The sequence below is a fragment of the Chryseobacterium tongliaonense genome (assembly GCF_041224435.1).
Classification (GTDB): domain Bacteria; phylum Bacteroidota; class Bacteroidia; order Flavobacteriales; family Weeksellaceae; genus Chryseobacterium; species Chryseobacterium tongliaoense.
Window position 1 is genome coordinate 1 of record NZ_JBGFFD010000016.1, and the last position, 42394, is coordinate 42394.

Below are 42394 nucleotides of genomic sequence, written 5' to 3' on the forward strand. Positions count from 1 at the left end.
AATTTAATGTCTAATCAATCTAAAAATGTAGCATAAAGAAGTATATAAATTTTGTCTCAAAAATTGTTGCAAGTTCAACTTTTTCTGTATGATATATTTGAATTGAATCAGATTGAGCAAAGCATAATGTTGTTATAAAAATAACAAATAATAAAAGTAGTTTTTTCACGGTTGAATAGTTTTGGTAAAAATAGAACATTTCACGATTTTTTACATGATATTTTTCATTTACATTACTAGCAACATAATCAATTATGATTCGTTCGTGTTTTTTGCCCCGCTTTAATTACTTCCATTTTTATAGCTGTTATTTATCATCCAGTACTTTATGAATGTCCATAAAATTATACCACCGTTCTTTTTTACCTGGATAATAGTAGTATAATTCATCTAAATAAGTCTCCTCTTTGAGAAATTCAGTATCTTTATTTAATGGTAGTTTATAATTAGATAAATGATTAATGAAATTAACGTATTGACTGTAATTATATTTAGTTTGTGAAGAAATGGTTTCGCATAATACATTTTTATTATCAACCATAATAACATCATCACTAATACTTCCTCTGCTTGAAGCATATTCATTAATCAATTTATTATTAAAAAAAGATGCCAATTTTTGAACATCAATTGCTACGAAAAATAAATATCCTCTTTTTTTTAACACCCGAAATAATTCATATAAATCTTTAGTAGAGATATTAGATTCTTTCTCAGATTTAAGTTTATCAAGAGTAAGAAAGTTTTCCCTACAAAAACATCTTTTAGCCATTAAAAACTGTTGAAATGCCAAACTGTCTTTTTCTAAAAATGTCTGTAATTTTTGATATTTGGTAGCCCTAATTGGAGTCTGTCCAAAAATTATTACATGACAAAACAAAAAAACTAAAACAATACCTATTTTTTTCATCACTTAATCTGTTTCTTATTTCACTTTATTATACTTTCAAATTAGCTTCCCCACTTTATTCATTTAAATAGGGAATTTTATTAGCTGACTTGTTGAATAATTATTGCTGATTTTCAATTACACTTTTAATATTCATTAATTCAATTGCAATTTTTTCCAGTGGGGCTGCTTTTTCCGGATCTGCGTCATCATCAATGCCTCCAACATTTAATAATGAATCATACAAAATAGCATTTTTTTGAAATTCTAATGCCTTTGAAAGATAAAATTGATCTAAAGCACCCCCTTTAGCAAAGGTATTTGACTATTATCAAATGTCTGAATTAGCATTGCTTTTGTTTCCTCTAAATCTTTAATTAAGATTTCTTTAGTAGTCTTTTTTAACATACCTATGGATTTGGTTTCCACTAATATACAATTATTGCTGATTTTTACATAACTTAGTAATTCAAATTTTTTTATCATTTATGTTAGCCTCTCGCCCCAGAGAGGCTTTTATTTATAACTTTAAAAGTCTTTGTTTAGTTATACAACCAGAAAAGTTGGGCCTTTCCAATTGGAGAGGTTTTTGTGGTTTATTCGCAATGATAATCTTTTAAAATCGAAACGGTACGCGCGTACATAAGGAACCGAGTTTTTCGGAGTCACTACATGCTTGCGTAAAGATGAATATGTCCGTATCTGTTCGGGCGTATATGTTGACATCAACTAAGGTTTTTCGTTAATCATAACGTGCGTATAAAAATGATGTTACCTCACATATCTGACCAATACGCACGCGCACGCGTGAGAGAGTAATTTTATTGTTAAGATGTAAGTTTTTTGGCCATTTAGCTGAATGTAAAAGTGTATTTACCGGTTTGCAGAAAACGGCAGGTATAACACCTATAAACGACTGAAGTCTTCTATTGACATTCGGCAAATTAAATTCATAAAGTTTTCCTTTTTATCTAATAAATTAAGTCGCTCCGATAACAACCCGAATCGCCCCGATCTGCAACCGAGTTTCTGACAGTCACACGCATACGTATATAAGGCCATGTATCCGAGTTTTTAGAGTCCATACGCGCGGGTAAGGAAATATATAGAATTGTTGGTTAATAAAGATTTTTTGTTAATCATTACGCGTGTATATGATTAAGATCTATTTAATTTGACATGAATGGCAATTTTATTAAAGCCTTCATAGCCATGTATACTATTTTAAGTATATACATGACAGGTTATTATAACTGCATTTAATGTAGTTTCAAACCTTTAAAAATTGGAAAATAGAGGGAGAAACCCTCAAAAAAGCCAAAAAAGACCTGAAAAAATTTATTTTTTCTGCTGTTATTTGTATGCAAATGGGCTGATTTTATGCATTTTACCCTCCCGACACTTCCGTCCTGCGCCCACTTCTTATGTATTCAGCAATTTGCTTTGGGATTTCGTTCCCCTCTCTTTTCTTTAATTTATTCATGCAGTTCCCCGTTGTCAAACCTAGACATTGCGGGATTTTTAGAGAGAGCACTTCGGGATGACTAATTTTATTTTTAATTTCATTCTCTTTAACCTCTATTTTTCTGATCCTACTTTTGTCTATCGGATAACTTCGGCAAAGCCTTATGATGTATGAGTGAAACACCGTTGAGTATGTAAAATAAAAAAGAGCCCTTGACATATATTTTCTGCTACAAAAACATTCGGACTCTTTATATAACGGTATAAGTCGTTATTTTTCGTAAAGTTATGTCTTTTAAGTTTTTGTAGCAATGCAAAGGTAAATAAATTGAATTTGTATTACAACTATTTGATTTATTTGTGGATATTTCTTTAAAACTTTTCGTAGATTTTACGGTTAATACTTTAAGAACGCAGACATAGTATTGTGGAGAACCTTTTGTGTCTTTAATTAAAAGTATAAATTATAATTTGAATAGAAGTTAGATCATTCTAACAATTTATAATCTGAAAGACCGGAGTTTTTTACAGTCACAATGCACACGCACGAGTGATAATATTTCTGTAAACTAAATTCATATATCCGTATCTGTTTGCGCGTATATTGAAATCAATGAAGATTTTTCGTTAACCATTACGCATTTATGCAGTCAAAAATTTTGGCTGAATTTTTTATAAAAGTATTATTTAACATGAAGGTTATTAAATCTCTTGCCCCTGAGAGACTTTTTTTATGAAAAATTACTAAATTTGTAAATCTTTAGTTAGCTTTTAACAACCAGAAAAGTTGGACCTCTCAATTAGGGAGGTTTTTTTATTTAATTAGAACGGAGTTTCGACAGTTACAAAGTGGGAGAGAAAGAAATAGATTAACTGTTTTTTGGATTGTAGACACAAAAAAAGACACAAAAGAAAAACGTCTCTCTATAATTAACTGGTTTACAGTGTTTTATAGAAAGACGATGAGGTACCTAGCGGATTCGAACCGCTGTAGATGGTGTTGCAGACCACTGCCTAGCCCCTCGGCCAAAGTACCATTTTTGAAGTGTGCAAATATAAAAATTTTTCTGACCCAAACAAAATTTTTTAAACGATTTCTTTCGCGCCGATGCTGTTTATCTCGTTTTTTACCTTCAGCTGGTTTTCATAATCTCTTATTTTAATCACCCTTGTACCGCTCCAGTTGTCATGAAGCCCGGTTTCTCCCAAAAAGGAAAGCTGATCGATCAATACAATTCCACGGATAATATTTCTTATAAAATAATCACCCAATGAGGGAGCGGTGCCATCTATCATGATTACTTTGGTCCCGGTAATCAGTTTTCCGATGCTCCTTCCTTTCATAAGGCTCTCCATCAGAAAAATGTAGAATATGTAGAACATCACACTCATAAACCGGTCTGCAATGGGATTTAAATTAGATATCCACGAATTAAAAGCCGGACTGACAATAAATAAAACAGTCAGTAAAATAAAGTAGATTATATAGAAAACAACCAGATCAATAAAATAATTGGCTAATCTTATGTTTTTTTCGGCACGATGGTCTTCTACAATGCGTAAATGTTTTCTCATGGTATAGTTAGTTTTAGTTTTTTTTAAATGCCGTTGATCATCAGCTTTAAAGAAGCATTGGTGTCAATAACGGCGGTAATTCCGGAAGGGTTCATTAAAATGCTGGTGGGTTTCAGATTGAAAACCCTGCCATTCATTTTTAAACCCTTATAATATTCTTTATTAAAGGCCTCCTCAATACTTTTCCTGGAGGTCAGTTCAAGTTCCTGAGTCGGAATTCCGTATTCTTCTTCAATCATTTTCACAATTTTTCCTTTGAAAAGAAGAGTAGCGGTTTTCTGCAGAATATTGGAGGTTCTCAGATTGAATTTGGTATTAGATAAAACGATCTTCTTTTTGGTATCATCATAAACCGGAATTCCGGAAATAAAAGCGGTTCCTTTTACATAACCTTCTGTTGCAGCTTCGATCATAACCCGGTTTTCAACGCCGTAGACTTTGATATCCGTGATTTTTACTTTAGAACCTCTTACATCATATTCTTTATCCAGAAACATTTTTCTTGCAATATTTGTGGCTTCCGTGAACGGCACATTAGCTGTTGTCTGGAGTGAAAACTTATCTGCAAGAACAGGAATAAAGTTAAAATTGGCAGCCGATTTTACAGGCTGTGAGGCTTCCGGTTTGCTTCCGGTATAAGTTTCGGAATAAATATCGATTCCGATATTGGTATCAATCTGGTTTCCGTAAAATTTTAAAGGAGTAATGTTGACACTGATCGGTGTTACTTTTAGCCAGGTATTGTACTCCTCAGAGATATTAAACGGCTGTGAAAAAACATTCCAGGCTAAAACGGCATATTGCTGGAAATTCAGTTGGGTTGCCATTTGCTGATCAATCGTTTTACAGAACTTTTCCTGCTGTTCTTTTAAGCTTTTTTCAACTAAAGAAGTAATCGGAATCTGAACTCTTCCGTAATCGAGGACCGGTTTTGTTACCCATTTAAAGCCGTTGGGCTGGGTATTGGTCATAATGGTCCAGTTGTTTTTAAAACTCAAAGCTGTATTAAAATACATAACCGTTTCAAAAGTGGTATTCTGATAGGTATAGACGCCCAATGTTCCGATGCCTTTTTCAGCCCAGATCTTTAAGGGGACCTCGATTAAAAGGTTCTGATTGGTTCCGCCTACCAGTCGTATAGGACGGGTTTTCCATACTTTTACTTTAAACTGGTCATTATTGTTGTCCGTATAAGAATCATCCTGATAGATCAGTTCTTTGACAGAAGAATTAATCATATTGCTGATTTCCGAAAGCGGAATGGTCACCGGCATAGTGATGCTGGATTTAATCTTCGGAAAATTATATACGGCCAATTGATTATCAACATTCGTCTGCGCGAAAACATTGATAAAAGCTACTAAAAATAATATTTTGATGAATTTCAATTTCTGATGTTTTTGGCTAAAATAAGAAAATTAATTATTGGGTTTAAAACTCTTTTCAAGTTCTATGCTTGCCCCTTTCATTTCACCTTTCATAGGCGGGCTTGTTTTGGTGATTTTTAGCTTAATATAGGAGATTTCCGGAAAATTGACATTGATTTTTGAGATGATTCTTCCGGCAACATGTTCAAGAAGCTTAGACTTGATTTCCATTTCGTTATGAATGATCTCGTTAAGATCTGCATAGCTAATCGTATCATTCAGGTCATCAGATTCGGAAGCTTTCCACAAATCCGTATGAATTTCTGCATTGATGATATAATAAGTACCGATGATGTTTTCTTCAGGAAGTACACCATGGTAAGCATATATTTTTACATCTTCCAAAAAGATCTTGCTCATGAATTTTTATTTTTATTTAGCAAAAATCGTTTTAATTCTTTAAAGTCAGGATTAATTTTCACTGTTTTTTTCTCCCGATTCATTAAATCTTCTAAAGACTCCGGGATTTTGATTTTTACATGGATGGCTTTCTCCACTGCTTCAGGAAATTTTACAGGATGTGCTGTTTCCAGGATAAAGCCTTTTTTGTCCGTGTTTTTCTCCAGATAACTTTCGAGGGCGGCATAAGCGACTGCACCATGAGGCTCAAGAATGTAACCGTATTGATCATAGACTTTGGCAATGGTTTTTAAAGTTTCGTCATCATTTACAGAATAGCCTGAGATTTTATTTTTAAGATCATTGAACTGATGATGAAAAAGCTCGAGAATGCGTACAAAATTACTTGGATTTCCTACATCCATAGCGTTGGAAAGGGTGGCAACGGTTTCTTTAGGCTTTAAAACCTGTGTTTTCAGATAATCAGGGAAGGCATCATTGGCGTTGCAGGCTGCAATGAAATGTTCCACAGGTAGTCCTCTGAAATAAGCCAGGATTCCGGCACATATATTTCCGAAATTTCCACTGGGAACACAGATGACCGGAAGATTTTTTTCCATTTTCTGCCATTGCTTTAATGCCAACAGATAATAGATCTGCTGTGGCAGCCACCTTGCGATATTGATTGAATTGGCGGAGGTAAGAAATAAAGCAGAATTGATCTCTTCATCTGAAAAAGCCTGTTTCACAAGGTTCTGGCAATCGTCAAAACTACCGTTAACTTCCAGTGCAGTAATATTTTCTCCTAAAGCGGTTAACTGTTTTTCCTGAACGGCACTTACCCGGTTTTCAGGATAAAGAATAACCACTTCAATTCCATCAACTTTGTAGAAACCGTGGGCTACGGCACCTCCCGTATCACCGGAAGTGGCAACTAAAACGGTAACTTTTTTGTTTTCATTTTTTAGAAAATAAGATAAGCAACGGCTCATAAATCTTGCTCCGACATCTTTAAAAGCAAGGGTAGGGCCGTGGAATAATTCCAGTACCGAAATTTTATCATTAATTTTTTTAAGCGGAATTTCAAATGAAATGGTTTCTGAAATGATTTTTCTTAATTCTCCTTCAGGAATTTCATCAGAGACAAAATCCTTCATACAGCGAAAAGCAATCTCTTCATCAGAAAAATGGATCAGGTTTTCAATAAAATCTTTTTCAAACAAGGGAATGTTTTCCGGAAAGAATAATCCTTTTTCTTTACCCTGTCCTTTAATGGAAGCCGTTTTGAAATTAACTGCTTCCTGTTTATCTTTTAAGTTATAGTAATTCATTGATTTAATATTAAATTATTCTACGATTTCAATCCCGGAAGGATTAATTTCAGATACATAAACAAAGCTTTCGATTTCAATTTGATCATAAACAGCTTTCATCATACGGGCAATTTCATGAGCTGTTTCTTCTTTTTCAGCGATCATGAAGACAGAAGGCCCCGATCCTGAAATTCCGCCTCCTAAAGCTCCGAGCGCTAAGCTTTTGGTTTTTATTTCATCAAACTGAGGAATCAGGATGCTGCGGACAGGCTCTACAATACCATCGTTCAGGCTTCTTCCTATCAGGGGCAGGTCATTTTTCTCAATACCTGCGATTAATCCTGCAATATTCCCCCATTGCTGGATGGCGTCTTTCATGCTGATGTTTTTTTTCAGGATCTGTCTGGCATCAGAAGTTTTTACTTCAACCTGAGGATGTACTGCAGCGATAAACAGATCAGGAGTATTTAACGGGATAATATCGATAGGATCGGAGGATTTTATCAGGGTAATGCCGCCGTAAATGCAAGGTGCAATATTATCGGCATGCCGCACTCCGGAAGCGAGTTCTTCCCCAAACATGGCAAAATGTACCATTTTTTCCTTTGATAAAACATTTCCGAGTAAATGATTGGCTGCAAAAGCGGCACCGGCTGCACTGGCTGCGCTGGAACCAAGGCCGCTGCCTGGTTTTATGTTTTTATGAATGATCACTTCAAAACCGGTTTTAAGATTCAGATGTTCTTGTATTTTTAATAAGACAACTCCGGCTACATTTTTTGAAGCTTCTTCCGGAAGATTGAAGTTATCCGTATGTCTGATGATAATGTCGGGAGATTCCAATAACCGCAGCTCCATCTCATCATAAGGTTTATTAATGGGCATCCCTAAAATATCAAAACCGCAAACCAGATTGGCAATTGTAGCAGGAACTTTAATTTTTATATTTTTCATTTTTTTCATTTTTAAACGGAACGTATAATATCTGCAAAAACGCCGCTTGCGGTAACTTCAGCACCGGCACCGGCTCCTTTTACAACCAATGGCTGTTCGGAATATCTTAAAGTTTTGAAAATAACAATATTGTCTTTTCCATACAGGTGATAGAGATCATTTTCAGGGGCGATATGCTGTAGTCCCACTTTGGCTTTTCCATTTTCAAACTCTGCTACATATTTTAAAATTTTCCCCCGCTTTTGGGCTTCATCAAACAGATTTTTAAAATGACTTTCATATTTTAGAAGCATCTGGTAAAAATGCTCTACATTGCCCTGCATGCATTCTTCAGGAAGAAAACCAGTATTTTCGATTTCATCAAACTGTAATGCATATCCGGCTTCACGGGCCAGGATCAAAATCTTACGGGCAACATCGGTACCTGCTAAATCCAGCCTTGGATCAGGCTCGGTATAACCTTCTTTCTGTGCCCGGGCAACAACTTCCGAAAATGGTGTACTTCCATCGTAATGGTTGAAAACAAAGTTTAACGTGCCACTTAATACTGCCTGGATAGAAGTTATTCTGTCACCGCTTCTTATCAGGTCATTAATAGTTCCTATAATGGGTAATCCTGCTCCTACATTGGTTTCAAAGAAAAATTTACAGTTATGGTTTTTGGCAAGATTTTTAAGGTTTTTATAGCTTTCAAAATCCGAGGCTGCTGCAATTTTATTACACGCAACAATATTGACGCTTTTCTTTAAGAGGTCTTCATAAATTTCAGGGATTTCCGGACTGGCGGTGAGATCAATAAAGACAGAGTTTCTTAAGTTCCGGCTTGTAATTTCCTTAGCAAACTGTGATGCAGAAGATGTTTCCCCGCTTTCGAGCATATTTTTATAACTGTCTTCCTGAATTCCCCGGTTTGAAAATACCATTTTCCGGCTGTTGGAAAGTCCTGTAATTCTGAGATTGATTAACAGGTTTTCGTTAAGATATTCGTTCTGGCTGTAAATCTGCTGAATAAGCCTGGTTCCTACATTTCCGATTCCACAAATGTATAAATGAACCTGTTTGATTTCAGATTCAAAAAATTCTTCATGGAGAATATTGACTGCTTTGCGGGTATCCTTTTCTGAAATAACAATACTGATATTCTTTTCCGAAGATCCCTGTGCAATGGCTCTGATATTGATCCCGTTATTTCCCAGGCATCCGAACATTTTTGCACTTACACCGCTTCTGCTTTTCATATTTTCTCCGACAAGGGCAATAATAGAAAGGTCGCTCTCAATTTTCAGCGGGTTTATCCTTTTTAATTTCAGGTCATCTTCAAATGCTGAATTGATGGCGCTTTCTGCCTGATATGCATCTTTTTCACTGATGGCAATCGTGATAGAATGTTCCGATGAGCTCTGGGTAATCAGGATAACACTTATATTCTGCTGGCTTAAACACTGGAATAACTTAGCTGAGATACCAGGAATGCCCACCATTCCGCTTCCTTCGAGAGTGAGAAGGGCTATATTACTCATGTTAGAAATTCCTACAGCGATCTGTTGATGATCATCCTGAGGTTTCAAATGCTGGGAAATTAAAGTTCCCGGAGCTTCCGCTTCAAAAGTATTTTTGATTCTGAGATCAATATTTTTTATCATGACCGGCTGAATGGTAGGCGGATAAAGAACTTTAGCCCCGAAATGGGAAAGTTCCATAGCTTCCTGATAGGAGATTTCTGAAATAACCTTGGCATTGGAAACCAGCCGGGGATCGGCGGTCATCATTCCACTTACATCGGTCCATATCTGAAGCTCATGAGCATCCAGAACAGAAGCGAAAATAGACGCAGTATAATCTGAGCCTCCTCTACCTAAGGTCGTGGCATTACCATTTTCATCATTGGCAATAAAACCCGGTACCAGTGTGATCCGGTTCTGTTTTTTTTCAAAATAGCTTTTCAGATTCCTTTCAGTAATTTCAAAATCTACTTTAGCATGGGTATAGCGGTTATTGGTTCTGATATATTCAGCAGCATTCATCCATGAAGAATCCAATCCCTGAAACTGTAATCTTGCAGAAATAATATGGGAAGAGAGAAACTCACCGTAAGAAGTGATTTTATCTTTAATTCTGGCGGTAAATTCACCCAGGATAAAAATACCGTTACAGAGATCTTCAATGTCATTGAAATGTTTTTTTACAAAACTGAGCCATGAGCTTTGCCCGGAAATAGGGATGAGTTCTTTTACCAGATTCAGATGTCTTTCTTCAAGCCCTTTAATGAGCTGCAGATAGCTTTCATCAGCAGCGGAAGCTAATTCAGCTGCTTTAATTAAAGTGTCTGTAACACTGTGTAATGCGGATACTACTACAATTGTTTTATCATCAGAAGATTCTTTTTTAATGATATTTTCAACTTTAAGAATGGCGGCTGCATTGGCTACGGAAGTTCCGCCAAATTTTAAAACTTTCATATAAAATGTGTTTTTGATTTTTTTGTAAACGATTTTTTTTGCTCTTATAAAAAAGCAGACGACAACAGAATGATATGTGAAAATTTACCCCGTTTATGGGGTTGTAGTAGTTGTAGTAGTTGTAGAAATAGTTACCGTAACAGATGCTGCCGCCGAAATGAAAATTCCGGATAAAACCTGAGATATGTTTTGTTGTAATAGCATCTTAGTCTGACAAATGTAGAAGTTATTTTGGAAAATAAAAATATTTTTCCTCCTTTTCATACAATTTTTTTGAATGTGAATCAATGAGAATACGATGAAACCTTTTGTTAATCAGTGTATAGCATGTATTGTTGATTTGAAAAGATATTTAAATTTATGTTTGTTGAATTTTGTTCTGAATAAGAATGATTGATTTGTATTTTTCATTTTATAATATTAATTACTTGATTTTATTCTACACTTGCTTAAAAATCAGCTACACCTGCTAAGTCTTGCTTTGTTTTAAAAATTCTGAGTCTCACATTTGTTTTTATAATCAGCGGTATCCGAAAAGCTTATGAGTAGGGAATTAAAACAATGTTATTATGAAAAATACTAAAAAACTTTCACGGGAAGAACAGAAAAAAATCACCGGTGGTTTTACTCAGTTTCAAATTGATACCTGTGGCGGGGCAGCTTATGTATGCTATCAGAAAAACGGTGCATGGGGTTGTTGGCGCAATCCGGGAGGAACCTGCTATCCACCGATGCTGTAATTAAATAAACTCAATCGTTTAACATTAATATTTAGTTATGAAAAAATTATCAAGAGCCCAATTAAAATCAATTGGTGGCGGAGCTTGCCCCGGAGGTTGTCCTTATCCGCCCGGAACAGGCTATGGCCCGAGCAACGGAGTCCGCACATGTGCTGCGTATTATGCATTGACGGACTGCTGCAAAGTTCAGTCATTTTTGGAGGTCGCCTGTGCACCGCCAATTAATTTTTAAGAATCTAAACACTGTATATCAGTGTTTTTTATTTGTATTGATCTTAATAGTTAAATTTTTCACTTTGGACTGAAATATTTGTTATATTTATTTACTAAACAATACCAATCACTATGAAAAATTTAATTCAAATGCTATGAAGAAATTATCAAGAACCAAATTAAAAACAATCCGGGGCGCATTGAGTTGTGCGGGATGTCCGGTAGGTAACAATTATGGAATCGGACCTAACTATTCCAATACATGCGAGGATTATTATGCTCTGTCAGACAACTGCAAAAGGTGTGTTGATGTAAGCGCCGACTGCTAGTTATAAAAAATAAAGCACTGTGAAAAACAGTGCTTTTATTTTCTAACAGTTATCCGGAATATACTGGCCTCTCGGGACACAGATAAGTGTTCCGTTGCAACCGACTCCGCAGGTTTCATGAATTTCACAGTTCAAATTGCAGGTTTCGCTTCCGCCATTTACATTTTTAAGACTTTTTCTGTCCAGTTTTTTTAAATTTTTCATTTGAATATTGTTTGAGATTCAGCTCAAATATAAGTAAATATTCAATAGGTGGTGAAAAATTATTTTATGCTTTTTGAGAGATCAAGCATGGCTTCAATCGGTTTCAATGCTTTCAATCTCAGTTCTTCATCGATAAGAATTTCAGGAAGTTCGTACTTCATGCATAGATACAACTTTTCCATGGTATTGCGTTTCATGTAGAAACACTCGGAACAGTTGCAGCTTTCATCAAAAACCAAAGCCGGAATCAATTCTTTATGAGGTGCACGTTTTTTCATTTCGTGAAGAATTCCTTCTTCAGTGGCGATAATGAATTTCTGGCAGTCATCTTTTTCTACGAAATTTAATAGGGCAGAAGTTGATCCTATAAAATGAGCCAGTTTTAAAACAGCTTCTTCACTTTCAGGGTGGGCAATCAGTTTCGCATCAGGATGATCTGCCATTTGTTGGGCGATTCTTTCCATTGAAAATGCTTCGTGTACAATACAGCTTCCGTCCCAAAGGATCATATCGCGGCCTGTTTTCTTGGATAGATATCTTCCCAGATTTTTATCCGGTGCGAAAATAATAGGTCTGTCTTTCGGAAGGGCTTCGATTACGGTTTCTGCGTTGGAGCTTGTCACGATAATATCACTTTCAGCTTTGGTTTCAGCATTACAGTTGATGTAAGTGGCGATCAAAGCATTCGGGTGCTGCTCACGCATTTTTCTCAATCCTTCTCCTGAGCATCCGTCAGCTAAAGAGCATCCTGCCATGGTATCGGGAAGCACTACTTTTTTAGTCGGGTTCAGAATTTTGGCTGCTTCGGCCATGAAGTGTACTCCACAGAATACAATCATATCGGCATTGGTTTCTTTTGCCTGCCTTGCCAGCTGCAGAGAGTCGCCCAGGAAATCAGCGATATCCTGAATTTCTCCGGGTTGGTAATAATGCGCTAAAATAACCGCATTTTTTTCTTCTTTCAATTTAAGAATGGCTTTCACCAATTCTTCTCCTTGAGGAATCACCAAATCTTTTATATCCAAAAATCCCTTCACAGGAATTGCAGATTTAGCTCTTTCTAATGTTTCGGTACTCATATCAACCTCAATGTTTTTTTTGATTATAGAAGGTTGAGGTTAGAAATTAGGAGCCAACTCCTGATCGCTTTTATTAATCGTAAGACTAACTTCTAATTTCTAACTTCTAGTTTCTCTCTATAAAATTTTTTATTAAACTTTCTATTTCTTTTTTTGCTTCATCCAAATCAGTATTGATTACGATTTTGTCGAAATCTTTAGCATAAGACATTTCTTCTTCTGCCTTTTCTACACGGGTTTTGATGGTTTCCGCATCATCCGTATTTCTTGAAATCAATCTCCGTTCCAATTCTTCAATGGAAGGCGGTTCAATGAAAATGGATAAAGCTTTTTCTCCAAAATATTTCTTTAGTGAAATTCCACCCTTTACATCCACATCAAAAATAACAACTTTTCCCTGATTCCAGATCTTTTCCACTTCAGATTTTAAAGTACCGTAATATTTATCGGTGTATACTTCTTCATATTCTACAAATGCGTCTTCTGCAATTTTCTGTCTGAATTCATCAGGACTTAAAAAATGATAATCCACCGCATGTACTTCACTTCCTCTCGGCTGTCTTGTAGTGCACGAAATTGAAAACTCAAGTTCGGGAAATGTTTCCAGAGAATGTTTTACCAATGTAGTTTTTCCGCTTCCGGACGGTGCCGAAAATATGATAACCTTTTCCATTTTTAATAGTTATGAATTATGAGTTATAAATGATGAGCTATTTTGAAGCTGTATTATGCAACTTAAGTTCATGACCAATAACTTATAACTTACAAGACGTTTAACGTCTGTTCTTTAATTTTTTCGAGATCATCCTTCATCATCACCACCAGTTTCTGGATTTCGGCATGATTGGCTTTTGATCCTAATGTATTAATCTCTCTTCCGATTTCCTGGGAAATAAAGCCTAATTTTTTCCCGTTGAAATCTTCATTATCCATTACCTCTTTGTAATATTTTAAGTGTTGGGAAAGTCTTACCTTTTCTTCTGAAATGTCTAATTTTTCAGTAAAATAGGCCATTTCCTGATAGAAACGTGTTTCGTCAACATTTTCAAATTCTTTTAGGGATTTCTGATAACGCTCTTTCACGCTCTGGATTCTTACTTCTTCAAACGGAATAACTTCAGACAGATATTTATCAATATTCTGAATATTTTTTTCCAGTTCTTCATGTAAGGTTTTTCCTTCAGTTTTCCTGAACTCTTCAAATCGGTCTACCGCAGCGTTGACGATTTTTGCTAAAGATTCCCATTCGCCTTCCGTAAGTTCATCAGGTTTTGATGTGATAGCATCCGGAAGCCTTACTGCCATTTTAAGATATTCAAAATCAGGTCCGTCGGAAGCAATATTGCGAAGCTCACTGATATAAGAATCAATAAGGTTTTTATTGATCTTCACATCATTTGTTTCTTCGAGATTTTCTAAATTAATATAACAATCTACTTTCCCACGGATAATTCTGTCGTTAAGAATTTTTCTGATCTCAAATTCTTTCTCCTTATAACGCAACGGTATTTTGATATTTAAATCAAAGCTTTTGCTGTTCAGAGATTTAACATCTACGGTTATTTTTTTTCCTTCAAAAACATCTTCGGCTCTGCCGAATCCGGTCATTGATAAAATCATAGTTTTTTATTGTTGTACAAAGATAAACATTTAAATTAGCACTGTGAAAAATTTGATTTCTGTAGTAGGACCCACCGGAATTGGAAAAACGAAATTAGCAATTGATCTGGCTAACCATTTCAATACGGAAATTATTTCCTGTGATTCACGCCAGTTTTTTAAGGAAATGAAAATCGGGACGGCAGCTCCGTCAGAAGAAGAGTTATCTGAAGCCACCCATCATTTTATCGGAAATCTTTCGGTTAAAGATTATTACTCTATCGGGCAGTACGAAGAAGATGCCTTAAAAAAACTCAACGAACTTTTTGAAAATCATGATACCGTGATCCTTGTCGGCGGAAGTATGATGTATGAAAAAGCCGTGATTGAAGGATTGAATGACCTGCCGGAAGCTGATGAGGAAAACCAGAAAAAACTACAGGAAATCTTTGATGAAGAAGGAATCGAAAAGCTGCAGGAAGTCTTAAAGGAACTAGACCCTGAATATTATGAAGTGGTAGATTTTCACAATCACCGGAGGCTTTTAAGAGCTATTGATGTGATTTGGCAGACCGGCAAAAAGTATTCTGAACTGATTGCTGTTTCACAGGATTCCAGACATTTTAATGTAATCAGGATCGGAATTGAAGCTCCAAGAGAAGAATTGTATGACAGGATCAACAGGAGAGTGGATATAATGATGGAGAAAGGCTTGCTGGAAGAAGCAAAAGGTCTGGAAGAATTTAAAGATCTGACTGCCCTGAATACGGTTGGGTACGCCGAACTTTTCAAATATTTTGATGGTGAATGGGATCTGGATTTTGCGGTTTCTGAAATCAAGAAAAACAGCCGGCGATATGCAAAACGCCAATTGACGTGGTACCGGAAAGCGGATGATATCCACTATCTGCAACTTGGATATTCTCAAAATGATTTTGATAATCTAATTCAATGGATTTCTGAAACTTCAGGAAATTTAAACCACTAAGATTCTATTAAGTTTTATGATTCAGGTTTCATTAATTTGCGAGTATTTTTAACGCAAAGATTGAGTCCTATTACTGAATATTTAAAGGGGCAAAGTCTGAATCAATGAAATTGATTTTAAAAAGCAGGCTTTATAGTCGGTTTACCGCTGTCTTTGCTCATTTGAAACAGCTTTTTTCTTATTAGGCTTTGCATTTAAATAATTTAAAGTCAGAATAAAAAAAGTGCGATCCCGAAAGACCGCACTTCAACAATATAATTAATTTACTACTTCCAACCGCCGCCTAAAGCTCTGTAAAGATCCACAATGCTGCTCAATCGTTGTCTTTTTACAGACGCAAGATTCAGTTCTGCCTGCAGAGAATTTCCCTGAGCTGTAATCACTTCAAGGTAATTGGCCAAGCCGCCTTTGTAAAGCATCTGGGCACTTTTAATCCCGTCCTTTAAAGTAGCAACCTGTTCTGTTGCTTTTTGTTCCTGAACTTTTAAGCTTTCATTGGAAACCAAAGCATCGGAAACTTCGCCTACTGCATTTAAAACAGACTGACGGAATGCCAGTACATTTTTCTCTCTCTGAATTTTAGCAACATTCAAATCGGTTTTCAATTGTCTTTTCTGGAAAATAGGCTGGGTAATTCCGCCTAAAACAGATCCGAACAATGAAGCCGGAATCTGAAACCAGTTGTCAATTTTGAAAGAATTAACGCCACCGTTTGCTGTAATCTTTAGAGAAGGGTACATATTGGCCTGAGCAATTCCCACCATTGCATTGGATTCCAGTAAAACCAGTTCCTGCTGACGGACATCCGGACGACGGCTTACCATCGCTGCAGGTAATCCTGCTGAAATATCCTGTGGCAATGATGTGTCAGACATTTCGATCGTTCTGTTTACTTTATTCGGAGTTTCTCCAACCAGGATGCTCAATGCATTTTCCTGAATGGCAATATTTTGTTCCAACTGGGAGATCAAAAGCTCTGTAGACTGCTTCTGTGCAGTTGCCTGCTGAACTCCGAGAGAAGTTGTATCTCCGCTATCCCACATTTTTTGAGTGATCGACAATGTGTTATTGCTTAATTCCAGGTTAGATTTAGCAATTTCCATCTGTTTGTCAAGCATCAGTAGATTATAATATCCCTGGGCGATCGCAGCCACTACCTGTGTCTGGATGGCTTTGGTGGCTTCATAAGTCTGCAGGTACTGCATTCTTGAAACTTCCTGCTGGTTTTTTATTTTCCCCCAGATATCGGCTTCCCATGAAAGGTTGAATGCTGCGTTGTAATCTTCAACATGGCTTTTTCCTAAAAATAAATTAAGGCTTTGCCCGTTCATGCTGTTTTTTGAAGGTCTTGAAATCTGCGCTGAAACTCCGAAACCGATGTCAGGATATTGAAGGTATTTTGCCTGCAGTAATCTCTCCTGTGAAGAAGCTACCTGTTTTAATGCAATCTGAAGGTCATAGTTATTGGCAATTCCTTTTTCAATTAAACCTTGTAAAATAGGATCATTGAAGAATTTTCTCCATTCCAGATTGGCAATACTTGCCGTATCAGCGGTCGCTGTAAACCGGAATTCTTCCGGAAGCTGGGGATCCGGCTCCTTGTAGGCAACTTTCGTTACACAAGAAACCGCGATCACCGCTAATATCAGTGCTGTAAATATATTTTTTATTCTTTTTATTGTTCTCATTTCAATAGACTTTTATTGAGCAGTTGTTAAAGCTTGCTCCTGATTTTTTTTCTGAAGTCTTTTCTTTTTTTTGCTCGGCATTTTTTCATGCAGATACTGGAAGATGACAAACATAACAGGAATAATGAAGATCCCGAATAAAACACCTGTCAACATTCCACCTACTGTACTGATCCCGATAGAGTGGTTACCTTTTGCAGAGGCTCCCTGCGTCCAAACCAACGGAAGCATACCGATAATGAAGGCAAATGAGGTCATCAAAATTGGTCTCAAACGTAATCTTGAAGCCTGAAGTGCAGATTCGATCAATGTTTTTCCTGAATTTCTTCTCTGAACGGCAAACTCTACAATAAGGATGGCATTCTTCGCCAATAATCCCACGAGCATGATCAGTCCTACCTGTACATAAATGTTATTATCAATTCCCGCTAAACCTGTGAAGGCAAATACCCCGAATATCCCTGTAGGAACAGTAAGGATAATCGCAAACGGAAGGATATAACTTTCATATTGGGCAGCCAGTAAGAAGTACACAAATAAAATACTTAACATGAAGATAAATGCGGTCTGACCTCCTGTTTTGATTTCCTCACGGGTAATTCCGGTCCATTCATATCCGTATCCTCTTGGAAGGGATTGTTTAGCCACTTCTTCCACTGCTTTGATGGCATCACCGGTACTGTATCCCGGTTTTGGTGTTCCGTTGATGGTTACTGCGTTGAAGAGGTTATTTCTTGTTACGGTTTCCGGTCCGAATGATCTTTTCAAAGTCACTAAAGTCTTTACAGGAACCATTTCGGCCTGGTTATTTTTAACATAAATACCTTCTAAAGAATTCACATCTGTACGGTAAGGAATATCAGCCTGGGCCATTACCCTGTAATATTTTCCGAATCTGTTGAAATCTGAAACGAAGCTACTACCGTAGTAAATCTGCATGGTCTGCATCAATTCTGTAACAGAAACTCCCAACTGATTGGCTTTATCTGCATCCACTTCAATGGTGTACTGTGGATTCCCTGCTGCATAGGTTGTGAATGCAAAAGCAATTTCCGGACGTTTCATCAATTCACCGATAAATGCCTGCGTTGTTGTTCCCAATTGTTCAAAAGAACCGTTGGTCTTATCCTGCAACATAAATTCAAAACCACTCACGTTACCAAACCCCTGAATGGTAGGGAAGTTGAAGAAGAAGGCACTCGCATCTTTTACGGCACCTACTTTTCCTGTTAATTGTGCTGCAATCTGGTCAGGATCTTTAAGGTCACCGCGTTGGTCATAATCTTTCAGCTTAATAAATCCTGCAGAATAAGGAGAAGCGTTGGCGTTACTGATGAAGTTCAATCCGTCTGCCACCCATAAATGGCCGGTTGCTTTCTCTCCGTTTACAATTTTATCAATCTGTTCGGTAGCTCTGTGGGTTCTTTCCAATGAACTTCCCGGAGGAGTATTCACTGCATATAAAACGAATCCCTGATCTTCCGTAGGAATAAATCCTGACGGTGCTTTTTTGATAAGGATTACACTCGCTGCGATTAATAAAGCCAAACCTCCTACAGCGACCCATTTGTTTTTGATTAAAAACTTAAGGCTGTAGATGTATTTTCTGGTCATATTATTGAAGCTGGCATTGAATGCATTGAAAAATTTAGCTCCAAATCCTTTCTTTTCATGGCTGTGCTCTCCGTGTTCTCCCTGAGGATCATTAAGGAAAAGCGCACATAAAGCCGGGCTTAATGTTAATGCGTTTACCGCTGAAATCAAAATCGCGATTACCAAAGTAAAGGCAAACTGTCTGTAGAAAACCCCTGCAGGACCCTGCATAAAGCCTACCGGAATAAATACCGCACACATTACCAATGTAATGGAAATAATAGCTCCCGAGATTTCACTCATTGAGTTGGTCGTGGCCTGCTCTACGGGCATTCCCGTATGCTCCATTTTTGAGTGGACGGCTTCTACCACCACGATGGCATCATCCACCACAATACCGATGGCCAGGATCAGGGCAAACAAGGTAAGCATGTTGATACTGAACCCAAACAATTGCAGGAAGAAAAAAGTACCGATAATGGCTACAGGAACTGCAATTGCCGGGATCAGGGTAGATCTGAAATCCTGAAGGAAAATATATACCACAATAAACACCAGGATGAAGGCAATCACCAAAGTTTCTACCACCTGATGAATAGAAGCATCAAGGAAGTCTTTGGAATTATACATGATGATCGGTTTTACCCCTTTTGGCAGGGTAGTCGAAAACTCATCAACCTGTTTTTCAATTTCAGTTAAAATTTCATTCGCGTTGGAGTTGGCTGTCTGTAAGATTGCAAAACCGGCTACCGGCTTTCCGTCAACTCTGTTGGCAGCTGTATAAGTATAAGAACCGAATTCTACTCTTGCCACATCCTTCAGTCTAAGGAATGATCCGTCATTGTTGGCTTTAATGGCAATATTTTCATAGTCAGCATTCTTATTCAGCTTTCCTTTATATTTAAGGATATATTCGTACGTTTCCTTACTTCCCTGTCCAAGACGACCCGGAGCAGCTTCAAGGTTGTGATCTTTAATGGCATTCAATACTTCCTGCGGCGAAAGATTGTTAGCTGCCAGACGATCCGGTTTCAGCCAGATACGCATTGAATAATCTCTTGTTCCGAAAACCTGAGCCTGTGCAACCCCCGGAATACGCTGTATCTGAGGAATTACATTGATCTTAAGGTAGTTTTGTAAGAAAAGCTCGTCATATTGTTTCGGATCTTCACTGTACAGTCCCATAAACATGATGAAACTATTCTGTACTTTCTGGGTTGAAATACCGGCCTGTACCACTTCCTGAGGAAGCTGGCTCATTGCTTTCGATACACGGTTTTGTACGTTTACGGCTGCGTTATCGGCGTCTGAACCCTGTTTGAAAAATACGCTCAGGGTCATCGTACCGTCGTTACTTGAGTTTGAGGTCATGTAGGTCATGTTCTCAACACCATTCACCGCTTCCTCAATCGGGGTTGCTACCGAACGGGCTACTACTTCTGCGTTGGCTCCGGGATAGAATGCCGTCACCTGAACACTTGGTGGCGCGATATCCGGAAACAGCGTAATCGGAAGATTGAAAACCGAAAGTGCCCCCAATAATAAGAGTATGATGGATATGACCGTAGAGAGTACCGGTCTTTCTATAAATTGTTTTAACATAAGAAGTTTATTTTTTTAAGTCTTCTGTATCTGAAAAGAGGGTTACAAAGGTTTTGACTTGAATAAGCTGTCAGAAGAGATCGCTTTCGGTTGTATTGAAGCGCCGTCTTTCAAGCTTCCAAGGCCTGTGTATACAATCTTGTCACCTACAGAAAGTCCATCAGAAATGAAGTAATAGCTGTCTGTTTTTCCGGAAATAGTTACCGGTTTGCTGGTTACTTTTTTATCCTTTCCTAGAACATATACATAAGTTTTATCCTGAATCTCAAAAGTAGATTCCTGCGGAATAACCAGCATATTGGTCAGAAGCTGAGGCATACGCACTCTTCCTGTATTTCCGGTTCTCAATGCTCCGTTTGCATTTGGGAAAACCGCACGAACGCTGATGGCTCCGGTAGTTTTATCAAACTGCCCGTCTACAATACTCATTTTACCTTTTTCAGGATAAATGCTGTTGTCTGCGATTACCAGGTCTACCATCGGCATGTTTTTCAGTTTCTCATTTAGAGTCGCTCCGGGATATTTTTTCTGAAAAGCAATAAAATCCAGTTCGCTTAATGAGAAATAGGCATATATCTCGCTGATGTCTGATAACAAGGTCAACGGGTTGGGATCTGTTCTTGAGATCAGGCTTCCTTTTTTATAAGGGATTCTTCCTATATAGCCGCTTACAGGAGCTGTAATGGTTGTAAATCCTACGTTGATCTTAGCGCCACCTACAGAAGCTTTTGCCTGTGCTGCAGATGCTACAGCGGCTGCATAATTGGCTTTTGCTGTTTTCAGCTGTACATCAGAAACCACTTTTGCAGCAACCAACGGCTGAAGTCTGTCAACTTCCACTTTAGCTTTCTGAATATTGGCATTGGCCGCCTGTAAATTGGCCTGAGCCATATTCATCTGTTCACCATATGCTCTTGAATCTATTTTGAATAAAGGTTGTCCGGCTCTTACATAGGCGCCTTCTTCCACATAAATTCTATCTAAATATCCGTCTACCTGAGATCGTATTTCTACATTGTTTTTCCCTTCTAATGCAGTCGGAAATTCCTGATATGTCGTAGCTGGAGAGGTAATCACGGTGTAAACCGGCAATTCTGGCGCAGGAGGGGCTTGGTTGGAACCTTCCGCGGCCTTACTGCAGTTCTGTAAAAGGATAATACTTGAGATCAGTACAATAATCCTTGTTTTTCCAGGTATTTTCATTTTAAGTTTAATTTTTTAATGAAGTGTTGAATTAAGTAAATGTTGTTTTTGAATAAATTCCGTTAATTTTTCTAACAGTGTTAATGATTAGTTCAAAAAAAATTATAGAATTTGTAATAAATGGTTACATGATCATTTTCATAATAGTTAATGTTTTTAAATGTTGGTTTAGGTATATATAAAATGAGGTGTGTGTTATTTTTTCTAACAGTGTTAATGATAAAGAATGAAATCTTAAGAAATTACGATCTTATTTTGTGATCAGATTCTTGTTTTTATTTGTTTTTTTGTTGAATATTTTTAATATATTCTATGTTATTTTTCCTAACGGTGTTAATTTCAGGTTCAAAAAAAATTTACAAAGATTTAACAAAGGCAGAAACCGTTTCGTCTAAAGTTGTTTTATTCATGGTAGAAGGGATATCATCATTTCGCATCATCATAATAGAAATTAAACCATGTACTGCCGAAAACAAAGCATGAGACATATGACAGGCATTGTCCGGATTTGATCCGTTTTTCTTGATAATTTCGTAGGTACAATCATAAATCAGGTCCTGAAAAGATGAAAATTCTTCTTTCATTAATCCTTTACCGCTGCATTGCATTCCCAAACCAAACATCAGCTGGTAATATTCTTTATTCTTAAAAGCAAACTTCCAGTAAGTATCCACAATTGCAATCAACTGCTCTTCCGGAGTGTCATGCTTTTTCTGAGCTTTCAGTAATTCTATATGTAAACAATGGAAACCATTTAATGAAATTTCATATAAAATAGCTTCTTTGTTTTCAAAATAATCATAAACTACAGGAGCACTATACTCAATAGCATCTGCTATTTTACGTATAGAAAGTGAAGCCCAGCCGTCTGTTTTAGCCAAAGTAAAAGCCGCCTGCAAGATATTTGCACGGATGGATTCCTTTTCTCTTTGACGTCGTTCATGTAAACCCATGATATTTTTTTACTAACAGTGTTAGCAAAACTACAAAGATTAACTAATATCTTCCAAATAATATTTAAACTTTAACATTTAACTCAACTTTATAACAACCTGAATTGCCAGTCATAAAAGAAGTTTTATCTTTGCTGATAAAGAAAATAAAGGATATGAATACGCCCTCCAATATGTTGGCATTAGGAACAAAAGCTCCGTTTTTTGAGCTTCCTAACCCGTCGAAAACTAACGAAATTCAGTCATTGGATGATCTGAAAGGAGAAAAAGGAACTCTGGTTATTTTTATGTGTAACCACTGTCCGTTTGTACTTCACGTGATTGATAAGCTTAATGAGCTTTACGAAGATTACCAGGAAAAAGGAATAGAATTTATTGCGATCAACGCGAATGATGTTGAAAAATATCCTGCAGATGCTCCGGAAAAAATGATTGAATTCCAGATTGAAAGAAATTTTGATTTCCCTTATCTGTATGATGAAAGCCAGGCGGTTGCAAAAGCTTATGATGCTGCATGTACACCGGATTTTTATTTCTTTGATGAAAAGCTTGACCTTATTTACAGAGGCCAGATGGATGATTCAAGACCTGGAAACAATAAAGATGTGACCGGTGAAGATCTGATCATTGCTTTTGAAAACCTTTTGTTGGGAGAACCTCAGGAAGAAATCCAGAGACCAAGCATGGGCTGCAATATCAAATGGAAATAATATCAATACATTGAGAGTTGAAGGTTATCAGTTGATAGCCTTTGCCTGCTGATATAAATAAGCTGTTTAATTTTTTTAGACAGTTTATTTTTTTCTTATAGCTTCCTGATTACATAGATTTTTATAACGCAAACATCTGCCAGATCTGCTCAATCTGCGAGAGTATAAACATACACAAGTGTTTGTACTTGTTTTTTTGACCAATTGCCACCCAATCAGTAGAATATTTTAACATAAATAAGTATTGGAAATATCAAGCATTAAAGCTAACCTCAGCTAAAATTTCAAAATCTACACACTCACCTTATTATGTGAGAAATTCTTAATAAACTCCGAAGGAGTTTTCTCCGTATACTTTTTAAACATCCGGTTAAAATAAGTCACATTATTAAAACCACAGCTGTAACTGCATTCCGAGATCGCCTTATCCTGAGCCATTAATAAACAGGCTTTATTGATGCGGTACCGGTTGACAAATTCAGTAAACGTAATCTGAGTGGCTTTCTTGAAGAAATTGCAAAACGCAGGTAAGGTAAGATTAGCCAGCTGAGCCACATCTTCTATATTAATATCCTTCTCATAATGGTTTTCTACGTAAGTGAAAATATTTTCAAGCCGCGTCTTATTTTTAGAAATAATCGTGTAAGGCATAATCTCATTATTAAGAAGCCTGTAATCTTTACGTGTGGAAAGGTCAAAAATAACTTCCAGAAGCAGAAGATATCTTTTGTAACCTTCATATTCCAACATCTTTCTTAATTTTGGGAGCAATGCTTTTTTAGTAGCTGTACTAAATAGAATACCATATTTGGATAATTCAAGAAGGTTTTTAATAGATCTTGCCTCCACTTCTTCCTGAGGAAACTGCAGGATTTCTTCTTTGAACTGCAATACAATCTCTTCATGCGGATCAATCGAGTTGAGACCGAATCCGGAATGGGGAATATTCGAACCGATAAGCACCAGGTCACCATCAGAATAATTACTTTTATGATAACCTACATGTCTGGTTCCGCTCCCGGAAACAATACATACCAGCTCAATTTCCGGATGGTAATGGTACTCCCATTTGAATTCCGAAATAGGGGCATCATTATGTAAGGTACGAAAAGAGCTCTTTTCATCGGCAATTACCCTTTCAAAACTAACTTTCATTCAATTAACAATATTTCTGCTCTAAAAATAATAATTATATTAATATAGTTCAAATATTGATTTACTGTGTTAAATTAACGTTAAGCTAAATGCTTCTATCTTAGCCGCAAAGAAATTGTTAATGAGAAATTTCAACATCCGGGCAATCTTATTTTTAAACTATTTTGTTTTTGCGATTCTGCTCAATTCTGTAGGAACGGTTATTCTTCAGGTGCAGCAGAATTTCGGAATTTCAAAATCATCAGCAAGCGTTCTGGAAGGATTCAAAGATCTTCCGATTGCAATCTGTTCGTTTATTTTAGCCTCATTTTTACCGAAGATAGGAATCAAAAATTCAATGCTGATTGCGTTGTTTCTGGTAAGCTGTATGTGCTTTGTGATGCCTTTTTCAAATGATTTCTGGTTTTTTAAATTATTGTTTGCCATTGTAGGAGTTTCATTCGCGCTGATAAAAATTTCAGTTTTTACCTCTATTGGGCTGGTTACCAAAACAGATAAAGAGCACTCCAGCTTTATGGGATTTTTAGAAGGTTTTTTTATGATTGGGGTACTGGCAGGAAATGTATTGTTCAGTTTATTTATCGATGATCATAATCCGAAGTCTACCCATTGGCTAAATGTTTATTGGGTATTGGGCGGACTTTCCTCATTATCTTTCCTCTTTCTTTTCTTTTCGAAACTGAATGAAAAAGAAGCCAGAAGTGAGAAAACCGATCTGTTGGGCGACCTTAAAAACAGTGTAAGCTTATTCAGCTATAAAAAAGTACTGTTCTTTTTATTGTGTGCATTCCTTTTTGTGTTGGTAGAACAAAGCTTTCAAACCTGGACCCCGACTTTTTACAAGGAAATACTGAAGGTACCGACTTCTATGAGTATTCAGGCCGGAGCAGTTCTGGCGGGTGCTTTTGCCCTGGGCAGGTTTTTATCCGGTTTTTTCTCCAAAAAATTCAGCTGGATTTATGTGGTTTCCTTCTGTGTTGTGGGATTTGCTGTCAGTATTTTATTGGTATTGCCTTTAACGCATAATACCCGCATTGATGGAAATACCGGCTGGCTGAATGCTCCGCTTGTAGTCTATTTATTTCCATTGATGGGTGGATTACTGGCTCCTATTTATCCGAGTATCAATTCAGTGATCCTGGCTTCGATACCGAAATATCTGCATAGTGCCATGTCTGGGCTCATCGTAGTTTTTTCAGCCATCGGCGGAACGATAGGTTCGATTATCACTGGTTTTGTATTCCAGGAATTCAGTGGTCAGAGAGCGTTTTATCTTTCGCTGATCCCGCTTTCCTTATTGGTTATATCGGCAGTTATCATGAATAAATTAAAAATAAATCCTAAAAAATAAATGAATACACAGCTTTATATCAAGGACATTCAGGCCCTTTTTGATGATGTTCAAAGATCAGAAATTTTTGAAGATCAGAAAATGATGACAGATGCGGTGCCTTTATTTTCCATATCCGAGATTAATGGGAAGTATGAAAAGGAAAAACATGAAAAGGATTTTGACTTAAAAGATTTCGTGCTTTCAAATTTTGATTTTTTAGGAGCGAAAATATCAATTCAGAGAGAAGATCAGTTGCCCATACAGGAGCATATCGAAAAACTCTGGGATGAGCTTACCCGTACTGCTTATGAAGAAAAAGGAACACTTTTGAAACTTCCGAAACCTTATGTGGTTCCCGGCGGACGCTTCAATGAGTTTTTCTATTGGGACAGCTATTTTATTATGATTGGATTACAGGTTTCAGGAAGAACGGAGATGATGGAGAATATTGTTGAGAACTGTTCTTACCTTATTCAGAATGTAGGATTTGTGCCGAATGCCAGCAGGACACATTTCCTGAGCCGTTCACAGCCACCTTATTTTTCTTTAATGCTTGATCTGCTTTTTGAAACCACAAATGATGAAGAAGTGTACAGCAGGTATCATGATACTTTGGAAAAAGAATATGCATTCTGGATGGATGGCGAAAAAGAGCTGGAGAACGGTTCCTGTACAAAAAGAGTTGTTAAAACTCAACACGGGGATATCCTGAACCGCTATTATGATGCGGAAAATACACCTCGCCCGGAAAGTTATTTAATTGATATCGAAGACAGCGAAAATGCTTCCGGAGAAGAGTTTTACAGGAATATAAGAAGTGCATGCGAATCGGGCTGGGATTTTTCTTCCCGGTGGTTTGCCAACGGAAATACAATACAGACGATAGAAACACTGAACCTTGCTGAGGTAGATTTGAACTGTCTTTTATGGCATCTCGAAAAAACATTGGCAAAATCATCAGCACTTCTAAATCTTTCAGATAAAGAAAATTATTATACCCAAAGAGCAGCAACCAGAAAACAGATAATCAACACTTATTTTTGGGATGAAAATACCGGAATTTATAAAGATTATCACACAAAAAAACACAAAAACACACCTTCTGAACATATTGCTGCTCTTTACCCTTTATTCCTTGGTTTGGCCGATCAGGAACAGGCAAGAGCCGTATCTGAAACCATTGCCGAAAAATTCCTGTATAAAGGCGGTCTGGTAACCACTACAAAAGAATCGGGACAGCAATGGGACCTGCCCAATGCCTGGGCACCTTACCAATGGCTTGGGTTTGTGGCAATGAAAAACTACGGATTCACCCAACTGGCAGATGAAATAAAAAATAACTGGTGCTCTAATGTCGAGAGAGTCTATCACAATACCGGTAAATTAATGGAGAAATATAATGCTGTAGATACCGCAACGATTGCCGGAGGAGGAGAATACCCGAATCAGGATGGATTTGGATGGACAAACGGAGTCTATTTAAAACTTAAACAAAATTAAAATCATACAGCTATGAAAAGTAAATCAATCTTCTTAATTGCCGGCATTGCAACGCTTTATTTCAATAATGCGTATGCCCAGGAAACCGTTCAGGATTCCACAAGAATGGCATCGATTGACCAGGTAGTTATTACCGGAAACTCAAATCCTAAAAAGAAAATAGAATCAAGTACGGCAATTTCTACATTCAGTGCCAAAGAAATCCAGAAGCAGAATCCGATAAGTGCTGCAGCATTATTGCAGAGAGTTCCGGGGTTTGCGGTGGAAACTTCAGGTGGGGAAGTGGGAAACAACCTTTTTGCAAGAGGAATTCCTTCTGCGGGAGCCTATGAATTTGTACAGGTTCAGGAAGATGGCCTTCCGGTTTTTGAAGACGGAGCCTTACAGTTTGCCAATGCAGATAATTTTTTCCGTGTAGATAATTCAGTGAACAGGCTTGAAGCTTTGAGAGGAGGCTCGGGATCTATTTATGCGAATAATTCTCCGGGTGGTCTGATCAACTTTATTACAAGAGAAGGGACGAATGATTTCAGAGGAACAGCCAAGTTGGAAACCAGTACTTACGGATTGATGCGGACTGATCTGAATGTTGGAGGAGCCCTGATTCAGGATAAATTATTTTTCAATGTGGGCGGGTTTTACAGAACAGACAGTGGAATCAGAAAAACAGGTTTTAAAGCGAATAATGGCGGACAAATCAGAATGAATCTGAAATATGTCTTCGATAAAGGCTATGCAAAAGTATACTACAAAAAACTGGATGACAGAAATACATTCTACCTTCCGATTCCTTTGATACAGAACGGAAATGATTTAAAAGAGTTTCCGGGTTTTGATGCCAATTACGGGACATACAGCTACAGAACGATCAGTCAGCTGAATATTCCACAAGTGGGAGGCGGGTTTTTCAACCGGAATTTAGAAGACGGGATTCATCCGAAAGTTGATGTTTTAGGTGCCGAATTCAAATATGATCTTGGAAATAATTTCTCCGTGTTAAATAAAACAAGATATACCGATATCAATATGAATTATACGGGCATATTCCCGGCAGGCGGACCTCAGCTTGCTGCAGATTTTGCCAATGCCAATGGAATAACCGGAAGTAATTACCGTTATTCTTTAGTCGGTAGCGGAGCACTGGTAAATCCTCAGTATGTACAGAAATTAGGTTTCTGGGCCATTGATAAGCAAATGAATAATTTTGTGAATGACTTACAGTTCAATTATAAATTTGATAAAGGAAATGTGACGGCAGGTTTCTATAAATCTAATTGGAAATCCCATCAGTACTGGAACTGGAGTAATATTCTTACTACGGCTACCGACCGCCCTCAATTGCTGAATCTTGTAGATACTTCTCTTAACCCGACAGATGTCGGATATTCTAAAACCTACAACGGAGTGACAGATATGTCTTTCTTAATAAGAGATTCCCAAATTCAGGGGAGCTTGAATGATGTGTATCTGAATTTAGATTATAATATCACTGAAGATTTAAGCTTCAATGGCGGAATCCGCTACAGCCGTGATTTCTATAAAGGATATGCCGTAAATACCACAACCTCCAATCTTGATAATTCAGGATTGACTACAGACGGGACACACAGCTTTGCAACGACCACGGCAGATGATAATATGGCAGTGCTTGGAAACCGGTACACCTACTGGAATTATGATGTGGATAAAGTATCTTATACTGTAGCATCAAACTATAAAATCAATAAGGAAAATGCAGTGTATGCACGATTTTCTCATGGTTTCAGATCTCCGAACGAAGAAGCATACTATAACAATATCGGGAGTTTAAATAAAATAGAACCGGTATCTACCAACCAGCTGGAAATCGGATACAAATATTATACACGTACTTTTGATATCGGGGTGATTCCTTTTTATTCCACATTGAAAAATCTTTCGTTTACCGATGTATTCTCTGACGGAACTTCAGAAAATAAATTTGCCAACACCACAAACCTTGGGGTAGAAATTGAAGGTTTTGCAAGGGTATTCAACAACTTGCTTGAAGTGACCTTCAACGGAACTTTCCAGAATCCGAAATATAAAAACTTCACCGGTACCAATGCAGACGGAAGCACATTTGATTATGACGGCAACCAGGTAAGAAGAATCCCGAAATTCTATTTTAATATTTCACCTGCCGTAAATATTACCAAACAATGGCGGGCATACATAAGCTATAACTACTATGGTAAACGTTTCCAGGATGAAGCGAATAAAGATAACAATACTTTGCCTTCATTCAGTGAATTCGGTGCAGGAACTTCCTATCAGTTAGGAAAAATCCGGTTTGCCATTGACGGAACGAATATCTTCAATACAATCGGGATTACTGAAGGAGATCCAAGATCACCATTAACAGGAACCGGAGATATCAGAATGGCAAGGCCGATTATGGGAGCCACCGTAAGAGGATCAATCACTCTGGATTTCTAAACACAAATTTCTTGATAACAAACAAAAACCGTCGGATCTTTTTCTGACGGTTTTGTTTTATTTAAATGCTTAATCTGTTCTTCAAAGGAATTTCAGTTAAGGAATGGATAAATATCAAATAAGTATGTTTTATTATTTAGATCTTCATGAAATAAAAATCAGCCAATAACATCCACCTCAATTAACCTTTCAACTGTCAACTCTGACCTCTCAACTAATTAAGAAAAGGATTATACTGTTTTTCAAATCCGATCGTAGTAGGATTCCCGTGTCCTGAGAAAACCTGGGTCTCATCATCCAGAATAAAAAGCTTTGTTTTGATCCCATCGATAAGCTGTTCGTAGTTTCCTTTATACAGATCTGTTCTTCCGATGCTTCCTTCAAAAAGCACATCTCCTGAAATCATGAACTTCTGATTTTCATTATGGTACACGACACTTCCCGGAGAATGTCCCGGAACATGATAAATTCTGAATTTTTCACCGTCAAGATCAAGCTCGTCACCTTCATTAATATATTCAATATCAACTTTTACAGGACTAATATTCATCCCGAATCTGATTCCGCTTGCCTGCAGCATATCCAGAACTTCCTGGTCTTCTTTGTGCATAGTCACAGGTACTTTAAAGGTATCGAAAGCCCACTGCAAACCAAAAACATGATCAATATGGGCATGAGTCAAAAGAATTTTCTGAATTTTTAACCCGTTTTCAGTGATAAAGTTATGAATGGCCTGAGTTTCCTGTCCGTTCATATTTCCCGGATCGATCAGCCAGGCATTTTTATTTTCGTTATAAAGGATGTAGGTATTTTCGCTTGCAAAATTGAATACGAAGCCTTGTATCTGAAGCATATGGAGAATATTTTTTTATCAAAAATACGATATTATAAAGAAAATGACGATTTTTCGTTATCTTCGTCATAATGAAAACTTTGCGAATATTTTTACTTTCTTTAAGCGGATTGGTTTTTGGGCAAAACATCCAAAGTATACAGCTATTCAATCCTCAGACCAATGATGAGACACCGGTGATCAATTTTAACCAGACCCTGGTGCTGAGTTTTGACGATCTTACCAATTCCAGCGAGATTTACAGGTACACCTTAAAACATTATGACAGAAACTGGAATGATGATAATCTTTTCTTTACGGAATTTGCGAATGGAAGCTTAAACGGTCTGCTGGATAAATTCCAGTATTCGTTTAACACTTTGCAGGCCTATACTCATTATACCTTAACGTTTCCGAATGAGAAAATGCAGCCTAAGATTTCCGGGAATTTTGAGCTGATCGTCTATAAAGATTCAGCTGATAAGCCGCTTTTCAAAAAAAGGTTTTTCCTGGTAGAAGACAATGCTACGCTGGCTTTAAATGTTTCAAGAATAGCAGATTCAAAAAATCCGAATGTAAATCAGAGAGTAGAAGTGCAGGCTGTTTCCAAAACCGGGGATTTGTCTTCCAATGTAAATTCAATGAGTTTAAACGTAATGCAGAATAATAATTTCAATGTTGCGGTTAATAATCTGAAGGCAAGTACCACATTAGGAAATAAATTGCTTTTCCAGCAAATGAATCTTACGTTTCCCGGGAATAATGAATTTTATTACTTCGACAATAAAAATATGGATATGGCAGCGGATATGGTTCGTGCGACGGAAATAAAAGACGGAATAAACCAGACCTATCTGCATGCGGTTTGGGCATATCCTTTAAATTATCAGTATCAGCCCGATGTAAACGGTGCGTGGTATTACAGAAGGAATGATCTTGGTCTTGAAAGAAATGCGGAAAGGGAAGCCGATTATTCGTGGGTATATTTTTCATTAGATTCCGATCCTCTGGATAAAGAAATTTATGTACTGGGCGGATTTAATAATTTCAAAGCATCCAAAGAAAACCAGATGCAATATGACGCTGCCAACAAACAATATGTAGCTAAAATATTTTTAAAGCAGGGTTTCTATAATTATATCCTCGCAACAAAAGAAAGCAACGGAGCTCTGAATTTCGGAGAAATCAACGGAAATTTCTGGCAGACTGAAAACCTGTATCAGGCGTTCCTGTATTATGCACCATTCGGAAGAAATTATGATGGTCTTATGGGATATGGGGAATTCAGGACACCTGTAAAATAGAGCAGTTATTAGAAAAGCTTATAAGAAATGTAAATTTAAAACCTTATAGGTTTAAGAAACCTATAAGGTTTGTTGTTGCACAAAGGCAACTTAATATATAATAATAGTCTAAGCCTTAAACTCTGAACTTAATACTAAATTCAGCTTAATTCTTTAAAAATTGCAGTTACCAGTAGGCTTTCATTATTTTCAACGATATAATGAATGTGAACCGGAAAATTCTGCATAGCCATCTGCCCGAGTTTTATTTCCTGCATCTCCGGATTTTCCAGGATCTGACTGACAGATTTTTTAAGGTCGTCGAGGAAATCGATTCCCTTATTTTCTTTTTCCGCATTGAAAACCCTCATCAGTAACCTTATGTCATTTTTTGCAATGGAGGACAGAAATACTTTCATCATGCAAAACTCTTTTTCAGCTCAGAAATGTTTTCATAAAAATCAAGCCTTGTCTTTGGATTCTCCGTATGGAACTGAATTCTGTACAAAACTTCATCAAGCTGAAACTGTGGAATAGAAGATTGATTCTGAATTTCGAAACTTTCTACTATTCTTGCAAAAGACTCCAGTAACTCAGGAGTAAAATTTTCAATCTTACGTTTTAAAATTTCGACGGTAGTACTCATCATTATTATTTTTTAAGGTTAATAATGTTTTTTGATGGGGTAAAGTTATGAAAAATAATTAATTTTTGAGTTTTATTTTTAAAATAATAGGGGTTATTGTTATTTTATTGTATTTATTTTGGTTTTATAGGTGTAAATTAAGGGGTGTGTCTTGAATTTATTTATTTTAAAGAGTTGGAGATTCTCTGTAATGAAAATTCATTTCAATACATAAAAAAGCCTTCATCGTAAAATGAAGGCCGATATATATATATGTTTTGATTAAACCAGATAGAAGTCGTTCAATTTTTCCTCACATAAGGTTTTTACCACTTCAATCCATCGGTCTTCATCATTTAAACAAGGAATGTAATGGAAGTTTTCTCCACCGCCATGTAAGAATTGCTCTTTCCCTTCAACAGAGATCTCTTCTAATGTTTCCAGACAATCTGAAACGAAAGCAGGACATACAATAGCCAGGTTTTTGACTCCTTTTTTAGGAATCGTTTCCAGAGTTTCATCAGTATAAGGCTCAATCCATTTATCTTTTCCTAATCTTGACTGGAAAGAAACGATTGTTTTTTCTTTCGGTAAGCCCATTTTTGCAATGACAGATTCTGTGGTTTTATAACACTGATGTCTGTAGCAATAGGCATTATGAGTATCTACTTTGCTGTTGATACAATTTGCATCATCAATTTTGCAGGTTTTTGAGGGATCGGTTTTATAAATATGTCTTTCGGGAACTCCGTGGAAAGAGAACTGTAAAGCATCAAAATTTTCAGGAAGCTTTTCTTTAATGCTTTCTGCAAGGCAATTGATGTAGATCTCTCTGTCGTAGAACGGTTGTATATAATTAATCTTGATATCCGGAAACTTCTTTTTCCTTACCTCTTCAGCCTGCTCAATCACTGTTTCAGTCGTACTCATCGCATATTGCGGATACAATGGAAACAGGACGATCTCAGAAACACCTTTGTCAACCAGTTTCTGAATTCCGGCTTCAATGCTTGGCTGTGCATACCTCATTCCGATTTCTACGGGAACATCCACAAGCTTCTGAAGTTTTTGCTGAATTTTTTCGGTGATGACGATTAATGGTGATCCCTGATCTGTCCATACCGTTTTATAGGCTTCCGCAGATTTTGCAGGTCTGGTATTTAAAATAATCCCACGTACCAGAAGTGCGCGGAAGATCCACCGGTAATCAATTACCCTTTCATCCATCAGGAACTCATCCAGATATTCCTTTACATCATTTACGGCTGTAGATCTTGGTGATCCGAGATTGACTAATAAAATTCCTTTTTTTGAATTTCGGGATTCGTTCTGCAAAATTTTCTTTTTAAATTAATAACCGTCGATTATCCGTTAACTGCCTCCACTTTCTCTACCAGATCCGGAACGAACTGTTTTAAAATGTTTTCAATTCCGTTTTTTAAAGTAGCTGTAGAGCTTGGGCATCCTGAGCATGCTCCCTGTAAAAGCATTTTTGCTGTTTTATGTTCCTGGTCGTATTCCATTAAAGAGATTTTTCCTCCATCATTTTCTACTGCCGGAGCAACATATTCATTCAGGATATCGGAGATTTTTTGTTCATCATCCGTATATTCCCTGTTAATGATCTTTTCCACAGGATTTTCATGCTTCTGGGCTTCAATATTTGAAATTTCACCACCGTTTTGTAAATATTCGGCGATCAAAGCACGAACAGCCATCATCACCTGATGCCATTCCACAGAATTATCTCTGGTTACCGCCACAAAATTATCGGAAATAAAAACCTCCTTAGCAAAATCAAACTCTTTAAAAATAGCCTGTGCCAAAGGAACTCCTTCTGCTTCATCTCTTGATTTTACCTCCACGAAACCTTCCAGTAATAATTTATTGGAAACAAATTTCATTACATTAGGATTAGGCGTCATCTCAGCATAAATCTGATACATTTCCTTTTTCTTCTGAAGATAAATTCTCGGATTCGCAAGAAGTTCGTCCTCAATTACATTTTTCAGGCTTTCAGCTACATGTTCCCATTCCATAGTGTCCTGCTTGGCAACCGCTACAAAATTGGCAGTAATAAAAATCCTTTCTACAAAAGGGTAATTGAAAAGTTCCTGGGCAATAGGAATTTCCGAGATATCTGAATTTCTGTCCAACTCTAAAGATCCCGGAATCAAATTATAATCCGCTACAAATTTCATCACTTTTGGGTTTTCTGTTGGTTCTATAAGAATCGTACGCATTTTTTCGTTAAATTTGAGATACAAAAATACGCATTAGAAGTTAGAAGTTAGAGATAACGAGTTAGATTTTCGCTATCACTGTAATTTAAAATGGTGAAGGCAGGATTTAATTTTCAAATTAACTCATTTTCAAATTCTCAAATTAAAAAATATGGCACTTGTAAGAGAACTTTTAGGGAAAACACCGCAAATCGGTGAAAATACTTTTTTGGCAGAAACGGCAACGATCATTGGTGATGTTACCATGGGAAAAGATTGCAGCATTTGGTATAATGCAGTGATAAGAGGCGATGTTAATTATATCAGAATGGGAGATAAGGTGAATGTTCAGGATAATGTCATGCTCCACTGTACGTACGAAAAATATCCTCTGGTGATTGGAAATAATGTTTCCATCGGGCATAATGCAATCGTTCACGGGTGTACGATTCAGGATAATGTACTGATCGGTATGGGGGCAATTGTAATGGATGACTGCCTGGTAGAAGAAAACTCAATCGTTGGTGCCGGTTCGGTCGTTACCCAGGGAACTCATATCAAATCCGGTGAGGTTTGGGGCGGCGTTCCTGCAAGGAAAATCAAAGATATCAATTCCCAGTTACTGGAAGGAGAAGTCAACAGAATTGCTGATAATTATGTGAAATACTCTTCGTGGTATAAAGGATAGAAACTAGAGGTTAAAAGTTATGAATTATGAATTATGAGTTATGAGTTAGAAGTTTGTGGAAGTTTTAATTACTGGATAATTGACGATTCACTTGCGAAGCAAATTCACCATTAACTATTCACCTTCACGATTGACCTATTCATGATTGACAATCTCAGCTCTTGACATAAAAAAATCTCCTTCTCAGCAGAGGGAGATTTTGTTTTTCCTTAGTGATAAACTCCTTTGAGTTTAGAATGTGTATTTATGATCAGGGATAAGTAACTTCTGCTTTTCCGTCATTACATTTTATTCCTGTAGGTTCCGCGATCATTGCGCAGTCCGAAACAATAGAATATTTCTTGTTAAATTCTGCTTCTTTACTATTATAATCTTCTATTTTCGGAAGAATTGTAGTTTCCAGTTTCTTAGGATAAGCAATATAGGTTTTAGGTCCGCCACAGGCTTTTGATCCCATTGGTGACGTTTTCCAGTCATCAGGATTGGTACAGGTTTCCTGGGCGATCTCCTTTTCGATTTCAGATCTCAGTTTTTCCAATTGAGTCTCATCATATTTCTGGCTATTTTCATCAACAGGTCTTTCGGAGATGTCTTTGGGTAAATTGGTATTGACGTTTTTTGTCGTATTACAGGAAACCAATGCAAATGCAGTACATAATGCAAAAACCGGAATCTGTAAGCGTAAATATTTCATATAAACTTTTTTTCTTTTCAATAATTTTCAAAACTTATGCCAAGATAAAAATTTTTAGATTGATTTCCGTAATTTTGACAGCGATGAACAATCATTTTTTTGACTTAATAGAGCATACCAACAGAAGTGTTTTTCTTACAGGAAAGGCAGGAACAGGTAAAACAACTTTCCTGAATGATTTTGTAAAGAAAACAAGAAAGAAACATATCGTACTGGCTCCTACCGGGATTGCAGCGATTAATGCAGGCGGAGTTACCATTCATTCCATGTTTGGATTGCCGTTAAGAACTTTTTTACCGACCACAGACCGTATAGACGGAAGTTTGGCAAATAATATTGCCGATCTGATGCCGCATTTCAAATACAGAAAAGATAAACTCAAACTTTTAAGAGAAGTTGAGGTCATCATCATTGATGAGGTTTCCATGCTGAGAGCCGATGTACTGGATATGATGGATTTTTCTTTACGGTTTATCAGAAGGAACAATCAACGGTTCGGTGGAGCTCAGATGTTATTCATTGGTGATCTGTACCAGCTTCCGCCGGTGGTAAGAGATGAGCATATTTTAAAATTATGCTATCAGTCACCTTTCTTTTTTGACAGTCTTGCGATAAAAGACATTCCGATTATTACGATCGAGCTGACAAAAGTATACAGACAGTCTGATGAAGAATTCCTGGATATTTTGAATGCAATCCGGGATGGAGATGTTGCCAACATCGATTTTGATCATCTTAATGAAAGGTATGATCCCGATTTTGAAACGGGAACAGAATCTTACGTTTACCTGTGTTCACACAATAAAATGGCGGATGAGATCAACCAGGAGAAACTGGCAGAAATAAAAGTTGATCCTGCAACCTACGAAGCTAAGCTATTTGGAGAATTTAAAGAAAACCAATTTCCGAACGAGCAGTTTTTAGAATTAAAAATAGGAGCTCAGATTATGTTTATCCGGAATGATATTTCTCCGGAGAAAAAATATTTCAACGGAAAATTGGGTGAGATTGTAGCGCTGGATGAAAATGAAATCAGGGTTGTTCTCGACGGAAGCGAAAGGGAAATCGTTGTAAAAAGAGAAGTCTGGGAGCAGAAAAAATATTTCCTTGATACCGATAAAAACATTAAAGAAGAGGTATTGGGAAGTTTCGAGCAGTTTCCGATAAAACTGGCCTGGGCAGTTACAATTCATAAAAGTCAGGGACTTACGTTTGATAAAGTGATCATTGATGCCGGGAAAAGTTTTACAGCCGGTCAGGTATATGTCGCATTATCGCGTTGCCGTACACTGGAAGGGATTGTTCTGAAATCTAAAATTACACCTGAAGTTATTTTTAAAGACAACAGGATCTTGCAGTTCCAGGGAGCTACTATTGCGAACGATAATGTTGAAACAATTTTAAACCAGGAGAAATACGATTACAGTATCAGAAAGGTACTTCGCACACTTGATTCAAGATGGTTTTTGCATGAAGTGGAAGAATGGAATAAACTTTCAGTCACTACAAAAAGTATTGACACCGTTAAAACCCATCAGCTTTATATCCAGTTAAAGCACGAGGTGACCCAATTGGGTAAAATATTTGAAAAGCTGGAAAAGATTTTATTTCAGAAAGTGACCCTGTTTATCAGTAACCAGGAAGAATGGTCTGAGATTGAAAGCAAAGCAAAAGGAGCTGTTAATTTCTTCTTTACCGGAATCAGGGATAAGGTTTTTAATCCCTTGAAGGAATTTTATTCAGAAATAAAAGGAACGAAAGGTTTAAAGCAATACAACGAAGAATTTAGAGTCTGGCTGGAAGATATCGAAGAATACCTGAACAGCTTAAAAGATATTCATCTTTTGGAAACTAAGCTTTTAGATGAGAAGAACGATAAGGAAGTCAGTATGAAAGTTGCTAAAGTTCCGTCACAGGTTCTTACCTTCCAGTTATTTGAACAGGGAAAAACCATTGCTGAAATTGCACTGGAAAGAGGATTGGTGAAGGAAACAGTAATCGGGCATCTGGCCAAATTTGCAGAACAGGGATTGCTGGATATTTCAAGAGTGATTACTTCGGATAAGATCAAAGCTTTTGAATTGGAATTCAATAAAAATCCGCACGAAACCCTTTCGGAATGGAAGGCTGCATTACCCAATGAATTTGAATTTAATGAAATCAGGATTTTGATTAACCATTATAATTATAAGAAAAATAAAGGGAACTGATGTTTTGAAAAAAGCTTTTAATAGTTAATTGGAAAATCAATTATCAAAAGCTTTTTACTTCTATTTATTCAATAAATCCTGATTGATTCTATAGCCGACAATTTTAATGACACCATTTTCTTTTCTCATTGAAAAGGTCTCCTGTGTTATACCCATTCCTCTTTTAACATCATAGATCAGTACATATTCACTTCGCGGGTTGGTTCCTTTGGCAACAAAAGTTTCCCATTTCACAAGATTATATTCTATAATCGGACCTACCTCAGTTTGAGAAACGGTATTCATTTTGTCAAGCATTTCCTTAGGAGTTACTTCAAAAAATTTATCACTAAACAGACTGTAGATTTGATCATAATTAGCTCCGTATCTCAATTCCCAATAGAATTTCTTTGATATTTTTTCTGCGTCATTCTTATCAGATTCTCTGTTTGAAAAAGTCTGATTAAATGAACAGCCGATTAAAAGAAATGAAATAATAAGCAGGTAAATTTTTTTCATTTTAAATATTATTTTCTAGGAAAATATAGTTTTGTTTGATTTGCAAATAAAGTATAATTCGGTCTACAAAAAAAATAAGGAAGATTAAAATTTTTTTAATAGTTTTTTCCCCACAACACTTATCAGACTTATCAATTACAAAAAGTAACTAATGCGATTTATTAGTCTTACATTTGTTTGGTTTTAAACCTAAAATTTAAAATATGAAAAATTTTGAAATATCGGTGTTGGATCTTGCCCCTGTAAAACAAGGAAAGACGATTCACGATAGCTTTCAGGACAGTTTATCTTTAGCAAACCATACTGAAAATTTAAATTATAAAAGATTCTGGCTTGCGGAGCACCATAATATGGAAAGTATCGCCAGTTCTGCAACCTCCGTACTGATCGGTTTTATCGCCAACGGAACAAAAAAAATAAGAGTCGGTTCCGGTGGAATTATGCTTCCGAATCACAGCTCTTTAATTGTAGCCGAGCAATTCGGAACGTTGGAATCCCTTTTTCCGGGAAGAATTGATCTGGGATTAGGACGTGCTCCCGGAACAGATGGTTTGACGGCTCAGGCGCTAGGAAGGAATCCTGCTATCATTAATGAACAGTTTCCAAGACAGATCCTTGAGCTTCAAAAATATTTTTCTAAAGAAAATTCGGATGCTTTAGTACGTGCGATTCCCGGTGAAGGACTGGATATTCCACTTTATATCTTGGGATCAAGTACAGACAGTGCATGGTTAGCTGCAGAGCTTGGTTTACCTTATGCTTTTGCGGGACATTTTGCACCTGAACAAATGGAATTGGCTTTCAATATTTACAGGGAACATTTTGAACCTTCAAAACAACTGGCACAACCTTATATTCTGGCTTGTGTCAACGCAATTGCAGCCGAAACTTCAGAAGAAGCCCACAAACTTTCCACGACGTTGTTCCAGGCATTTATTAATATTGTAAGGAATGACAGAAAACCTTTCGCACCACCTGTAGATGATATGGATGATATCTGGTCACCGATGGAAAAAGCTGCTGTTTTACAAAAACTGAGATACAGTTTTATCGGAGATCAGTCTGAGATTGAAGAGAAGCTAAAAAGCTTCCAGGAAAGATTTAATGTGGATGAACTGATCATTAATTCTCACATTTACGATCATCAGAAAAGACTGGATTCTTATGATATCATCAGAAAGGCTGCAGACTCCTTGTTCAGTGCACAATAAACCGTTTATATTAATTGGCAGATGCTTATTTTTATGAGTATCTTTGCAAAAATTTAAAGTAAAAAATGTCTGATATTAAATTAAATACTATTCCTGAGGCTATTGAAGACCTTAAAAATGGTAAAATAATCATAGTAGTAGATGATGAAGACAGAGAAAACGAAGGTGATTTTCTTTGTGCAGCTGAATTAACCACTCCTGAGCTTATCAATTTTATGGCTGTTCACGGAAGAGGGCTGATCTGTATGCCGCTTCCTGAAAAAAGATGTGATGAGCTTGGCCTTGATATCATGGTAAGCAGAAGCAGTGATCCTAAAGAAACAGCTTTTACCGTTTCTGTAGACCTTCTTGGAAATGGTACTTCTACAGGTATTTCTGCAGGAGACAGAGCCAAAACGATTCGTGCTTTGATGGATGAAAAATCAAAACCTACCGATTTTATGAGACCGGGACATATTTTCCCGCTTCGTGCTAAAAAAGGAGGCGTTTTAAAAAGAGCCGGCCATACGGAAGCTGCTATTGACCTTACGCATTTGGCAGGATTAAAAGAAGGTGGAGTGATTTGTGAAATCATGAATGAAGATGGTACAATGTCCCGTTTGCCGGATTTGTATGCCTTTGCCCAGAAACACGATATGAAGATTGTTTCCATTGAAGACCTGATTCATTATCAGCTTAAAAAAGGAAACCTTATCGACAGGCTTGAAGAAAGAAAAGTGAAAACTTATTACGGTGAATTTGATTTTTACGCTTTCAGAGAGACTTCTAATGAACAAATCCATTTTGCACTGGTAAAAGGAACATGGACTGTTGATGAGCCTGTTTTGGTGAGGGTACAGTCTTCGGATTCTTATTTTGATGTTCTGACAAGATTAAATAACGGTGAAAAGCCTTTATTAGAGAAAGTAACCAATATGATCAATGAAGAAGGAAAAGGAGTCGTTATTTTCATTAATAATGTTTCCAATTCTGAAAATACATTGAGAAAATTACAGCAGTTCCTGAATTATCAGGACGGACAGGAAAGACATCCCACTTTGGCTTATAATTACAGGGATTATGGGATCGGAACTCAGATTTTAAAGAATCTTGGAATCAATAAATTTAAAGTGATCACTCAAAACCCGAACATCAAACCTCAGGTTGGTGGATATGATGTGGAAGTGACCGAGATGGTTCAATTATAAAATGTGAATAGTGAATGGTCAGTTTGCTTGCAGATGAATTTTTGTAATACTAAGAATTGATAATGAAATGAATTCACAATTGACCATTCACTTCGACGAAATAAAAATGGCCTGATTTGATCAGGCCATTTTTATTTCGTCGAAATTTCTAAATCCATTCAGAAAATCTTTGATATTCATTCTTTTTTTTCCTTCCAATTGTAATTCTAAAGGAAAATAGATTCCGTCCTTCGTATAGATTTTAAAATCATTTTTTGAAATTTCTAAAGTGCCTGCTGTTTGGGCATGATCTGAAATTTCAAATTTTCCACCGAATATTTTCAATCCTTTTTCTTCTTCACCTATTTTCAAAGTAGTGAAAGCTGCAGGATAGGGAGACATTCCAAGAATAAACTGATGGACTTCCTTTGAACTTTTTGTCCAGTCTATCCGGGTATCTTCTTTAAATATTTTATACGCATTTTTAGGGTGTTCAACCTGTGGCTGAGGTTTTTCCTGAATGGAATTTTCTGCAAGCCCGTCAAGTGTTTTTACGACTAATTTTGAACCCATTTCCATGAGCCTGTCATGAAGGCTTCCTGCATTTTCATCGGGTAAAATTTCCAGCTCTTCCTGAAGCAGAATATTCCCTTCATCTATTTTCTCGTTAATAAAGAAAGTCGTTGCACCTGTTTTTTCTTCTCCATTGATCACTGCATAATTAATCGGAGCAGCTCCCCTGTAGTCGGGAAGTAAAGATGCGTGAAGGTTGAATGTTCCCATTTTAGGCATCTCAAAAAGGATTTTAGGCATCATTCTGAATGCGACTACAATGAAAACATCGGCGTCCAGCTTTCTAAGCTCTTCTAAAAATTCAGGATCTCTGAGTTTCTCGGGTTGAAAAACAGGAAGGTTATGTTCTACGGCAAATACTTTTACAGGAGACTGATTTATTTTCTGGCCACGTCCGCTCGCCTTATCAGCAACGGTTACAACGCCTACTACTTCATGATGTGATTGATGAACGGCTTCCAGTGAGGTTTTTGCAAACTCGGGAGTCCCTAAAAAAACGACTTTCAATGATTTCATGGTGCAAAGATAGGAGTCTTTTAGATTATTAAAAGATTAAAAGATTAAAAGATTAAAAGATTAAAAGATTAAAAGATTAAAAGATTAAAAGATTAAAAGATTAAAAGATT

The 42394-nt window shown here is 36.9% G+C and carries 38 protein-coding genes and 1 tRNA gene; 13 read left to right on the plus strand and 26 right to left on the minus strand.

From position 1 onward, the window contains the following. Window positions 1–307: 307 nt before the first annotated feature. The 9 genes from AB8P06_RS19990 to thrA all read right to left on the minus strand — a co-directional run bounded on the left by AB8P06_RS19990 (window position 308) and on the right by thrA (window position 10420). Entirely contained in the window at window positions 308–910 is a 603-nt protein-coding gene (locus AB8P06_RS19990) for a hypothetical protein (protein ID WP_369844317.1), read from the minus strand. Window positions 911–1010: 100 nt separating this feature from the next. Further along, a complete protein-coding gene (locus AB8P06_RS19995) occupies window positions 1011–1136 on the minus strand; it encodes a hypothetical protein (RefSeq protein WP_369844319.1) in 126 nt (41 codons plus the stop codon). A 2182-nt stretch (window positions 1137–3318) separates the two neighbouring features. Beyond that, window positions 3319–3389: transfer RNA gene (locus tag AB8P06_RS20000), tRNA-Cys, on the minus strand. 50 nt (window positions 3390–3439) lie between these two features. Continuing rightward, window positions 3440–3928 carry an RDD family protein gene (locus AB8P06_RS20005; RefSeq protein WP_369844320.1) on the minus strand — a complete coding sequence of 163 codons (489 nt, stop codon included), beginning with the start codon at window positions 3926–3928 and terminating at the stop codon, window positions 3440–3442. A 23-nt stretch (window positions 3929–3951) separates the two neighbouring features. Beyond that, complete coding sequence (locus tag AB8P06_RS20010) at window positions 3952–5316, minus strand: DUF4403 family protein (protein WP_369844322.1); 1365 nt, start codon at window positions 5314–5316, stop codon at window positions 3952–3954. 30 nt (window positions 5317–5346) lie between these two features. Next, on the minus strand, window positions 5347–5715 hold the full coding sequence (gene folB / locus AB8P06_RS20015) for a dihydroneopterin aldolase (protein WP_369844324.1): 369 nt from the start codon (window positions 5713–5715) through the stop codon (window positions 5347–5349). Continuing rightward, window positions 5712–7025: a threonine synthase gene (gene thrC, locus AB8P06_RS20020; RefSeq protein WP_369844326.1), complete on the minus strand. Its 1314-nt coding sequence runs from the start codon at window positions 7023–7025 to the stop codon at window positions 5712–5714. The genes folB and thrC overlap by 4 nt, the downstream gene beginning before the upstream one ends. A 15-nt stretch (window positions 7026–7040) precedes the next feature. Further along, window positions 7041–7961, minus strand: coding sequence for a homoserine kinase (locus tag AB8P06_RS20025; RefSeq protein ID WP_369844328.1), 921 nt, complete (start codon window positions 7959–7961; stop codon window positions 7041–7043). A gap of 11 nt (window positions 7962–7972) precedes the next feature. Beyond that, window positions 7973–10420, minus strand: a complete 2448-nt coding sequence (thrA, locus tag AB8P06_RS20030) for a bifunctional aspartate kinase/homoserine dehydrogenase I (RefSeq protein ID WP_369844330.1) — start codon at window positions 10418–10420, stop codon at window positions 7973–7975. Between the two features lie 569 nt (window positions 10421–10989). On the opposite strand from thrA, the gene AB8P06_RS20035 reads away from it, so the two are divergent. The 3 genes from AB8P06_RS20035 to AB8P06_RS20045 all read left to right on the plus strand — a co-directional run bounded on the left by AB8P06_RS20035 (window position 10990) and on the right by AB8P06_RS20045 (window position 11702). Next, window positions 10990–11160 (plus strand): bacteriocin-like protein, encoded by a 171-nt coding sequence (locus AB8P06_RS20035; RefSeq protein WP_369844332.1) that lies wholly within the window; start codon window positions 10990–10992, stop codon window positions 11158–11160. A 37-nt stretch (window positions 11161–11197) separates the two neighbouring features. After that, the gene (locus AB8P06_RS20040; RefSeq protein ID WP_369844333.1) at window positions 11198–11392 is read left to right on the plus strand and encodes a hypothetical protein; all 195 of its coding nucleotides are present in this window, start codon (window positions 11198–11200) and stop codon (window positions 11390–11392) included. 136 nt (window positions 11393–11528) lie between these two features. Further along, the gene (locus AB8P06_RS20045; RefSeq protein ID WP_369844335.1) at window positions 11529–11702 is read left to right on the plus strand and encodes a hypothetical protein; all 174 of its coding nucleotides are present in this window, start codon (window positions 11529–11531) and stop codon (window positions 11700–11702) included. A gap of 42 nt (window positions 11703–11744) precedes the next feature. Here the strand turns inward: AB8P06_RS20045 and AB8P06_RS20050 are convergent, their stop codons facing one another. The 4 genes from AB8P06_RS20050 to AB8P06_RS20065 form a co-directional block, all read right to left on the minus strand. Then, entirely contained in the window at window positions 11745–11906 is a 162-nt protein-coding gene (locus AB8P06_RS20050; protein WP_369844337.1) for a bacteriocin-like protein, read from the minus strand. A gap of 59 nt (window positions 11907–11965) precedes the next feature. Next, the gene (gene nadA / locus AB8P06_RS20055; protein ID WP_007841900.1) at window positions 11966–12985 is read right to left on the minus strand and encodes a quinolinate synthase NadA; all 1020 of its coding nucleotides are present in this window, start codon (window positions 12983–12985) and stop codon (window positions 11966–11968) included. Between the two features lie 106 nt (window positions 12986–13091). Continuing rightward, window positions 13092–13658 (minus strand): guanylate kinase, encoded by a 567-nt coding sequence (gmk, locus tag AB8P06_RS20060; protein WP_369844339.1) that lies wholly within the window; start codon window positions 13656–13658, stop codon window positions 13092–13094. A gap of 89 nt (window positions 13659–13747) precedes the next feature. Continuing rightward, entirely contained in the window at window positions 13748–14605 is an 858-nt protein-coding gene (locus AB8P06_RS20065; protein WP_369844341.1) for a YicC/YloC family endoribonuclease, read from the minus strand. 43 nt (window positions 14606–14648) lie between these two features. Between AB8P06_RS20065 and miaA the strand changes: the two genes are divergently transcribed. Then, complete coding sequence (miaA, locus tag AB8P06_RS20070) at window positions 14649–15572, plus strand: tRNA (adenosine(37)-N6)-dimethylallyltransferase MiaA (protein ID WP_369844343.1); 924 nt, start codon at window positions 14649–14651, stop codon at window positions 15570–15572. A 266-nt stretch (window positions 15573–15838) separates the two neighbouring features. Here the strand turns inward: miaA and AB8P06_RS20075 are convergent, their stop codons facing one another. The 4 genes from AB8P06_RS20075 to AB8P06_RS20090 all read right to left on the minus strand — a co-directional run bounded on the left by AB8P06_RS20075 (window position 15839) and on the right by AB8P06_RS20090 (window position 22611). Then, window positions 15839–17251: an efflux transporter outer membrane subunit gene (locus tag AB8P06_RS20075; RefSeq protein WP_369844382.1), complete on the minus strand. Its 1413-nt coding sequence runs from the start codon at window positions 17249–17251 to the stop codon at window positions 15839–15841. A 21-nt stretch (window positions 17252–17272) separates the two neighbouring features. Next, window positions 17273–20455: an efflux RND transporter permease subunit gene (locus AB8P06_RS20080; RefSeq protein WP_369844345.1), complete on the minus strand. Its 3183-nt coding sequence runs from the start codon at window positions 20453–20455 to the stop codon at window positions 17273–17275. A 42-nt stretch (window positions 20456–20497) separates the two neighbouring features. Beyond that, window positions 20498–21658: an efflux RND transporter periplasmic adaptor subunit gene (locus AB8P06_RS20085; protein WP_369844347.1), complete on the minus strand. Its 1161-nt coding sequence runs from the start codon at window positions 21656–21658 to the stop codon at window positions 20498–20500. Between the two features lie 356 nt (window positions 21659–22014). Next, complete coding sequence (locus AB8P06_RS20090) at window positions 22015–22611, minus strand: TetR/AcrR family transcriptional regulator (RefSeq protein ID WP_369844349.1); 597 nt, start codon at window positions 22609–22611, stop codon at window positions 22015–22017. A 155-nt stretch (window positions 22612–22766) separates the two neighbouring features. Here AB8P06_RS20090 and AB8P06_RS20095 point away from each other — a divergent pair, with 155 nt between their 5' ends. After that, a complete protein-coding gene (locus AB8P06_RS20095) occupies window positions 22767–23321 on the plus strand; it encodes a thioredoxin family protein (protein WP_369844351.1) in 555 nt (184 codons plus the stop codon). A 291-nt stretch (window positions 23322–23612) separates the two neighbouring features. Here AB8P06_RS20095 and AB8P06_RS20100 read toward each other — a convergent pair whose 3' ends face one another. Next, on the minus strand, window positions 23613–24476 hold the full coding sequence (locus AB8P06_RS20100) for an AraC family transcriptional regulator (protein WP_369844353.1): 864 nt from the start codon (window positions 24474–24476) through the stop codon (window positions 23613–23615). A 121-nt stretch (window positions 24477–24597) separates the two neighbouring features. Between AB8P06_RS20100 and AB8P06_RS20105 the strand changes: the two genes are divergently transcribed. The 3 genes from AB8P06_RS20105 to AB8P06_RS20115 are packed head-to-tail and all read left to right on the plus strand — an operon-like array spanning window position 24598 to window position 29766. Beyond that, the gene (locus AB8P06_RS20105) at window positions 24598–25827 is read left to right on the plus strand and encodes an MFS transporter (protein ID WP_369844355.1); all 1230 of its coding nucleotides are present in this window, start codon (window positions 24598–24600) and stop codon (window positions 25825–25827) included. Beyond that, on the plus strand, window positions 25828–27309 hold the full coding sequence (locus tag AB8P06_RS20110; protein ID WP_369844356.1) for a trehalase family glycosidase: 1482 nt from the start codon (window positions 25828–25830) through the stop codon (window positions 27307–27309). It begins immediately after the preceding gene. 12 nt (window positions 27310–27321) lie between these two features. Then, window positions 27322–29766: a TonB-dependent receptor gene (locus AB8P06_RS20115; protein WP_369844358.1), complete on the plus strand. Its 2445-nt coding sequence runs from the start codon at window positions 27322–27324 to the stop codon at window positions 29764–29766. Window positions 29767–29980: 214 nt separating this feature from the next. Here the strand turns inward: AB8P06_RS20115 and AB8P06_RS20120 are convergent, their stop codons facing one another. Beyond that, window positions 29981–30619, minus strand: a complete 639-nt coding sequence (locus tag AB8P06_RS20120; RefSeq protein ID WP_369844360.1) for an MBL fold metallo-hydrolase — start codon at window positions 30617–30619, stop codon at window positions 29981–29983. 71 nt (window positions 30620–30690) lie between these two features. Between AB8P06_RS20120 and AB8P06_RS20125 the strand changes: the two genes are divergently transcribed. Beyond that, window positions 30691–31902 (plus strand): type IX secretion system plug protein, encoded by a 1212-nt coding sequence (locus tag AB8P06_RS20125; RefSeq protein WP_369844362.1) that lies wholly within the window; start codon window positions 30691–30693, stop codon window positions 31900–31902. 140 nt (window positions 31903–32042) lie between these two features. Here AB8P06_RS20125 and AB8P06_RS20130 read toward each other — a convergent pair whose 3' ends face one another. From AB8P06_RS20130 to AB8P06_RS20145, 4 genes are all read right to left on the minus strand, one after another. Then, entirely contained in the window at window positions 32043–32303 is a 261-nt protein-coding gene (locus AB8P06_RS20130) for a hypothetical protein (RefSeq protein ID WP_369844364.1), read from the minus strand. Further along, window positions 32300–32530 carry a hypothetical protein gene (locus tag AB8P06_RS20135; RefSeq protein ID WP_369844366.1) on the minus strand — a complete coding sequence of 77 codons (231 nt, stop codon included), beginning with the start codon at window positions 32528–32530 and terminating at the stop codon, window positions 32300–32302. The genes AB8P06_RS20130 and AB8P06_RS20135 overlap by 4 nt, the downstream gene beginning before the upstream one ends. Before the next feature lie 258 nt (window positions 32531–32788). Then, a complete protein-coding gene (gene hemH, locus AB8P06_RS20140) occupies window positions 32789–33841 on the minus strand; it encodes a ferrochelatase (protein WP_369844368.1) in 1053 nt (350 codons plus the stop codon). 29 nt (window positions 33842–33870) lie between these two features. Beyond that, entirely contained in the window at window positions 33871–34749 is an 879-nt protein-coding gene (locus tag AB8P06_RS20145) for a NifU family protein (protein ID WP_369844370.1), read from the minus strand. A 151-nt stretch (window positions 34750–34900) separates the two neighbouring features. On the opposite strand from AB8P06_RS20145, the gene AB8P06_RS20150 reads away from it, so the two are divergent. Next, window positions 34901–35416 carry a gamma carbonic anhydrase family protein gene (locus tag AB8P06_RS20150; RefSeq protein ID WP_369844371.1) on the plus strand — a complete coding sequence of 172 codons (516 nt, stop codon included), beginning with the start codon at window positions 34901–34903 and terminating at the stop codon, window positions 35414–35416. Window positions 35417–35666: 250 nt separating this feature from the next. On the opposite strand, the gene AB8P06_RS20155 is transcribed toward AB8P06_RS20150, so the two are convergent. After that, on the minus strand, window positions 35667–36110 hold the full coding sequence (locus AB8P06_RS20155; protein WP_369844372.1) for a hypothetical protein: 444 nt from the start codon (window positions 36108–36110) through the stop codon (window positions 35667–35669). A gap of 83 nt (window positions 36111–36193) precedes the next feature. Here AB8P06_RS20155 and AB8P06_RS20160 point away from each other — a divergent pair, with 83 nt between their 5' ends. After that, a complete protein-coding gene (locus AB8P06_RS20160; RefSeq protein WP_369844373.1) occupies window positions 36194–38320 on the plus strand; it encodes a helix-turn-helix domain-containing protein in 2127 nt (708 codons plus the stop codon). 60 nt (window positions 38321–38380) lie between these two features. Here the strand turns inward: AB8P06_RS20160 and AB8P06_RS20165 are convergent, their stop codons facing one another. Continuing rightward, window positions 38381–38818 (minus strand): hypothetical protein, encoded by a 438-nt coding sequence (locus tag AB8P06_RS20165; protein WP_369844374.1) that lies wholly within the window; start codon window positions 38816–38818, stop codon window positions 38381–38383. Between the two features lie 203 nt (window positions 38819–39021). Here AB8P06_RS20165 and AB8P06_RS20170 point away from each other — a divergent pair, with 203 nt between their 5' ends. Further along, entirely contained in the window at window positions 39022–40029 is a 1008-nt protein-coding gene (locus AB8P06_RS20170; RefSeq protein WP_369844376.1) for an LLM class flavin-dependent oxidoreductase, read from the plus strand. A gap of 65 nt (window positions 40030–40094) precedes the next feature. Continuing rightward, window positions 40095–41216, plus strand: coding sequence for a 3,4-dihydroxy-2-butanone-4-phosphate synthase (ribB, locus tag AB8P06_RS20175; RefSeq protein ID WP_369844378.1), 1122 nt, complete (start codon window positions 40095–40097; stop codon window positions 41214–41216). Between the two features lie 120 nt (window positions 41217–41336). Here ribB and fmt read toward each other — a convergent pair whose 3' ends face one another. Next, window positions 41337–42284, minus strand: a complete 948-nt coding sequence (gene fmt, locus AB8P06_RS20180) for a methionyl-tRNA formyltransferase (RefSeq protein WP_369844380.1) — start codon at window positions 42282–42284, stop codon at window positions 41337–41339. Between the last annotated feature and the right edge of the window lie 110 nt (window positions 42285–42394).

Bases quoted from the DNA above. Each gene is read 5' to 3' on its own strand.
- AB8P06_RS20065 (WP_369844341.1), bottom strand. From the start codon at position 14,605: ATGATTTTATCAATGACCGGATTCGGCAGAGCCGAAGATGTTTTTGAA.
- AB8P06_RS20145 (WP_369844370.1), bottom strand. From the start codon at position 34,749: ATGCGTACGATTCTTATAGAACCAACAGAAAACCCAAAAGTGATGAAA.
- ribB (WP_369844378.1), top strand. From the start codon at position 40,095: ATGTCTGATATTAAATTAAATACTATTCCTGAGGCTATTGAAGACCTT.
- AB8P06_RS20150 (WP_369844371.1), top strand. From the start codon at position 34,901: ATGGCACTTGTAAGAGAACTTTTAGGGAAAACACCGCAAATCGGTGAA.
- AB8P06_RS20045 (WP_369844335.1), top strand. From the start codon at position 11,529: ATGAAGAAATTATCAAGAACCAAATTAAAAACAATCCGGGGCGCATTG.
- nadA (WP_007841900.1), bottom strand. From the start codon at position 12,985: ATGAGTACCGAAACATTAGAAAGAGCTAAATCTGCAATTCCTGTGAAG.
- AB8P06_RS20005 (WP_369844320.1), bottom strand. From the start codon at position 3,928: ATGAGAAAACATTTACGCATTGTAGAAGACCATCGTGCCGAAAAAAAC.
- AB8P06_RS20050 (WP_369844337.1), bottom strand. From the start codon at position 11,906: ATGAAAAATTTAAAAAAACTGGACAGAAAAAGTCTTAAAAATGTAAAT.
- AB8P06_RS19990 (WP_369844317.1), bottom strand. From the start codon at position 910: ATGAAAAAAATAGGTATTGTTTTAGTTTTTTTGTTTTGTCATGTAATA.
- AB8P06_RS20100 (WP_369844353.1), bottom strand. From the start codon at position 24,476: ATGAAAGTTAGTTTTGAAAGGGTAATTGCCGATGAAAAGAGCTCTTTT.
- AB8P06_RS20080 (WP_369844345.1), bottom strand. From the start codon at position 20,455: ATGTTAAAACAATTTATAGAAAGACCGGTACTCTCTACGGTCATATCC.
- AB8P06_RS20170 (WP_369844376.1), top strand. From the start codon at position 39,022: ATGAAAAATTTTGAAATATCGGTGTTGGATCTTGCCCCTGTAAAACAA.
- thrA (WP_369844330.1), bottom strand. From the start codon at position 10,420: ATGAAAGTTTTAAAATTTGGCGGAACTTCCGTAGCCAATGCAGCCGCC.
- AB8P06_RS20120 (WP_369844360.1), bottom strand. From the start codon at position 30,619: ATGCTTCAGATACAAGGCTTCGTATTCAATTTTGCAAGCGAAAATACC.
- gmk (WP_369844339.1), bottom strand. From the start codon at position 13,658: ATGGAAAAGGTTATCATATTTTCGGCACCGTCCGGAAGCGGAAAAACT.
- AB8P06_RS20040 (WP_369844333.1), top strand. From the start codon at position 11,198: ATGAAAAAATTATCAAGAGCCCAATTAAAATCAATTGGTGGCGGAGCT.
- AB8P06_RS20110 (WP_369844356.1), top strand. From the start codon at position 25,828: ATGAATACACAGCTTTATATCAAGGACATTCAGGCCCTTTTTGATGAT.
- folB (WP_369844324.1), bottom strand. From the start codon at position 5,715: ATGAGCAAGATCTTTTTGGAAGATGTAAAAATATATGCTTACCATGGT.
- AB8P06_RS20035 (WP_369844332.1), top strand. From the start codon at position 10,990: ATGAAAAATACTAAAAAACTTTCACGGGAAGAACAGAAAAAAATCACC.
- AB8P06_RS20095 (WP_369844351.1), top strand. From the start codon at position 22,767: ATGAATACGCCCTCCAATATGTTGGCATTAGGAACAAAAGCTCCGTTT.
- fmt (WP_369844380.1), bottom strand. From the start codon at position 42,284: ATGAAATCATTGAAAGTCGTTTTTTTAGGGACTCCCGAGTTTGCAAAA.
- AB8P06_RS20125 (WP_369844362.1), top strand. From the start codon at position 30,691: ATGAAAACTTTGCGAATATTTTTACTTTCTTTAAGCGGATTGGTTTTT.
- AB8P06_RS20160 (WP_369844373.1), top strand. From the start codon at position 36,194: ATGAACAATCATTTTTTTGACTTAATAGAGCATACCAACAGAAGTGTT.
- AB8P06_RS20155 (WP_369844372.1), bottom strand. From the start codon at position 36,110: ATGAAATATTTACGCTTACAGATTCCGGTTTTTGCATTATGTACTGCA.
- AB8P06_RS20090 (WP_369844349.1), bottom strand. From the start codon at position 22,611: ATGGGTTTACATGAACGACGTCAAAGAGAAAAGGAATCCATCCGTGCA.
- AB8P06_RS20115 (WP_369844358.1), top strand. From the start codon at position 27,322: ATGAAAAGTAAATCAATCTTCTTAATTGCCGGCATTGCAACGCTTTAT.
- AB8P06_RS20165 (WP_369844374.1), bottom strand. From the start codon at position 38,818: ATGAAAAAAATTTACCTGCTTATTATTTCATTTCTTTTAATCGGCTGT.
- thrC (WP_369844326.1), bottom strand. From the start codon at position 7,025: ATGAATTACTATAACTTAAAAGATAAACAGGAAGCAGTTAATTTCAAA.
- AB8P06_RS20025 (WP_369844328.1), bottom strand. From the start codon at position 7,961: ATGAAAAATATAAAAATTAAAGTTCCTGCTACAATTGCCAATCTGGTT.
- AB8P06_RS20105 (WP_369844355.1), top strand. From the start codon at position 24,598: ATGAGAAATTTCAACATCCGGGCAATCTTATTTTTAAACTATTTTGTT.
- AB8P06_RS20135 (WP_369844366.1), bottom strand. From the start codon at position 32,530: ATGATGAGTACTACCGTCGAAATTTTAAAACGTAAGATTGAAAATTTT.
- AB8P06_RS20085 (WP_369844347.1), bottom strand. From the start codon at position 21,658: ATGAAAATACCTGGAAAAACAAGGATTATTGTACTGATCTCAAGTATT.
- AB8P06_RS20130 (WP_369844364.1), bottom strand. From the start codon at position 32,303: ATGATGAAAGTATTTCTGTCCTCCATTGCAAAAAATGACATAAGGTTA.